This window comes from Pseudomonas sp. 10S5, assembly GCF_035019745.1.
Taxonomy (GTDB): domain Bacteria; phylum Pseudomonadota; class Gammaproteobacteria; order Pseudomonadales; family Pseudomonadaceae; genus Aquipseudomonas.
Genome location: NZ_JASJVL010000008.1, coordinates 172,453 through 228,416 on the forward strand (window position 1 = coordinate 172,453; position 55,964 = coordinate 228,416).

The 55,964-nt window shown below is 55.4% G+C and carries 56 protein-coding genes, 1 tRNA gene and 1 pseudogene (1 of these 58 running past the window's edge); 34 read left to right on the forward strand and 24 right to left on the reverse strand.

Going from position 1 to position 55,964, the window contains the following annotated elements; all coding sequences use genetic code 11:
* Positions 1–86: 86 nt before the first annotated feature.
* Together QN378_RS11090 and yrfG are read right to left on the reverse strand one after the other, a co-directional pair.
* Positions 87–974, reverse strand: coding sequence for a LysR family transcriptional regulator (locus QN378_RS11090; RefSeq protein WP_322205754.1), 888 nt, complete (start codon positions 972–974; stop codon positions 87–89).
* Between the two features lie 106 nt (positions 975–1,080).
* Entirely contained in the window at positions 1,081–1,743 is a 663-nt protein-coding gene (yrfG, locus tag QN378_RS11095; RefSeq protein ID WP_322205753.1) for a GMP/IMP nucleotidase, read from the reverse strand.
* Between the two features lie 99 nt (positions 1,744–1,842).
* Between yrfG and nudE the strand changes: the two genes are divergently transcribed.
* Both nudE and cysQ read left to right on the forward strand, forming a co-directional pair.
* On the forward strand, positions 1,843–2,409 hold the full coding sequence (gene nudE / locus QN378_RS11100) for an ADP compounds hydrolase NudE (RefSeq protein ID WP_322205752.1): 567 nt from the start codon (positions 1,843–1,845) through the stop codon (positions 2,407–2,409).
* On the forward strand, positions 2,406–3,287 hold the full coding sequence (gene cysQ / locus QN378_RS11105) for a 3'(2'),5'-bisphosphate nucleotidase CysQ (RefSeq protein ID WP_322205751.1): 882 nt from the start codon (positions 2,406–2,408) through the stop codon (positions 3,285–3,287). The genes nudE and cysQ overlap by 4 nt, the downstream gene beginning before the upstream one ends.
* 27 nt (positions 3,288–3,314) lie before the next feature.
* Here the strand turns inward: cysQ and QN378_RS11110 are convergent, their stop codons facing one another.
* The 7 genes from QN378_RS11110 to rfbB form a co-directional block, all read right to left on the reverse strand.
* The gene (locus QN378_RS11110; protein WP_322205750.1) at positions 3,315–3,770 is read right to left on the reverse strand and encodes a thioesterase domain-containing protein; all 456 of its coding nucleotides are present in this window, start codon (positions 3,768–3,770) and stop codon (positions 3,315–3,317) included.
* Positions 3,771–3,785: 15 nt separating this feature from the next.
* Positions 3,786–5,171, reverse strand: coding sequence for a sigma-54 dependent transcriptional regulator (locus QN378_RS11115; RefSeq protein ID WP_322205749.1), 1,386 nt, complete (start codon positions 5,169–5,171; stop codon positions 3,786–3,788).
* On the reverse strand, positions 5,168–6,982 hold the full coding sequence (locus tag QN378_RS11120; protein WP_322205748.1) for a sensor histidine kinase: 1,815 nt from the start codon (positions 6,980–6,982) through the stop codon (positions 5,168–5,170). Before QN378_RS11120 ends, QN378_RS11115 begins: the two co-directional genes overlap by 4 nt.
* A 145-nt stretch (positions 6,983–7,127) precedes the next feature.
* Entirely contained in the window at positions 7,128–8,021 is an 894-nt protein-coding gene (rfbD, locus tag QN378_RS11125) for a dTDP-4-dehydrorhamnose reductase (protein ID WP_322205747.1), read from the reverse strand.
* Positions 8,018–8,563 carry a dTDP-4-dehydrorhamnose 3,5-epimerase gene (rfbC, locus tag QN378_RS11130; RefSeq protein WP_322205746.1) on the reverse strand — a complete coding sequence of 182 codons (546 nt, stop codon included), beginning with the start codon at positions 8,561–8,563 and terminating at the stop codon, positions 8,018–8,020. The genes rfbD and rfbC overlap by 4 nt, the downstream gene beginning before the upstream one ends.
* Positions 8,560–9,435 carry a glucose-1-phosphate thymidylyltransferase RfbA gene (gene rfbA / locus QN378_RS11135; RefSeq protein ID WP_322205745.1) on the reverse strand — a complete coding sequence of 292 codons (876 nt, stop codon included), beginning with the start codon at positions 9,433–9,435 and terminating at the stop codon, positions 8,560–8,562. The genes rfbC and rfbA overlap by 4 nt, the downstream gene beginning before the upstream one ends.
* Positions 9,432–10,514: a dTDP-glucose 4,6-dehydratase gene (gene rfbB / locus QN378_RS11140; RefSeq protein WP_322205744.1), complete on the reverse strand. Its 1,083-nt coding sequence runs from the start codon at positions 10,512–10,514 to the stop codon at positions 9,432–9,434. Before rfbB ends, rfbA begins: the two co-directional genes overlap by 4 nt.
* Before the next feature lie 306 nt (positions 10,515–10,820).
* On the opposite strand from rfbB, the gene QN378_RS11145 reads away from it, so the two are divergent.
* The 6 genes from QN378_RS11145 (at position 10,821) to QN378_RS11170 (ending at position 19,004) form a co-directional block, all read left to right on the forward strand.
* A complete protein-coding gene (locus tag QN378_RS11145; RefSeq protein ID WP_323546853.1) occupies positions 10,821–13,733 on the forward strand; it encodes an aminotransferase in 2,913 nt (970 codons plus the stop codon).
* Positions 13,734–13,930: 197 nt separating this feature from the next.
* Positions 13,931–14,809, forward strand: coding sequence for an N-carbamoylputrescine amidase (gene aguB / locus QN378_RS11150; RefSeq protein WP_322205742.1), 879 nt, complete (start codon positions 13,931–13,933; stop codon positions 14,807–14,809).
* 5 nt (positions 14,810–14,814) lie between these two features.
* Positions 14,815–15,921: an agmatine deiminase gene (gene aguA / locus QN378_RS11155; protein WP_322205741.1), complete on the forward strand. Its 1,107-nt coding sequence runs from the start codon at positions 14,815–14,817 to the stop codon at positions 15,919–15,921.
* A 140-nt stretch (positions 15,922–16,061) separates the two neighbouring features.
* Positions 16,062–16,265 carry a hypothetical protein gene (locus QN378_RS11160; protein WP_322205740.1) on the forward strand — a complete coding sequence of 68 codons (204 nt, stop codon included), beginning with the start codon at positions 16,062–16,064 and terminating at the stop codon, positions 16,263–16,265.
* Between the two features lie 206 nt (positions 16,266–16,471).
* Positions 16,472–17,743 (forward strand): OprD family outer membrane porin, encoded by a 1,272-nt coding sequence (locus tag QN378_RS11165; RefSeq protein ID WP_322205739.1) that lies wholly within the window; start codon positions 16,472–16,474, stop codon positions 17,741–17,743.
* A 301-nt stretch (positions 17,744–18,044) separates the two neighbouring features.
* Positions 18,045–19,004 (forward strand): zinc-binding alcohol dehydrogenase family protein, encoded by a 960-nt coding sequence (locus QN378_RS11170; protein WP_322205738.1) that lies wholly within the window; start codon positions 18,045–18,047, stop codon positions 19,002–19,004.
* Between the two features lie 83 nt (positions 19,005–19,087).
* On the opposite strand, the gene QN378_RS11175 is transcribed toward QN378_RS11170, so the two are convergent.
* The 3 genes from QN378_RS11175 to QN378_RS11185 are packed head-to-tail and all read right to left on the reverse strand — an operon-like array spanning position 19,088 to position 22,786.
* Entirely contained in the window at positions 19,088–20,140 is a 1,053-nt protein-coding gene (locus QN378_RS11175; RefSeq protein WP_322205737.1) for an ABC transporter ATP-binding protein, read from the reverse strand.
* A complete protein-coding gene (locus QN378_RS11180; protein WP_322205735.1) occupies positions 20,137–21,765 on the reverse strand; it encodes an iron ABC transporter permease in 1,629 nt (542 codons plus the stop codon). Before QN378_RS11180 ends, QN378_RS11175 begins: the two co-directional genes overlap by 4 nt.
* A 4-nt stretch (positions 21,766–21,769) precedes the next feature.
* Complete coding sequence (locus tag QN378_RS11185) at positions 21,770–22,786, reverse strand: iron ABC transporter substrate-binding protein (RefSeq protein ID WP_323546850.1); 1,017 nt, start codon at positions 22,784–22,786, stop codon at positions 21,770–21,772.
* 395 nt (positions 22,787–23,181) lie between these two features.
* Between QN378_RS11185 and QN378_RS11190 the strand changes: the two genes are divergently transcribed.
* The 9 genes from QN378_RS11190 (at position 23,182) to QN378_RS11230 (ending at position 31,919) form a co-directional block, all read left to right on the forward strand.
* Positions 23,182–23,562, forward strand: a complete 381-nt coding sequence (locus QN378_RS11190; RefSeq protein ID WP_322205733.1) for a hypothetical protein — start codon at positions 23,182–23,184, stop codon at positions 23,560–23,562.
* Positions 23,563–25,134: 1,572 nt separating this feature from the next.
* A complete protein-coding gene (locus QN378_RS11195) occupies positions 25,135–26,562 on the forward strand; it encodes a tyrosine-type recombinase/integrase (protein WP_323546847.1) in 1,428 nt (475 codons plus the stop codon).
* A gap of 1,161 nt (positions 26,563–27,723) precedes the next feature.
* Positions 27,724–27,942 carry a DNA-binding protein gene (locus tag QN378_RS11200; protein WP_323546845.1) on the forward strand — a complete coding sequence of 73 codons (219 nt, stop codon included), beginning with the start codon at positions 27,724–27,726 and terminating at the stop codon, positions 27,940–27,942.
* Between the two features lie 4 nt (positions 27,943–27,946).
* A complete protein-coding gene (locus QN378_RS11205; RefSeq protein ID WP_323546920.1) occupies positions 27,947–28,477 on the forward strand; it encodes a hypothetical protein in 531 nt (176 codons plus the stop codon).
* Positions 28,474–28,710, forward strand: coding sequence for a hypothetical protein (locus QN378_RS11210; protein WP_323546844.1), 237 nt, complete (start codon positions 28,474–28,476; stop codon positions 28,708–28,710). Before QN378_RS11205 ends, QN378_RS11210 begins: the two co-directional genes overlap by 4 nt.
* Positions 28,707–28,958 carry a hypothetical protein gene (locus QN378_RS11215; RefSeq protein ID WP_323546842.1) on the forward strand — a complete coding sequence of 84 codons (252 nt, stop codon included), beginning with the start codon at positions 28,707–28,709 and terminating at the stop codon, positions 28,956–28,958. The genes QN378_RS11210 and QN378_RS11215 overlap by 4 nt, the downstream gene beginning before the upstream one ends.
* Positions 28,959–28,960: 2 nt before the next feature.
* Entirely contained in the window at positions 28,961–31,402 is a 2,442-nt protein-coding gene (locus QN378_RS11220) for a toprim domain-containing protein (RefSeq protein WP_323546840.1), read from the forward strand.
* Positions 31,399–31,695 carry a hypothetical protein gene (locus tag QN378_RS11225; protein ID WP_323546838.1) on the forward strand — a complete coding sequence of 99 codons (297 nt, stop codon included), beginning with the start codon at positions 31,399–31,401 and terminating at the stop codon, positions 31,693–31,695. Before QN378_RS11220 ends, QN378_RS11225 begins: the two co-directional genes overlap by 4 nt.
* A 38-nt stretch (positions 31,696–31,733) precedes the next feature.
* A complete protein-coding gene (locus QN378_RS11230) occupies positions 31,734–31,919 on the forward strand; it encodes a helix-turn-helix domain-containing protein (protein WP_323567431.1) in 186 nt (61 codons plus the stop codon).
* Positions 31,920–33,191: 1,272 nt separating this feature from the next.
* On the opposite strand, the gene QN378_RS11235 is transcribed toward QN378_RS11230, so the two are convergent.
* Positions 33,192–33,608 (reverse strand): hypothetical protein, encoded by a 417-nt coding sequence (locus QN378_RS11235; RefSeq protein WP_323546833.1) that lies wholly within the window; start codon positions 33,606–33,608, stop codon positions 33,192–33,194.
* A 193-nt stretch (positions 33,609–33,801) separates the two neighbouring features.
* On the opposite strand from QN378_RS11235, the gene QN378_RS11240 reads away from it, so the two are divergent.
* From QN378_RS11240 to QN378_RS11265, 6 genes are all read left to right on the forward strand, one after another.
* On the forward strand, positions 33,802–34,017 hold the full coding sequence (locus QN378_RS11240; protein WP_323546831.1) for a hypothetical protein: 216 nt from the start codon (positions 33,802–33,804) through the stop codon (positions 34,015–34,017).
* A 55-nt stretch (positions 34,018–34,072) separates the two neighbouring features.
* Positions 34,073–34,267, forward strand: a complete 195-nt coding sequence (locus tag QN378_RS11245) for a hypothetical protein (RefSeq protein ID WP_323546830.1) — start codon at positions 34,073–34,075, stop codon at positions 34,265–34,267.
* Between the two features lie 53 nt (positions 34,268–34,320).
* Positions 34,321–35,025 (forward strand): hypothetical protein, encoded by a 705-nt coding sequence (locus tag QN378_RS11250; RefSeq protein WP_323546828.1) that lies wholly within the window; start codon positions 34,321–34,323, stop codon positions 35,023–35,025.
* Positions 35,026–35,181: 156 nt separating this feature from the next.
* Complete coding sequence (locus QN378_RS11255) at positions 35,182–36,093, forward strand: hypothetical protein (RefSeq protein ID WP_322201025.1); 912 nt, start codon at positions 35,182–35,184, stop codon at positions 36,091–36,093.
* Between the two features lie 143 nt (positions 36,094–36,236).
* Positions 36,237–36,827, forward strand: a complete 591-nt coding sequence (locus QN378_RS11260; protein WP_322201023.1) for a hypothetical protein — start codon at positions 36,237–36,239, stop codon at positions 36,825–36,827.
* Between the two features lie 1,041 nt (positions 36,828–37,868).
* A complete protein-coding gene (locus QN378_RS11265) occupies positions 37,869–38,075 on the forward strand; it encodes a helix-turn-helix transcriptional regulator (protein WP_322201021.1) in 207 nt (68 codons plus the stop codon).
* A gap of 371 nt (positions 38,076–38,446) precedes the next feature.
* Here QN378_RS11265 and QN378_RS11270 read toward each other — a convergent pair whose 3' ends face one another.
* Positions 38,447–38,731, reverse strand: coding sequence for a hypothetical protein (locus QN378_RS11270; RefSeq protein ID WP_322201019.1), 285 nt, complete (start codon positions 38,729–38,731; stop codon positions 38,447–38,449).
* A gap of 189 nt (positions 38,732–38,920) precedes the next feature.
* On the opposite strand from QN378_RS11270, the gene QN378_RS11275 reads away from it, so the two are divergent.
* Together QN378_RS11275 and QN378_RS11280 are read left to right on the forward strand one after the other, a co-directional pair.
* Positions 38,921–39,166 carry a DNA-binding protein gene (locus QN378_RS11275; protein WP_322201017.1) on the forward strand — a complete coding sequence of 82 codons (246 nt, stop codon included), beginning with the start codon at positions 38,921–38,923 and terminating at the stop codon, positions 39,164–39,166.
* Positions 39,167–39,304: 138 nt separating this feature from the next.
* Positions 39,305–39,637, forward strand: a complete 333-nt coding sequence (locus tag QN378_RS11280; RefSeq protein ID WP_322201015.1) for a helix-turn-helix transcriptional regulator — start codon at positions 39,305–39,307, stop codon at positions 39,635–39,637.
* Positions 39,638–39,729: 92 nt separating this feature from the next.
* Here QN378_RS11280 and QN378_RS11285 read toward each other — a convergent pair whose 3' ends face one another.
* The 3 genes from QN378_RS11285 to QN378_RS11295 all read right to left on the reverse strand — a co-directional run bounded on the left by QN378_RS11285 (position 39,730) and on the right by QN378_RS11295 (position 41,365).
* Positions 39,730–40,023 carry a DUF1652 domain-containing protein gene (locus QN378_RS11285; protein ID WP_322201013.1) on the reverse strand — a complete coding sequence of 98 codons (294 nt, stop codon included), beginning with the start codon at positions 40,021–40,023 and terminating at the stop codon, positions 39,730–39,732.
* Between the two features lie 373 nt (positions 40,024–40,396).
* A complete protein-coding gene (locus QN378_RS11290; RefSeq protein WP_323546825.1) occupies positions 40,397–40,705 on the reverse strand; it encodes a plasmid recombination protein in 309 nt (102 codons plus the stop codon).
* 333 nt (positions 40,706–41,038) lie between these two features.
* A complete protein-coding gene (locus QN378_RS11295; RefSeq protein ID WP_323546824.1) occupies positions 41,039–41,365 on the reverse strand; it encodes a hypothetical protein in 327 nt (108 codons plus the stop codon).
* 344 nt (positions 41,366–41,709) lie between these two features.
* Here QN378_RS11295 and QN378_RS11300 point away from each other — a divergent pair, with 344 nt between their 5' ends.
* Positions 41,710–41,943, forward strand: a complete 234-nt coding sequence (locus QN378_RS11300) for a hypothetical protein (RefSeq protein WP_323546822.1) — start codon at positions 41,710–41,712, stop codon at positions 41,941–41,943.
* 106 nt (positions 41,944–42,049) lie between these two features.
* On the opposite strand, the gene QN378_RS11305 is transcribed toward QN378_RS11300, so the two are convergent.
* The 4 genes from QN378_RS11305 to gbcA all read right to left on the reverse strand — a co-directional run bounded on the left by QN378_RS11305 (position 42,050) and on the right by gbcA (position 46,356).
* Positions 42,050–42,125, reverse strand: a tRNA-Thr gene (locus QN378_RS11305).
* 416 nt (positions 42,126–42,541) lie between these two features.
* Complete coding sequence (locus QN378_RS11310) at positions 42,542–43,690, reverse strand: methyltransferase (protein ID WP_407074510.1); 1,149 nt, start codon at positions 43,688–43,690, stop codon at positions 42,542–42,544.
* Between the two features lie 59 nt (positions 43,691–43,749).
* A complete protein-coding gene (locus tag QN378_RS11315) occupies positions 43,750–44,514 on the reverse strand; it encodes a transporter substrate-binding domain-containing protein (RefSeq protein WP_323546820.1) in 765 nt (254 codons plus the stop codon).
* Positions 44,515–45,057: 543 nt separating this feature from the next.
* Positions 45,058–46,356 carry a glycine-betaine demethylase subunit GbcA gene (gene gbcA / locus QN378_RS11320; protein ID WP_323546818.1) on the reverse strand — a complete coding sequence of 433 codons (1,299 nt, stop codon included), beginning with the start codon at positions 46,354–46,356 and terminating at the stop codon, positions 45,058–45,060.
* 346 nt (positions 46,357–46,702) lie between these two features.
* Here gbcA and gbcB point away from each other — a divergent pair, with 346 nt between their 5' ends.
* Positions 46,703–47,803 carry a glycine-betaine demethylase subunit GbcB gene (gene gbcB, locus QN378_RS11325; protein ID WP_322205729.1) on the forward strand — a complete coding sequence of 367 codons (1,101 nt, stop codon included), beginning with the start codon at positions 46,703–46,705 and terminating at the stop codon, positions 47,801–47,803.
* Between the two features lie 151 nt (positions 47,804–47,954).
* Here gbcB and QN378_RS23595 read toward each other — a convergent pair whose 3' ends face one another.
* On the reverse strand, positions 47,955–48,827 hold the full coding sequence (locus QN378_RS23595; RefSeq protein ID WP_407074512.1) for a methyl-accepting chemotaxis protein: 873 nt from the start codon (positions 48,825–48,827) through the stop codon (positions 47,955–47,957).
* A pseudogene (locus QN378_RS23600) lies at positions 48,810–49,580 on the reverse strand (MCP four helix bundle domain-containing protein); the annotation flags it as partial. The pseudogene QN378_RS23600 and the gene QN378_RS23595, both read right to left, overlap by 18 nt.
* A gap of 240 nt (positions 49,581–49,820) precedes the next feature.
* On the opposite strand from QN378_RS23600, the gene QN378_RS11335 reads away from it, so the two are divergent.
* Positions 49,821–50,054: a hypothetical protein gene (locus QN378_RS11335; protein ID WP_322205727.1), complete on the forward strand. Its 234-nt coding sequence runs from the start codon at positions 49,821–49,823 to the stop codon at positions 50,052–50,054.
* A complete protein-coding gene (locus QN378_RS11340) occupies positions 50,051–50,353 on the forward strand; it encodes a cell division protein ZapA (protein ID WP_322205726.1) in 303 nt (100 codons plus the stop codon). Before QN378_RS11335 ends, QN378_RS11340 begins: the two co-directional genes overlap by 4 nt.
* Positions 50,354–50,486: 133 nt before the next feature.
* Here the strand turns inward: QN378_RS11340 and QN378_RS11345 are convergent, their stop codons facing one another.
* On the reverse strand, positions 50,487–51,530 hold the full coding sequence (locus tag QN378_RS11345; RefSeq protein ID WP_322205725.1) for a low specificity L-threonine aldolase: 1,044 nt from the start codon (positions 51,528–51,530) through the stop codon (positions 50,487–50,489).
* Between the two features lie 92 nt (positions 51,531–51,622).
* Between QN378_RS11345 and QN378_RS11350 the strand changes: the two genes are divergently transcribed.
* The 5 genes from QN378_RS11350 to QN378_RS11370 all read left to right on the forward strand — a co-directional run.
* Positions 51,623–52,354: a TraX family protein gene (locus tag QN378_RS11350; RefSeq protein WP_322205724.1), complete on the forward strand. Its 732-nt coding sequence runs from the start codon at positions 51,623–51,625 to the stop codon at positions 52,352–52,354.
* Positions 52,355–52,761: 407 nt separating this feature from the next.
* Positions 52,762–54,015: a serine hydroxymethyltransferase gene (glyA, locus tag QN378_RS11355; RefSeq protein WP_322205722.1), complete on the forward strand. Its 1,254-nt coding sequence runs from the start codon at positions 52,762–52,764 to the stop codon at positions 54,013–54,015.
* Positions 54,016–54,030: 15 nt separating this feature from the next.
* The gene (locus QN378_RS11360; RefSeq protein ID WP_299833178.1) at positions 54,031–55,281 is read left to right on the forward strand and encodes a sarcosine oxidase subunit beta family protein; all 1,251 of its coding nucleotides are present in this window, start codon (positions 54,031–54,033) and stop codon (positions 55,279–55,281) included.
* Positions 55,282–55,295: 14 nt separating this feature from the next.
* Positions 55,296–55,610, forward strand: coding sequence for a sarcosine oxidase subunit delta (locus tag QN378_RS11365; protein ID WP_322166486.1), 315 nt, complete (start codon positions 55,296–55,298; stop codon positions 55,608–55,610).
* Positions 55,607–55,964 carry the 5' end (the start) of a sarcosine oxidase subunit alpha gene (locus QN378_RS11370; RefSeq protein ID WP_322205721.1) on the forward strand. The gene runs 2,660 nt beyond the window's last position, so the window shows 358 of its 3,018 coding nt (coding positions 1–358); it begins with the start codon at positions 55,607–55,609; its stop codon lies off the right edge, out of view. Before QN378_RS11365 ends, QN378_RS11370 begins: the two co-directional genes overlap by 4 nt.

A 55,964-nucleotide genomic window follows, 5' to 3' on the forward strand; every position in this document is an offset into this window, starting at 1 on the left:
ACCGGCAGATTATTCAGCCCCTAGCGTAAGCCTGCTGTCGAACTCCGTCTAATCGCTAGTTCCGATGCCTTGATAGATGTCGTCGATCAAGGCTTGTCGATGATTGTTTGGTAGATGGCGAAACATGCTTCTGCCAGTGCAGACCTGGGTGCGCTACGCCGCATGATCAAACCCAATTGGGTCAGGGTTTGCGCATCGGCGATTGGTTGGAGGGCCAAGTGCTCGGTCAGGGTTTCCAGACCGCCTTGAAGGGGCATGATCGCGCAACAAAAACCACCATGCACCGCTTGCAGAAGTTGATGCACGGCGTCGGTTTGCAGCAAAGGCAGTGGGTTCAAACCCCGGCTGTGGAAGTTATGGTCGATGGACTTGCGAAAATGCATACCGCTGGTTAACAGGCCCAGCGGCAGTTCGATTAAGCTTTCCCAGCTAAGCGGTTCATCGCCAAAGTTGAAGTAACGCTGGTCGTACAGCAACCCCATGCGAGTTTGTGCCAAAGACAGGGAATCAAAACGCTCGCTGTCCAGCCGCTCTAGATAAGACACGCCCACGTCCAGCTGATTGCTCGCCAACTGCTCAAATATCTGCTCGGAACTGAGTGACGACAATTCAAAGCGCAAATTCGGATGCAGTTTGTGTAAGCGCTGCATCAACACCATGGGATCAAAGCTCGACAGCGGCACCACGCCAAGCCGCAGGGTGCCAACCAGGTGACCCCGGCAAGCGGCAGCTTCGGCCTGTAAACCTTCATACGCGGCCAACACTGTTCTGGCCCACGCCAGCACCCGTTCACCCGGTGCAGTGAAGCCTTCGAAGCGCTGACCCCGATTGACCAGCGGTAAATTCAGCTCTTCTTCCAGGCTACGCAGGCGCATCGATAGGGTTGGCTGGGTGATATGACACCGCGCCGCTGCCTGACCGAAATGCCGAGTCTCGTCTAGAGCGATCAGGAACTTAAGCTGTTTGATGTCCATTTTCACTCCGATGCGCTTCAAGGCGGCTGATTCTAACTCGCTCTGGCTATCGGATGGGTGATGGGCAATTGGAATCCCTGGCCGACCCGCACTATGAAATGATCGTTCAAAGCCCGGCAATCAGCTCCCGGTAATCTCCGACGGCAGCGAATTCTTCAGTGTCCTTCGGGCCTTTATGGCTGTCAGGCTCGCTCACAGCTAGCAAATGAGCGATGCCGAATCGTTTGGCACTGCGCAGAATCGGCAGGGTGTCGTCGATAAATAGGCTGCGACTTGGCTGGAAGTCAATGTCGGCGTCTAGCGCGGCCCAGAACTGCGGGTTCTCTTTGGGGAAACCATAATCGTGGGAGCTGATCATGCGTTCAAAGTAGGGCGCCAGTTGTACGCGCTCCATCTTCAGCGACAGCGAGTCGCGGTGGGCATTGGTGATCATGATCACGCGTTTGCCCGCCGTTTTGATCGCGGCCAGAAACGTTTCGGCGTCAGGGCGAAGGGATATCAAGTCGGCGGTTTCCAGCTTCAGGTCTCGCAGCGACAGCTTTAACTCGGCGCTCCAGAAGTCCAGGCAGTACCAATTGAGCGTGCCGGCGTTCTGCTCGAACAGCGGTTTTATTTCCAATTCAGCCATGGCTCGGCTGACCCCATGCAGGTCGGCGTAGCGCTGTGGAAGGTGCTCCATCCAAAAGTGATTGTCGTAATGCAAGTCCAGCAAGGTGCCGTCCATATCAAGCAGAACGGTATCAATGTCGAGCCAGGGTAAAGAGGGCATTTAGGATTCTCGGCCGGTGAATAAATAGCATAGTCATTTCCGACACAGACAATCGGAAAAGCCACGGTATAGTACCTCGTCAACGCCAAGGAGCCCGTCATGCGTCAGAAACCCACCGTACTCGCCCGCGAAATCGTCGCCAGTAGCCGTCTGTTCCGCGTCGAGGAGCTGCAGTTGCGCTTCTCCAATGGGGTCGAACGCACATACGAACGTCTTGTCAGCCGGGGTACGGGGTATGGCGCCGTAATGATTGTGGCAATGCTCGACGCTGACCACGCGGTGTTGATCGAAGAATATTGCGGCGGGACGGACGAGTACGAGTTATCGCTGCCTAAGGGGTTGATTGAGCCAGGCGAAGACGTTCTGGCGGCGGCCAATCGTGAGCTAAAGGAAGAGGCGGGCTATGGAGCCCGTCAGCTTGAGCACTTGACCGAGCTTTCGTTATCCCCCGGTTATATGAGTCAGAAAATTCAAGTGGTGCTGGCCACTGATCTGTATGAAGAAACCTTGCCAGGAGATGAACCCGAGCCGATGCGGGTTGATCGAGTCAACTTGCGAGAATTGTCTAGCTTGATCCAACACCCTCAATTTAGTGAAGGACGCGCCTTGGCGGCGTTGTACCTGGTGCGGGACTTGTTGACCCAGCGCGGGGATTTTCAGCCGTGATTGGTCTATTTTCCAATTTGCCACACCCTTTGCTGGCGCCTGTTATCGACATGGCGCGACGTGCCGGTGAAGTCATCCTGCCACACTGGCGAACTGACGTTGCGATCATCACCAAGGCCGATGAGTCGCCAGTGACCGCAGCCGATTTGGCCGCTCATCATTTGTTGGTTGCAGGTTTACGTGCGTTGGCGCCGGACATCCACGTGTTATCTGAAGAAGACGCCGCGATCCCTTTGAGCGAGCGCGCTACCTGGGAGCGTTGGTGGCTGGTCGACCCATTGGATGGGACTAAGGAATTCATTTCTGGCAGCGAAGAGTTCACGGTCAATATTGCCTTGATTGAGCGTGGCCGCGTGGTGTTTGGCGTGGTATCGATGCCTACCAACAACCGTTGCTATTTCGGCGGTGCGGGATTGGGTGCATGGCGCAGCGATGATGAAGACCATCTGATGCCGATCAAGGTGCGTGACGTACTACAAGCAGACGAAGCGTTCACCGTGGTCGCGAGCCGCCGCCACACCAGCCCGGAGCAGGAGCGTTTGTTGGCCGGTTTGTCGGAAAGTTTGGGCGAGTTGCAACTGACGAATATTGGCAGCTCTTTGAAGTTTTGCCTGTTGGCCGAAGGCGCTGCCGATTGTTACCCCAGACTGGCGCCCACCTCGCAATGGGACACTGCCGCTGCACAAGGTGTGCTGGAAGGCGCGGGCGGCGAAGTGCTGGAATTGTCCGGCGAGGCGTTCAGCTATCCGCCGCGTGAATCGATGCTGAACCCGTTTTTTCTGGCCTTGCCTGCTAAAGCGGCATGGCGCGGGAAATTACTGGAATTGGCCAAAACCGGGATTAAACCTGTGTCTCCGACTTCGCGTGTCGCGCAGTAAACACCGGGTGTCGTTCGCGGTTGCCTTTTAGCGGTGCAACACAAACTGCCCGCTAAAGCTCACCGCCACGTCTTCACTGCCCTGATTGACGATATGCGTGGGTAACGTCAGGCGCGCTCGGCCATAGCGTTCATAGGTTCGCAAAAATTTTTCCCAAACGGCCGGTTCCGGCGCTGTGCAGGTGGCGATGGCGTCGGTGGTGACGGGCAGCGGGTAACTGATCTGTCCTTCTTGAATAACAATGTGCCCGTCTTCAATCCCTGCTTCGCGCAGACGCAAATGCATCCAGCCCCAACCGGCGAGCACGGCGCAGCAATACAGGCTGCCACCGAACATCGTGCTTTTGTGGTTGATGTTAGGTTCCAGTGGCAAGTGCAGGCGTAATTGGTGGTTGCGCCAGCTCAGCACCTTAAGACCCATCTCTTGGGTCAGCGGAATGTCATGATGGAGCACCTGTTCTAGCGCGTGGCTATGGGTATTCATGCGGGGTCCTTGCGATCAATCGAGTTCATCGGCTGCGCTGTTGCTGTCACCAAAACTCAAGCCGTGTTTGCGCAACTTGTCGTGCAGGGTTTTGCGCGGCAAGCCCAAGGCTTCAGCGAGGCTGCGCACCGAAGTATGAGGCCGTGCCAGCTCAGCAGCGATGAGCGACCGCTCGAAACTTTCAACTTGCTCGCTCAGACCTCCACTGGCCTCAGGCATGTTAGGCAGTTCATTGCCTTCCAATGCCAGCTCCAGCCCTAGGGCAAAGCGCTCAGCAGCGTTTTGCAACTCTCGAACGTTGCCAGGCCAAGTGTGGCGTAACAGCAAGGCACGTTGGCTGGGTTGCAGGTCGTGCTTAGGCAGACCATGACGGATGCTGGCTGACTCGGCGAAATGCTGAAACAGCACCAATGCATCTTCGCCGCGCTCACGCAGAGGTGGAATTTTCAGCGGGGCGACGTTGAGTCGGTAGTACAAGTCGGCGCGGAAGCGGCCTTGATCCGAGGCCTGACGCAGGTCTTCCTTGGTCGCGGCAATCACTCGGATGTCCAGAGGGATGAGTTGATTGCCACCCAAGCGCTCGACCACTCGTTCCTGCAGCAGGCGCAGCAGCTTGACCTGAACCTCAAGGCTCATGCTTTCGATTTCATCGAGAAACAAGGTGCCACCGTTGGCGAACTCGAATTTACCGATCCGGCGTTTTTGCGCTCCGGTAAACGCGCCTGGCTCATGGCCGAACAACTCGCTTTCGACCACCGACTCGGCCAGTGCCCCAGCGTTGATCGCAACGAACGGCCCTGTTCGGCGGCTGGACAGGTCGTGCAGCGCACGGGCCACCACTTCTTTGCCTGAGCCAGTTTCGCCGAGAATCAGCACGTCGGCCTTGGTTGCGGCCAGTGCGCCGATTTGTTCACGCAGGCGCAAAATCGGTGCGGATTGGCCGACCAACCGCGCGCTCAGTTGATGGCGGTCGCTCAAGGCCAAGCGCAGGCTGCGGTTGTCTAGCACCAAACGGCGCACGTCCAACGCCCGACGCACGCTGTCGAGCAGGGCGTCACTGGCAAAGGGTTTTTCCAAAAAATCATAGGCTCCTGCCCGCATCGCCTGGACAGCGAGTGGCACGTCGCCATGTCCGGTGATCAAAAGCACGGGTAATTCCGAATCCTGGATACGCAATTGCGCAAGCAGCTCAAGGCCGTCCATGCCCGGCATGCGGATGTCGCTGACGATGACGCCTGGCCAATCGCGCTCGATCCGTCCAGCCAATCCTGTAGCTTCGGTCAGCGGTAGCACTTTCAGGCCCGCCAAATCCAGGGTCTGACCGAGGGCGCCCCTTAAATGCGGATCGTCATCGATCAGCACCACTTGAATCCGGCTATCGACGGCCTGGTCGGTGCTCATGCAGATAAATCCTCTGGCGGTTGAAGGCTAATTCCGGATGCACCGGCGCGTAGTCGCAGTGTCAATACTGCGCCGCCGCTGGGGTGGTTGGTGATCAGTAGTTCGCCGTCCAATGCGCGCATCAGGGTGTCGCAAATGGCCAAGCCGAGACCTAGGCCTTGAGTACGGGTCTTGGTAGTGAAAAATGGTTCCCGAGCACGCATTAGTGCTTCTTTGGAAAACCCCGGTCCGTTGTCGCGAATCGACAGATTAACGCCGTCTGCGGTCTGTTCGGCGCTGAGCCAGAGTTTACGGGGAGGCCCTTTTTCTGTGAGGGCATCAAGGGCATTGGCTAAAACATTGCCGAGCACTTGACGAAGGCGAGTTTCACCCGCTTGCACCCATAAAGTGGCATCAGGCAGGTCGCGGATCAATTCGACTTCCATCGCTTGACGACGCTTGGCGAGTAGCGCCAAGGCGTCATCCAGTGCCGGTTGAAGCGCTACGCTTTCCGGCGCGTGCCGGTCACGGCGGGCGAACGCGCGTAAGTGGGCGATGATAGATGCCATGCGCGCCGTCAGTTCGCTGATTAGCCTAAGGTTGCTGCGGGCGTCGTCGGTGCGCTCATGGTTGAGTAGCACCTCGGCGTTTTCTGCGTAACTGCGAATCGCCGCCAGTGGCTGGTTCAGCTCATGGCTGATGCTTGCTGACATGGTGCCTAGCGCCGAGAGCTTGCCGGCCTGAACCAGTTCGTCTTGCGCTCGCACCAACTCCTGTTGTGCCTGTTCGCGTTCTAGCACCTGTTGTTTTAGCCGACCGTTCAAGCCTTCAAGGTCACTGGTGCGTTCAATAACGCGCATTTCCAACTCGTGCCGACCTTTGGCTTCGAAGGCAATTCGGTCCAGATAATGGCGTCGTCTTTGCATTATTAAGCCCAGCAGCAGCATAAGCACCAACAATGCTGCACCGCCGACAGCGACCACCGTCCGCACCGGCCGATCCACCAGTGCGCGGGGCGCGAGAATGTTTACGCTCCAACCGATTTCACCAATTGGCTGGGTTTGAGTGATCCACGCCTTTGCATTGATGTTCAGCGGTTTCGGGTTTCGGGTCGGATACGGTTGGATGGCGGCGATGGCTTTCTGTTCCTCTTCACTCAACGGGCGCGTAGCGCGAAAACGCCATTCGGGGTTGGAGGTCAGAATAACGACACCGTTATGGTCAGTCAGGAGCAATTGCTCCGGCGTTTTACCCCACAAGGTTTCGGTGCGGTCCAAGTCGACTTTTACTACCAGTGCGCCGACCACTCGATCACGATCATGCACCGCTGCGGCGAAGAAATACCCGCGCTTGGCCGACGTCGTTCCCAGGCCAAAAAAACGACCGAGTCGGCCGGCCATAGCGTCGATGAAATAAGGCCGAAAAGCGAAGTTGCGGCCCACGAAGCTGTCGTGCTGGTCCCAGTTAGAGGCCGCCAGCGTTTTTCCGCTGGGGTCCATCAAGTACATGACGTCGGCCCCGGTTTGCTGGTTAACATCTTTGAGTAGGCGGTTGGCGTTTTCCTGAGTGAGGGGTTGCTGCGGATCCAACAAAACAGCACGTAGGGCCGGAAGATCACTAAGGATCTGCGGCAGTACTTCGTAACGGTGCAGGGTGCCAAGCAGGTTAGCGACGTAGAGGTCCAGGGTCTGCCGATTTTGACTGATCAGTTCGTTGCCGTAATAACGTTCAGCCAAGTGCTGCAGCGGCCACAACAAAGGCGCGAGGCACAGCGCCAGCAGGGCAAGGCTGCGCCAACGAGGGCGGCTGGCAATAGTGTGAGGAGGGGTCATGACGCGATTGTTGGCCAAGTGGTGCCGCAAGCAGGTATGCCTGCTAATGAACCAAGTCCCACAGAGAAAACGGATGCCTGCGGGAACAGGCTGCCTGCGAAGAGCTCATCACGGTGTGTTGAGCTCTTCGCAGGTGCATTATGCCTTAGCGTTGACCCGCTAAGCACTCCAGCATCGCGCGGTGCCAATCGGGCATCGATACTTCCCATTCGCGCAGCAGAAGACTGCAATCGAGACGAGAGTTTTGCGGGCGCTCGGCGGGGGTCGGATACGCGCTGGTGGGAATCGCTTCCAGCGTCGCGCACGGTTTGTTTTGCTCGATCAATTGCTTGCCAATGGCTTGGGCGAAGCCGAACCAAGACGTTTCGCCAGCCGCTGTCAGGTGGTAAGTGCCCCAAGCGCCAGGGTTGCCCTCGCGCCAGCGATCTATCAACAAACGTGTGCTAAGGGCAATGGTGCCTGCCCAGGTTGGCGCTCCAATCTGATCAGATACGACACGCAGATGCGCACGCTCTTGCATCAGGCGCTGCATAGTCAGCAGGAAGTTGCGCCCGTGCAGCGAATAGACCCAACTGGTGCGCAGGATTAAATGCTCACCACCGACTGCTGTGATGGCGCGCTCGCCTGCTAGCTTGCTTTTGCCGTATACGCCCAGTGGAGCAGGCGTGTCTCGTTCGGTATAAGGCGACTTTTTTTTGCCGTCGAATACGTAGTCAGTGGAGTAGTGAATCAGTGGTACGCCAAGCTTTTTCGCTTCTTCAGCGAAAACCCCAGGGGCGGTGCCATTAATCGCGAACGCCAAATCAGGCTCACTTTCCGCCTGATCGACGGCCGTATGGGCAGCGGCATTAATGATCAGGTCTGGACGCCACGAACTCACTTGGGCGCGAATGGTTTCGGGATGACTCAAGTCCAGTTGCTCGCGACCCAAAACCCGCAGTTCGCCAAGTCCTGCGAGACTTTTTTGCAGTTCGCTCGACACTTGGCCGTGCTGACCGCTGATTAAAATTCGCAACGGCTTTAACGAAGACGTACTCATGGAAATACGTCCGCGTCTTTCAGCCTCTTGCCCATTTGGTCCTTGGCCGACAAGGTTGGGGTGGTTGAGAGCTGCCAATCGATCCCTAAATCAGGATCATCCCAGCGGATACAACGTTCGGCGCTCGGCTGGTAATAGTCAGTGGTCTTGTAGAGAAACTCGGCGTACTCACTCAGCACGACAAACCCGTGGGCGAAGCCTTCAGGAATCCAGAGCTGGCGGTTGTTTTCTGCTGAAAGCAGAACCGTCGCCCAGCGTCCGAAGTTGGGCGAACTGCGGCGTATGTCTACAGCCACATCCAGAACTTCGCCCGCCGTCACCCGCACCAATTTTCCCTGCGCGTGCTCCAACTGATAATGGAGCCCACGCAGTACGCCGTTTTGCGAGCGTGAATGATTGTCCTGAACAAACGCGGTTTTTATACCGGTGTCTTCTTCAAACCCACGGGCATTGAAGCTTTCATAGAAGAACCCGCGTTCATCGCCAAACACCTTGGGTTCAAGAATCAGGACGCCGGGCAGTTCGGTGCTCATAACGTTCATTGCCGCTCCTCAGCAAGCTTGAACAAGTACTGACCGTAACCGGTTTTGCCGAAAGCGTCGGCGCGCTCAAGCAAATGTGCGCGATCTATCCAGCCGTTTTGGTAAGCAATTTCTTCAAGGCAGGCAACTTTGAGACCCTGGCGGTGCTCAATGGTTTGAACATATTGTGAGGCTTCCAACAGGCTGTCATGGGTGCCGGTATCCAGCCACGCAAAACCGCGGCCGAAACGCTCGACACGCAAGTCGCCCCGTTCCAGATAGGCATTGTTAATATCAGTAATTTCCAACTCGCCACGCGGGGAAGGCTTTACTGCTTTGGCAATCTCGATGACGTTGTTGTCATAGAAATAGAGACCGGTTACCGCATAGCTGGACTTTGGGTTTTTCGGTTTTTCTTCGATGGACAGCGCGCGCCCCTGCGCATCGAAATCGACCACGCCAAACCGCTCAGGATCATTGACCCAATAACCGAATACCGTCGCGCCTTGCGGGTGCAAAGATGCGTTTTGCAGCTGCTCGCTGAAATGCTGGCCGTGGAAGATGTTGTCGCCCAGGATCAAGCAAACGGGATCGTTGCCGATGAATTCTTCGCCAATCAAGAATGCTTGAGCCAAGCCTTCTGGCTTGGGTTGTTCGGCGTAGTGAAAATTCACGCCAAACTGGCTGCCATCCCCCAGCAGGTTCCGATATTGCGGTAAGTCCGTCGGGGTAGATATGACCAGGATTTCTCGGATGCCAGCCAGCATCAGTACCGAAATCGGGTAATAAATCATGGGTTTGTCATAAACCGGCAACAGCTGTTTTGAGACGCCGAGTGTGATGGGGTGCAAGCGAGTGCCCGAACCTCCCGCTAGAACGATGCCTTTTATCATGCGATTAGATCCTTAAGGTCGGTGAAGCCCAGTCGTTCGCCTTGATAGCTGCCGTCTTGAACTCTGCGGCACCATTCGAGATTGTCCAAATACCATTGCACGGTTTTACGCAGGCCCGACTCGAAGGTTTCCTCTGGAGTCCAGCCCAGCTCGCGCTCAATTTTTCCAGCATCGATGGCATAGCGCATGTCGTGGCCCGGCCGGTCAGTCACATAAGTTATCAAGTCGGAAAAGTGAGCTACGCCAGCAGGGCGTTCAGGTGCCAACTCTTCCAGCAATGCGCAGATTCCACGCACTACATCGATATTCTTTTGCTCGTTGTGGCCGCCAATGTTGTAGGTCTCGCCTACCGTGCCTTCGGTGACAACTTTAAACAGCGCACGGGCATGGTCTTCTACGAACAGCCAGTCACGCACTTGCAGACCATTGCCGTACACCGGCAGCGGCTTACCGGCCAAAGCGTTGAGAATCACCAGTGGAATCAGCTTTTCCGGGAAGTGGAACGGGCCATAGTTGTTTGAGCAGTTGGTGACCACTACTGGCAAGCCATACGTACGATGCCAGGCTCGAACCAAATGGTCGGATGCCGCTTTGCTGGCAGAATAGGGCGAGCTTGGCGCGTAAGGCGTGGTTTCGGTGAATAGATCATCGACGCCGTGCAAGTCGCCGTACACCTCATCGGTGGAGATGTGATGGAAGCGAAACGCCGCACGTTCGGCTTCAGGTAGCTTGCTCCAATAAGACCGAGTGGCCTCAAGCAGGCTGTAGGTGCCGACGATGTTGGTCTGAATGAATTCCGATGGCCCGTCGATAGAGCGGTCGACATGGGACTCAGCAGCCAAATGCATGATCGCGTGCGGTTTAAAGCGGTTCAGCACCGCCAGCACTGTGGCCTGATCAATGATGTCGGCCTGGACGAATTCGTAGCGGGAGTTGGTCACAATGCTTTGCAGTGATTCAAGATTGCCAGCATAGGTCAGCTTGTCAAAATTGAGCACGTTGTGATCAGTGTTGTCGATAAGGTGCCGAATAAGCGCTGAGCCGATAAAGCCGGCGCCTCCGGTAACAAGTATGTTCATGGAATGACCTTCTTCCTTGGGTAGACGTTAAGCGGATGAGACATAGCTTGTAGACAGCGGGCGACGTGTGCAAGTGCGATTGATGAAGAAGCGCGGGGAAAGTGATGAAATAAACTGATGAGGGTCGGCAAATACGTCATTAAACTGCCGTTGCGTGAATTGCAGTCACTAACACTATGATTTATTTGATATGAATTTTATATTTTGCAATCGCGCTTATTGTCCCCGCATCGAGTCAAAACGTCCCACTTGCGCAATACGGCTTCAACAGGCGATATAAGCGGCAAACACCATGGATGTATCTGTATGCCCTTCGCCACGCTGATCCGTCGATCCAGTCTTCCGTGCCCCGAGGTCAGTGTCGAACAGGCCGGGCACTTGCTTGCCCGGTACTATGGTCTGCGCGGTAACCTCAAAGAACTCGGTAGCCAGCAAGACCGTAACTACCTCATCGATTGCGAGGCGGGGCGTTATGTTCTGAAGATTTGCCATGCAGACTATTTGCCCTTAGAGCTTGAGGCGCAACATGCGGCTTTGGCTCATCTGGCTATGGTGCCTGGGATTAGGGTTCCGCACGTGGTGACTGCGGGCAACGGTAGCGAGATGCTCTCAATGGAGATCGATGGCCGGGCGGTGCATGCGCGGTTGCTTGAGTTCATCGACGGTCAATCGTTGGCCCACCTCTCGCATTTGAGTCTCAATGTGGTAGTGGGTCTCGGTGAGCTTTGCGCTCGTGTCGATCAGGCGTTGGCAAGCTTTCAGCACCCGGGGCTGGAGCGCACTTTGCAGTGGGACCCACGACATGCCCAAGCATTGATCAAGTATCTATTGCCGGTGATTAAGAACCCAGAAGAGCGGGAGTTTCTCACCCTGGCGACTAGGCAGGCGCAGCAGCGGTTGCGGCCGTTACTGGCGAAGCTGCCGTTGCAGGCAGTTCATCTTGATATCACCGAATACAACGTGGTCTGGCAACGCGATGTGCAGCGTCATTGGCAAATAAAGGGGCTGATCGACTTCGGCGATTTGCTCACTACTTGGCGAGTAGCTGATCTGTCAGTGACTTGTGCGGCACTGTTGCCGCATGCCGGCGGCGATCCGTTGTACATCCTCCCGGCGATCGAGGCTTACCAGGCGATCAACCCGCTGCAATTGGAGGAATTGCAGGCGCTGTGGCCTTTGATCGTTTTCCGCGCTGCTATTTTGGTGCTGAGCAGTGAACAACAAGCCAGCATTGACCCGACTAATAGTTATATACGGGCCAATCTCCAGAGCGAGTGGGCCATTTTCGATCTGGCAACATCGGTGCCGCTTGAGTTGATGGAGGCGGCTATTTTGGCGGCTGTCGGCGTTGAATCGCTTAACGTCGATAAGCCGACGTTTCTGTCTTTGTTGCCCAGCCTTGGCGAACGCGAGTTCGCGAGGATTGATTTGGGCGTGCTCAGCCCGCATTTCGACGCCGGTAACTGGGAGCAAAGCGGCATCGATGAGCGACTGCTGACGGAGTTAGGGATTAAGACCGGTTTGGCGGCCACTCATTACGGCGAGTATCGGCTATCGCGCACCAAAATTAACGCCGCCAAAGCACCCGACACTTTCGCGTTGCATGTCGAGTTGTACCTGCCGGCGGGCACCCCGATTCACGCGCCATTCGCCGGAACCGTGCGCTTGGCCGCCGACGCAGCGTTTTGGCTAATAGGCGATGAGATGACGGTGCGGCTATGGGGGATGGCCTCGTCGATTGATTCAGGAACAATTGTTTATGCAGGTCAGATGTTGGGCGAGGGCAGCGGTTCGTTGATGGTGCAACTGTGCCGTTGCGCCGAACTCAGCCCGCCGTTGTTCTGCGCGCCTAGTTGGGTTCCTGCATGGCAGGCCTTATGTCCTTCACCCGCGGCGCTGCTGGGTTTTGAGTGCGATGCGCCGCCCATTCAAGACGCGGGGGAACTGTTGGCGCGACGTGACGCCAGTTTCGCCCGCTCACAAAAGCATTATTACCAAGCGCCGCCGCAGATTGAGCGCGGTTGGCGCAACCACTTGATCGACATGCAAGGCCGGTCTTATCTGGACATGCTCAACAATGTTGCAGTATTGGGCCATGGCCATCCGCGCATGGCGGCTGAAGCCGCTAAACAATGGTCGTTACTGAACACTAATTCGCGCTTTCATTACGCCGCCATCGCCGAGTTTTCCGAGCGATTGCTTGAATTAGCGCCGGACTCAATGGACCGGGTGTTTCTGGTCAACAGCGGCACCGAAGCGAATGATCTGGCCATTCGTCTGGCCTGGGCCTACAGCGGCGGGCGCGACATGCTCAGCGTGCTGGAGGCGTATCACGGCTGGTCGGTGGCGACGGATGCAATTTCCACCTCGATTGCCGACAACCCACAAGCACTTAACACCCGGCCTGATTGGGTGCATCCGGTCATGGCGCCGAATACCTACCGGGGCGAGTTTCGAGGTGATGACAGCGCGCCGGGGTATGTACGCAGCGTCGAACTGACGCTGGCTAACCTCGCTGAACAGAAGCGCCAGGTCGCGGGCTTCATCTGCGAACCGGTGTATGGCAACGCGGGCGGGATTTCGTTGCCACCGGGTTATTTGCAGCAGGTTTACGCTAAGGTTCGCGCCCAAGGCGGGCTGTGCATCGCCGACGAGGTACAGGTGGGGTACGGCCGATTAGGTCATTATTTTTGGGGCTTTGAGCAGCAGGGGGTGGTGCCGGATATCATCACCATGGCAAAAGGCATGGGCAATGGCCATCCGTTAGGCGCAGTGATTACACGCCGAGAAATTGCCGAAGCGCTAGAGGCTGAGGGCTATTTCTTTTCCTCGTCGGGCGGCAGCCCGGTCAGCTGTCGTATTGGGTTGGCTGTTCTCGATGTGATGGAAAAGGAACAGCTGTGGGAGAACGCCCGGGTCGTCGGCGACCATTTCAAAAAACGCCTAGAAGCGTTGATCGATACACATCCCCTAGTGGGCGCGGTGCATGGGTCGGGGTTTTATCTGGGGGTGGAGTTGGTGCGTGATCGTGAAACCCTCGAACCTGCGACCGAGGAAACGACCTACCTGTGCGAGCGACTGCGTGAACTGGGGATCATCATGCAACCGACGGGCGATTATTTGAACATCCTGAAGATCAAGCCACCAATGTGTACCACTCGGGGCAGCGTGGAATTTTTTGTTGAGAGTGTGTCCAAGGTGTTGGAGGAGATTGGGTGAAAGCTAATCGGGCGGCTCGCCAACAAGTTCACTACTAAGAATGATGGATTTTTATCTGCTATAAACGGTTTTTTATGTCGAAAATAGTCGTATTTTACTTTAAGTGCCGATTTTTATCGGCTATAAAGTCCCCCTCTACTGTCACGGGTCGTTTGCTAATGTGATGGTCCCATCTTATTTGCCCAGGAGGCATTTCCATGAGCCGTATTGTTACCGTCGCCGCCACTCAGATGGCCTGTTCCTGGGATCTCGAAGCCAACATCGAGACCGCCGAAAAATTGGTGCGCGACGCTGCGGCCAAAGGCGCACAGATCATCCTGATCCAGGAGTTGTTCGAAGCCCCGTATTTCTGCCAAAAACCGAACCCGGACTACCTGCAGCTAGCAACACCGATGGAAGACAACGTTGCTATCAAACACTTCCAGAAAATCGCCAAAGAATTGCAGGTCGTTCTGCCGATCAGCTTCTTTGAATTGGCTGGTCGTGCACGCTTCAACAGCGTCGTTATTCTCGACGCCGATGGCACCAACCTCGGGATTTATCGCAAAAGCCATATCCCGGACGGTCCTGGCTATCACGAAAAATACTACTTCAATCCTGGCGACACCGGCTTCAAGGTCTGGCAGACCCGCTACGCGAAAATCGGCGTCGGTATTTGCTGGGATCAGTGGTTTCCGGAAACTGCCCGGTGCATGGCGTTGCTTGGCGCGGACATCTTGTTTTACCCCACCGCCATCGGTAGCGAACCCCACGACAAAACCATTACCTCCCGGGATCATTGGCAGCGTGTTCAGCAAGGGCATGCCGGCGCGAACTTAATGCCGCTGGTCGCAAGCAACCGTATCGGCAACGAAGAACAGGACGGCTACGACATCACCTTTTATGGCTCATCGTTCATTGCCAACCAGTTTGGTGAAAAAGTTTCTGAACTCAATGAAACCGAAGAGGGCGTAATTGTTCACAGCTTTGACCTTGACGAGCTTGAACACATCCGCAGCGCATGGGGTACGTTTCGCGATCGTCGGCCTAACCTGTACGGTGCGTTAAAAACCCTCGACGGTTCTTTGGAGTCCTGATTGCCATGACCACGCTGAAACGTACACCGCGTGCCGATGGCTTCTACATGCCTGCCGAATGGGCTCAACAGACTCAAACCTGGATGATCTGGCCCGAGCGGCCCGACAACTGGCGCCTGGGCGGAAAACCGGTCCAGCACGCGCACGTTGCCCTGGCCAAAGCCATTGCGCGATTTGAACCTGTAACCGTAGGTGTTTCAGCGGCGCAGTACGATAACGCTCGTGCACACCTTGATATGCCGAACATCCGCGTCGTGGAAATCAGCAACAACGATGCCTGGGTCCGCGACACCGGCCCAACCTTTGTCATTAACGATAAAGGTGAAGTACGCGGCGTAGATTGGGACTTCAATGCTTGGGGCGGATTCGACGGTGGTCTGTACGCGCCGTGGAACCTTGACGAGCAAGTCGCCACCAAAATTCTGGAAATCGAACGTTGCCCTCGTTACGAAACCTTGGGTTTCGTATTAGAAGGTGGCTCGATTCATGTGGACGGCGAGGGCACGCTGATCACCACGGAGGAGTGCCTGCTCAACCGCAACCGTAATCCGCATTTGTCTCGCGATCAGATCGAAACAACGCTGCGGGATCAGTTGTCGGTGGAGAAGATCATCTGGCTACCAGACGGTCTGTACAACGACGAGACCGATGGGCATGTGGATAACTTCTGTTGCTTCGTGCAGCCCGGCGAGGTTTTACTGGCTTGGACAGATGATCCGAAAGATCCGAATTTTCCGCGTTGCCAGGCTGCTATGGGGATTTTAGAAAACACTCGAGATGCTAAAGGGCGACCGTTGATCGTGCACAAAATGCCGATTCCCGGACCGCTGTTCGCCACCGAGGAAGAATGCGCGGGTGTCGATCAGGTGCGCGGCAGCCAGGAACGCAATTCATTGGTGCGCTTGGCCGGGTCTTACGTCAACTTTCTGATTGTTAATGGCGGCCTTATTGCACCCTGTTTCGACGACCCGCTTGACGAAGTGGCGCGAGAAATCCTCCAGCAGTTGTTTCCCGAACATGAGGTAGTCATGGTGCCAGGCCGTGAACTGTTACTGGGCGGTGGCAATATCCACTGCTTGACTCAGCAGCAACCGGCCCCGCACAAAGCTTGAGTTGGCCCTGTTTTTGCTAATCCTAAGCCCATCGCGTGTGGGCTTTTTGTTGGCGTCATTTTGATGGCTTTGATTGCTTTTCGCGGGGCTGTCACAAAGCACGGGTAAATTAGCCGCTCACGTCTCAAGAGGTTGTCCACATGAACGCAGGTATTGGGCAGGAGTTAGCTCGCGGTTTGTCTGCAAGCAGCGAATCACCCCAGATGATGGCGGACTGGTTAAGGACAACCCAATCACCATTCGCCCCTAAAATTGATTCTCGACAACTGCTCTTGGCGCGTTATCCCGTCGGTCTCATCAGCGATGCAGAACTTGAGGCGTTGATCTGCATTCTGGACCGCTAAGCATTGTAAAAATTGACACCCTGGGCGACCCCCCGCTAGGATCGCCCCCCGCCTGTGGCAACCGCCATGTACGTAGCATCAGTAGTCCACTGCGATGATTTCGTGCGGGTCTTGTGAGTCTGTCTTTTTTGACCAGACGTGAAGGCCGCAAACGCCTGTTAGGCGCGAGCCACAGCGCGTGATCAATTCGTAATAAGGAAAACAAGATGTTGAAGCTACGTATTGGCATGATCGCACTAAGCGTCATAGGCGCTACTCAGGCGATGGCCAGTGGGCAGGATGACTCCAAGGGTTTTGTCGACGACAGCAGCCTGAATCTGGCGTTGCGCAACGCCTACATCAATCGCGATTACAAAGACGGCCAGCAGGATAAAGCTGAGTGGGGCCAGTCGGTCATCGCTAACTTTGCGTCGGGCTTCACCCAAGGCACGATTGGCTTCGGTATTGATGCCTTTGCCGAGTACGCATTGCGACTCGACGGCGGCAAAGGCCGAAGCGGTGCTGGCGGTATCGACTTCTTCAAAAAAGACAGCAATGGCAATGCCGCTGACGATTTGTCTAAAGGCGGTGGCGCAATCAAGGCGCGTTTCTCCAATACCGTGATCAAGTACGGCGACCAGATGCCGGAACTGCCGGTACTGAGTTACGACAATTCGCGCTTATTGTCCGAGAGCTATACCGGCACGTTCATTACCTCCAAAGAAATCAACGGCCTTGAACTGAACGCCGGCCACTTTACCGCCGAGTCGCGTAAAAGCGCCGAAGGCCGTGACAGCGGCGGTCTGAAGTCGATCAATGTCTATGGCGGTAGCTACAAGTTCACCGACGCCTTCAGCGCCGCTTTTTATGGCTCTAACGACGAAGACGTATTGAAGAAGCAATACATCAATCTGAACTATGTGTTTGCCATCGAGAAAGACCAGTCGCTGACGTTCGATTTCAATGGCTATAAAACCAAGCTGGATAGAGATTTTGCGGTCGATAATGCACGCGACAACAAAATCTGGAGCCTGGCCGCGACTTACGCTCGGGGTATCCACTCATTTACTATCGCCCACCAGCGCAGCACCGGCGATATCGGCTACGCATACGGCGGCTATCGCAATGCGGGTGGCACCGGTGACGGCGGCAACACGATCTATCTCGCCAACTCTTACTGGTCCGACTTCAACGGCAAAGATGAACGCTCTTGGCAGTTGGGTTACGGCATCGACCTCGGCGGCCTTTTGCTGCCCGGCCTGACCTACCACACCGCGTATGTTCGGGGCACCAATATCGACGACGGCACTGGCCGAGGCGCCGGGCAAGAGCGCGAAATCTTCAGCCAACTGAAATACGTTGTGCAAAGTGGCCCGGCGAAAAACCTCTCGGTGCGTTTGCGGAACTCGTTCTTGCGCGTCTCTGACAACGCCAGTGCTTACAACAGCGAAGGTAACGAAACCAGAGTCTTCGTTGATTACCCAATCAGCATTTTTTAACGCGTGAGCGTGTGAAGCACTGTTGAATGAAACGCCCCAAGCGGGGCGTTTTTTATTAGTGTTGATGGTTAGGCTTTCGCCCTGATATTTTTGAGCCAACTCGTTCGCGAGGCGGCGAGTAGCTTCAGTCTCGCTAACAAGTTGGTCTGATCAGCCAGTCATAACCTATTGAATGAAATAAATAATTTTCCTTGAGATGCGCGGCATCTACCTGCGTCGGGCGATTGCTGCGACCCTGCAAACTCCAGACACTTAGTTACAGTCGCCATTCACTCGTTAACCCCTCGCTTATGGAGCCCTCATGAAAGCCCTGCAATTTGCAAAAACTGGCGACCTCGCGGCGCTGGAGTACGTAGACGTTGCTCAACCCGTGCCTGCCGAAAACGAAGTGCTGATCCAGATAAAAGCCGCCGGGCTCAACCCCAGTGATGTGAAAAACGTCCTCGGTCGTTTTCCCTACACCACGATGCCGCGCATTCCCGGTCGGGATTTTGCAGGCGTCGTCGTCGAAGGTCCGCAGGCATTGCTCGGCCAGGAAGTCTGGGGCACCGGAAGAGAGCCAGGCTTCCTCCGCGACGGCTCCCATGCTGAATATCTGACGCTGCCGGCCAACGGTGTCGCGCTCAAACCCGAAGCTTTGAGCTTTGTCCAGGCCGCCAGCCTTGGCGTACCGTTTACTACCGCGTGGAACGCCCTCGAGCGTAGCCTCGTCACGTCTGGCACCCGTCTTTTGGTTATTGGTGCCAACGGTGCAGTGGGTAGCGCGGCCCTGGCGTTCGGCAAAATTCTCGGCGCCCAAGTACTCGGCGCGGTGCGTCGTCCCGAGCAGATCAAGGCACTGAAAGCAGACGGTGTCGATGCCATCCTCTTGGACAAACACGAAGACCTCGGCGCCCAAGTCAACGAGGTCTTTCCCGGTGGTGCCGACGTCATCTTCGATACCACGGGTTTTTGGCTTCCTGCTGCCGTTTCCGCCTTGGCCGCGTTTGGCCGTATTGCGATCATTGCGGCCCCGGTGGACGGTCACGTGCAGATGCCGGCCTTAGCGTTGTATCGCAAAGGCGGTTCGGTAGTGGGGATCAACACGCTGCTCTATGGAACTGAAGCCTGCGCCGGGATGCTCAATCAGTTCGGGCGGTTCTTTGATGAAGGCTTGCTGCCGTTGCCTACCGGGATTTTGGAATCGCCGTTGAACGAAGGATTGGCGCGGTATGAGGAGGTGAATAAGGGCGGCGCGGATAAGGTGGTGTTTGTGCTTTGAAGTAACTGACCCAAGAGAAAGGGAGGCATAGTTGATGCCCAAATATGCCTTCCTTCCTTGCTAGCCATCAATGATGCGCGATGTCAGAGAGCGTTATCCAGCACATGCCCGCGCCCGATAACTCTAATCCCCACTGTGCTCCCCACCATTGGCGCGTGGATGCTCGAACTACGAACCAACAACGCCCGCGCAGGCGAGGCGGTCTTCAATTGGACTGTCAACAGGCACGCGTTGCCGCCAAAGTCACTGTCGGTGACCACGCCCAAGCACTCTTCGCCTGATGCAGGGGCGGCCGAGAGTTCGATCTGTTCCGGACGCAGCATGATGTGTTCGGTACCTCGAAACGCGCCATCTGATACCGGAATTCGGCCCAGTTCGCACGTAGCCCAACCCCCTTCAATCATGGCCGGTAACACCACCGCGTCGCCGAGAAAATACGCGGTTTCTTCGTCGCGAGGTCGCAGGTAAAGGTCCATTGGCGGCCCGACCTGAATCAGTTTTCCGTGACGCATAACAGCCAATTGATTAGCGAATGACAGAGCCTCGGCCTGATCATGCGTCACAAGAATGGTGGTCACCCCGGCGTCCGAGAGCAGCTTGGCGACGGCCTTGCGCATGGACGCCCGCAAGCCGGTGTCGAGGGCGGAAAAGGGTTCATCCAGAAGCATCAATTTCGGCCGTTGAGCTAAAGCGCGGGCGAGTGCGACACGTTGCTGTTGGCCGCCCGAGAGTTCGTGGGGCCAGCTCTGCAGCATGCGGGTGTCAAGCGCAACCATGTCCATCAATTCGTGAATGCGCTGCTGTTTCGACGCGGCGTTACCGGGCAATCCGAAGCCGATGTTGGCAGCGATCGTCATGTGCGGGAACAGCGCGCCGTCTTGTGGGACGTAGCCGATCAAACGCTGATGAGCCGGCACTTCGGTCGGGCCGTCTACCAGTGGCGTACCGTTCAGCGTGATGCTGCCTGAGTCGGGGAACTCGAAGCCAGCGATCATTCTGAGCAGCGTCGTTTTACCCGAGCCGGAAGGACCAACGATGGCGGTGCGACTGCCTTTAGGCACTGACAAGCTGACGTTATCTACAGCCGGCAACGAACCAAAGGATTTGCAGACAGCGTTTAATTCAAGTGAGCTCATCGGCCTGCCGTGCGTTTGGATTGATAGTAGAGAAGCGCCGTTAGCGGAAGCGACAGCAGGACCATGATCAGTGCGTAAGGCGCCGCAGCCGCGTAGTCGATTTCGCTGGTCATGGCCCAGAAACCTGTCGCTAGTGTGCGCGTGCCGTTTGGCGCGAGCAGTAAGGTAGCCGTTAATTCGTTAGTAATCGCGAGGAACACCAGGGCGACACCAGCGGCAGCACCAGGTGAAGCAAGTCGCAGGGTAATCACCCTTAGCGCTTGGAACGGCGAGCGGCCAAGGCTGCGGGCCATATTTTCCAATTCCACCGGCGCTTGAGCAATACCCGCGCGCAGATTGACCAACGCCCTGGGCAAGAACATCAGCATGTAAGCCAGCAGTACGGTGATTGCCGTTTGATAAATCGGTCGGGCGAACTTGATGGTGACAGTTACCAGGGCCAAGGCGACGACGATGCCGGGCAGCGAGCTGGTGATGTAATTGCAGCTTTCTAACAGGCGATGCAAGCGCCCCGGTGAACGAACTGACAGCCATGCAATGGGGATCGCCGCGCAGGTAGTAAGGATGGCGCCAGTGCTGGCCAGTACCAACGTCTGCTCCAGCGCCGGAAGAAGAGTATCCATGCGCCAAACGGCTGCTCCGCCCGCTATCAGCCATTTCCCCAAAGTAATCAGCGGCACGCCCAACGCCAGCGCAGTTGCCGCAATGGGCAATAGCATCGCCAAGGTAGTAGTTTTGCGGCCCAAGGTGCAGACCCGTTGCGGACGTGCGCTGCCTGAGCCAACCCGCGCATAACGAGCTTTGCCTCGGGTTGCCGATTCAAAGGTCAGCATCGCGAGGCAGCACAGCGCTAGAACCCCGGCTAGCATATTCGCGGCAGGGCCATTAAAGGATGACTGGAACTGATCGAAAATCGCTGTGGTGAACGTGTCAAAACGCACCATAGCGTAAAGGCCGTACTCGGCCAGTAAGTGCAACCCGACCAGTAGCGATCCGCCCCATATTGCTAGGCGTAACTGCGGCAACACTACGCGGAAAAACACTGCCCAGGGTTTTAAACCCAGAGACTCCGCTACGTCCTCGATGCCTGGATCAAGCCGGCGCAATGCAGCAGCGGCCGGCAGATAAAGAAAAGGGAAATAGGCAATGACCGAGACCAATACCCCGGCAAACAGTCCGTGAATCGATGGCACGAGACTGACCCAGGCGTAGCTGTGTACAAAAGCCGGCACGGCCAGGGGAGCGACAGCGAGTAATGACCAAGCGCGTCTGAAAGGTAGGTCGCTGCGCTCAGTCAGCCATGCCAGTGCCACGCCAAGTACCACGCACAAGGGCACCGTGAGTACGACTAATAACACGGTATTAACCAGCAGTTCTCCGACTCTGGGGCGAAAGACCAGCTCCACGATAGTGGCCCAGCCGGTCTGAAAAGAAATGCCGACCACGAATCCAAGGGGTAACAACGCCAACAATGAAACGAGGACGGACGCCACGACAATCCATGTAGCAGGACGGCCAACGGGTGAGCGGGGTCGGCCTTGACGGGTGGAGGCTGGAATGACCTTCGCGGTCACTCCGACAACTTCCGATGCCTCGGCTACGACACTTGAAATGTGCTCCGTCATGACGTTACAGCAGCCCGGCTTTAGTCATCAGTTCAACAACTTTTTTGCTGTCGAGTTTGGAAGCGTCTACGAGGGGTGCATCCAGTTCGGCGAGCGGGGTCAGTTTGGGATTAGACGCTGCGCCCTTGCCCACGGCGTATTCAAACGAGCTGCCGTTTTTCAGGATCGCTTGACCTTCGTTGCCGGTGATCCACTTCAAGAAAGCCTGAGCTTCTTCTTTATGTTTGCTGGACGCTAAGACCCCACCACCAGAAATGCTGACGAACGCGCCCGGGTCTTTGTGTTTGAAGTAGTACAAACCAATTTTATTGCTGTTTTCCCCGGTTTTTGATTGATCAACCATTGGGTAGTAGTGATAAATCAGACCGCTGTCGATTTGACCGGCGTTTACCGCTTTCATTACAGACCCGTTTCCACGGAACGCAGTGGAGTTGGTTTTCATCGCTTTTAACCAATTTAGCGTCGCCACTTCGCCTTTCTGCTCAAGCAGGGCGCTTACGATGGCCTGGAAGTCTGCGCCAGACGGCGAAGCGGCCCAACGGCCTTTCCAGCTAGGGTTAGCCAGATCAAGCAACGACTTGGGCATATCAGCCGCAGTCATTTTGTCTTTGTTGTAAACAAACACAGTCGAACGCGCCGCGATGCCTATCCACTTGCCGTGAGCCGGGCGATAAGCCGAGTCTACTTGGGCCAAGGTAGTCGGCGTCACTGGAGCGAACAAACCGGCGCTATCGACCAGCGCTATAGCGGGGGAGTTTTCTGTCAAGAACACGTCGGCCGGGGAGACTGCGCCTTCCTGAATGATCTGGTTGCCAAGCTCACTGTCGTCGCCATTACGCACGGTAACTTTGATGCCGGTTTCGTGGGTGAAACCATCAACCCATGCTCGGGTCAGGCTCTCGTGCTGTGCGTTGTAGACAGTGATGCCGTCAGCGCTCGGCGCGGCAAATACGCTGCCGGTAGCCACAAGGGAGGTAGCAAGAAGGGCCATTCTGGCAAAAGAGGGGATACGGGAAGTCATAGTGAAGCAGCTCCGCAAAATTAGAAAAGCGCCTGTTGGGAGTTCCCTTGTCGCAGGCACGCTGATCATACAGCAATAAGAATTGCTTGCATTAACATCAGCGCTTGCATCGGTAACCAAGTCGTCCTTGCACGCTTCGTATTTTCCATAAGCCCCTGCAGAGCTGGCGCTGACGGCGGGTACGCACAAACCACCGGGGGATACCGAATGCGACATACGGGGTGCGCATCATCGCCAGCATTAATTCGACATGCGGCTTTTACGTGCTGAAACGTTTCGTCACGACCGCCGGTTGGTAAGGGCTGCAGTTCGTCCACCACCCGTTGACCCTAATGAAAATGGGGCGGCAAAATCAAGCGGACAAGTTCTCCACCTGACGCAGGAGAGATATAAAAATGGCCAAAATCAAAGTTCTCGCAGGCGACTTTCTCCAAGGTGAGGGCGATTACCATTCGGGCCTCATCACTGTCGAAACCTCCCTCCACCCATGGCCCGGAATTACGATTCCGATTTCATCCGTTAAGTCCTTGGAAATTGCCACTACCGGATCGAACAAAAAGCTTGAAGACGCGATTAGCCTCGGGTTGGCTGGCGCGTTAGTGCTAGGCCCTTTCGGAGCCGCGGCGGGGATTATTTTGGCGAATGAGCAGACGGAGATTACGTTCTGGGTAACGCTAAAGGACGGCAAGAAATTGCTGGCGGCTACAGATGACAAGACGTACAGAGATATCTCGCAGACGGCCAAGCGACCCGATTATTTTGTGGGTGCAGAGTAACGGTTGGCTTTTTATGAAGCGGCTATAAGCGCAGTGAGATACCCGTTTGGGCTATTGAGAGCTTGAATGTGGGCTAGCCACTCCTTCATCTGGAGGGTGCCGAGGTGCATGTCACGGAGATTGAACAGTAGCAACTGATCGGCGATGCCGTCTGAAGTTCACATTGACAATGATAGGCAAAAGGGAGACGTTACCCCGCGCCATATGCCCTCTATGCGTCTAGGGGATTGAGCGAAAAGCCCGTCCACTAATGCGGGTTTTTTATTCCCGGAGTTATCTATACGACGGGCGATGGCCAAATCTTAAGGTGGTGCTAAAACGCCTTCATCTGCCAGAGGCAGCGAATGAGAGTGATATTTCTATTGGCAGCCTTGTCGATTTCATTCGCTGTGCAAGCAAGCGAATTCAAACAAAACACGGATCCATGCAGCAGAAACCACAAGCTTTTGACTGGTTTCATGAGGGCCAGGCAAGCCGGAATGCCCAAAGCTCGCGTTTACCAAGTTGTGGACCGTCAAGCGCAGGACCAGAAACTGAGACTTGAAACAAAAAAGATGGTCGACCTTGCTTACCGGTATCCGATTTATCCGACTCGCAAACAGAAGGAAAGTGCTCTTCGGGACGCTGTTGGCCCTGTTATTTGCAGTGAACACTTGCGCACAGACCGTCTACTTAAGTTGATTTTGTAGCCTTCATAAATTGGCAATGAAGTTCGCCAATTGCGTCGGCACAGCATATTAGAGAAATAGATCGCGCAGGATTTGCCTTCAGTCAAATAGCCTTCCCAAGTCGTGAGCGCTGGGATGAGTGTCGATGTCACACGAACGCGCTATCGGGATGACGCTACGGTCGCTCGCCTCATAGATTCGTCAAAGAGCAGGACTGTGAGTGCGATTTGCGCATATTCCGGGCTGTAGATCATTCTTTTCTGGGTCAAACTATTCCGTACTGAACTCAAACTTGTAACAGTCAGCCTAGGGTTAAGGCTACGTCTACTGAATGTTGCGGCCCTTCACCCGCCTTTCCTAGGCGACGCATTTAATCGCGCTCAGCAGGTGTTTCGCCCGGTCAAGCGAACTCTGAAAGCTCATCGAGCTTGCCAATACTTTCATTGGTTGCCATACGAGCATCTTGATAAGTAAAGGTCTCTCCTTCAGCGATATCCGAAACGTATAACCCATCCCTGAAGAAAAGAGCGATCGAAATTGGCCAAGCGTTAATCCAGACGCAGCCGCCAATCTTGAGGCGTCTGCCCGGTGTGGACACTTTGTGGGCGTTTAAGCGGAAACGAGCGTGGGTTTATTAAACCCCAGAAACCAAAAAGCCCCGCGTAGCGGGGCTTCGAGATATGGTGCCGGCACCAAGAGTCGAACTCGGGAACTACTGATTACAAGCGGTTTGCTTTGATGTTTTTCCCCGTTTCATAGGGTATCCCCTATCCCGCAGTAACCAGTGTTTACGGGGCTTTCATCCGCTTCGTTGTCTTTCTACGTTTCACCCGTTAGCCTACCTTTGCATGAGAAACGGGGAACGAACGGGGAAAACGGGAAAGAGATGGCTAAGCGCACACGCATGACCGAGATGGAAGCCTATGCGGTGAAGACCCGGCAATCTGAGCCGGTTGGTTCTCGCGGCAAGGGTACTTTGCTGCTGGAGCGCAAAGCATCCGGGGCAATTCTGGCCTATTACCGAGAGCGGACGCCGGAAAGTGACAAGCGCTTATCGCTCGGGACGCTTACCAAGAAACCGAAGGCCGGCACGGATGAGCGCGTTCTTGATGATATGCGCGCCGAAGCCCTGCGAGTCTCCCTCGATGTTGCTGCCGCCGGCGGACTGGTCAAGTACCTGGAGTGCCAAGTCGAGCAGAAAGCGTCGGCTGAAGCCGAGAAGATCGCCGCTGCCGAATCAGTGGAAGTTGCGCGTCTTGAGCGCCAGCGCCTGGCTGAAATTGAAGCATCACGCGGCACCCTCGGGGATCTGTTCCTCGATTACATAGAAGACCGCAGGGGGAAGGCCACTCCAGGAGTCGTCAAGGAGCTGGAGCGGCTATTCAAGACCAACCTGAAAGAGCCACACCCAACAATCATACAAATGAAGGCGCGGGACATCCGTGCCGACCACATCCTTATCATCCTTAATCCGATCTGGGCGCGCGGCTCAAAGGTTCAGGCTGATCGTATGCGCTCTTTCCTTGTGGCGGCGTTCAATCACGGTCTGACAGTCGAGAGCGTGGTTGGTCGCTCCAACTCGAAGGTCTACAGCCTAGAGCTAAACCCGGCCGCCATGGTGAAAGTCGAAAAGGTATCTGCCCCGATCGAGCGGGCGCTCTCAGATACTGAGCTGCGCCAGTTCTGGGAAACCATCCAAAGTACGGAGGGAATTGGCCCGGTCATGGCGCTGCTGTTCAAGTTTGTGATCGCCACCGGTGGCCAGCGTATCAAGAACATCATTGAAACCCCCTGGGCGGACTACGACCTTGAAGCCGGCACGGTTCTACTGGCCCATCGCAAGGGGAGAGGTGGGCAAACAATGAGCCGGCCGCATCTGGTCCCGCTGACCGAGCGCGCCGTTGTGCTTATGAGGTGCGTGCAGAAGATCAACGGCGATCATCTGTGGCCCTGGACTACTCACGGCAAGCAACCATTTGTCATCAGCAGTCCCACTCATGCCGTCGCTGACTGGCTGACATCAAAGCACGCGGTCATCGATGGCGCACAACTCCCTAACTTTTCGCCGCGAGACCTGCGTCGAACGTGCACGCAGTTGATGCAGAAGCATGGCGTGGATGATCGTCTATCTGACCTGCTGCAAGCGCACGGCCAGACGGGCGTTGTCTCCAAGCATTACCGAAACAATCCCGAGGCAGCGCTGCCAGAAAAACGTCGTGCTATCGAGCTATTCGACCGAGCTTTGGCGAAGGTGCTGGGGGAAGCCAAGGACGCCGGAAACGTGCTTTCCATCTCGCGCCGGAAAAAGAGAATCACCGATTCAATGTCGTGAATGTCGTCAAAGTCGTGCTGATGACCCGAATCTGAAAAAGAAAATCCCCGACCCAATGTCCTGCAAGTCCTAATGTCCTGCTAATTGGTCTCTTTTTGATCAACTCAGGATGCTAGGCCGCGCCCAGAAAAAGAAAGAAGCCGATTAATGTCCCAGAAGTCCCGTGTCCCAATCCTGCTATTGGCGGAAGACAGCGGAACGCAGCGGAAGGTGGCGGACTCAACGTGGGTTCATGTGGGTTCATGCGGTGTTATGTTGAACTGTGTTGAACTATGTGGAAGTTCCATTGATCAGGAATAACGAGAATAATAGAGAACGGGAGGGAATAACGGTCCTTAACCGGCATCAACGGTGCCTAATAGCGTTCCTGACCAGTATAAGTGTGAGGCCCGTTAAACTGTAAAAATATCCGTCACGGTCATAAGTCACGAATTTAATAATAGTTTGCCGACACGTTTTGCGAATAACGAAAACGTGTCGCGGATTATTAATCGAGTCCGGTTACGATGCTTGGTGAGACCCCGAAAAAACATTGCGAGGGCCTCATTAGGCCCCCTGGGACCCCCGTCCGTAGGGCATTAAGCCCTATCCCGACGAACGGTAATGGCTTGGTTTTCGCTTCCGGCCCACTGGATTGATGTACGTAAACGAACGTATTGAGACGAGTTGGTACGTGTTGGCGCTTCTTGGGCAGTAGTTGCAGAAACGATATGTGCGAGTTTCATGAAGTTATCCGCACGTTACCTTTAAAAATACTGTTGCCGTTTTTTGAGTGCGCCCGTTACTATGCGACCACGCCCAAGGCATTCTGTCTATAAATGAAACGCCAAGAGTGTCGATGGCTGATATTGATAGAATTGCTGACAGTTGGAATTGCAGCCATGAAAAAGCCCCTGGTCTTCGATCTCCAGGGGCTGCTCGAGAAAGGACGTTTCAGCGTCCTCTGCATACCGGCTAGGCCAGCACACACCCCGAGGGGGAGAAGCATTTTCAGGGGCTTCAATACGAACTGTATTACCGGAGGGCATATTTCGCAATACTGTGTGTCTATGCAGTAGTGCAATGTCCGACGGTTGGCTACTTCGATCTGACTGCAGGATCTGGTGGATTCAGTTCGCGCTCTCTCTCGGCTAATTTGAGCTCTAGACCGAGTAATACCCAATGATGTCAATTGTCGCTCGCGGTATCGATACACCCAACCTGCCTATACCTGGTGCACGCGCTACCGCTGCCCAGCTCTGTGCCAAATACCAAGTCAGTCGCGCTACATGGTGGCGCTGGTCGAAGACTCCGGGCTTTCCTGAGCCGATCCGCTTTGGCCGGTCCGTTCGCTGGGACCCGGTGCCAGTCGAGGCCTTTCTGATTCGCCGGGAGGCTTAATCCCATGATGATTAATCAATCCTGCGTCGATGCAGGTACGCAATCGGCTTGCCTGAATAAAACGAACGTGATGGCGCTTGTCTCAGGGCGAGTCAGCATGTATCGTCTTCCGCAAGTCATGGCACAAGCCACGGCCCGGTGTAGTAGCCGGGGCAATACCTCTATCAAAATGGCGCAGTCGCGCCCCCTCAAGAGTTGGGGCTTTTTTACGCCCTCAGTTTCTCTTTATGGTGGGACGTGCGGTGCGGGCCTTTCGGCTTCCATTTTGACCGAGAGCAACCCGACTACTAACGCCGCACGTTCCGCCACCCAAACCTGTAGTAGGGTTCGTGGCGGTTCCTATCTTCAAAATGGAACCGACCTGATGTCGAATCACGCCCAAAATCCGTCTGTAACATCCAGCAAAGCCGCCGCACACCGTGCGATGGCAATCGCGGCGCTTCATGCCGATTCCAGCCTCAGCGTCAGATTGAAACGCTATAACGCACAAATGGAAATTGCCCGCAGCCTCGAAGCTCAGGCGGTGGCGAAATGACTTTCCAATACGGAACACTCGCCCACACTGCCGACGATCACGGCAACCGCTTGGCCACTGCCGGCCTGGCGCTCGAAACGCTCGCCAATCTGCTAGGCCTTGACGGCAGCGAACATGGCCTCAGTGACTCCCAGGCGTATGGCTTGACCTGCGCGGTGAGCTCTATCGCCGCCTTGGTTCGTGACGCGGGGTTTGACCTTTGCGGCAAGGCCGAATCGGAGGTGCGGAAATGATTACCTCTACAGAAGTCACCAACGTTGCCAACGAAGCTCTCGATCAACTCCAGGTTGCCAAGGAATATCTAGATTGGTTTGACTCTTTGAGCTGGGCTATCGGCGTCACGCTCAAAGCAGGTCATAGCCAGCACGCCCAGCGCTTGGCTGGCGTCGTCCAATACTTGGCTGGTGATTATCAAAGCCTTCTTGAATCTGACATCAAGAGCTTTAACCAGCGCCTCGATAAAATCGACCTAAGGGCCTAAACATGAAAATTCAAAGCGGCGCATCTGCGCTGGCGGGATCGTTTGGCCTGGAGAAAGTGATTGAGGCAGTAGCCCGTCACTTTTTGGGCGAACCGAACGCCACACTGAGCAAGGCAAACGAGCTGCGGTTTGGCACTAACGGATCGTTGGCGGTGGACCTGGAAAAGGGTGTATGGCATTCGCACGAAGCCGGCGAGGGAGGCGGTGTCCTGGACCTGATCGAAAGGGAGACCGGAATCATCGGTCGCGCCGAGCAAATGGCTTGGCTGGAAAAAAACGGACTGAGGGAGCCGAGTTCAATTCCGCGTCTCGCTGATGTTCCGCCATTCAAACGGAAGGAGGTCGCTTGGTACAGCTACGTCGATGAGAACGGCGCGCTGTTGTCCCAGGTGGTCCGCTTCGAGCCTAAAGACTTTCGGCAGCGCTGCCCTGCCGGCAGTGGTTGGTCCTGGTCAGTAAAGGGTATTCGCAAGGTCCCGTATCGTCTGCCCGACCTACTGGCGGCGTTGAACGCGACTATCTATATCGTGGAGGGTGAAAAAGATGCTGATCGGCTGGTGTCGCTGGGGCTTGTGGCTACTTGCAATGCTGGTGGGGCCGGGAATTGGCCCGCCGAGCTGTCGGAGCTTTTCCGGGAGCGTCGGGTGGTCATTCTGCCGGACAACGATGAGCCGGGACGCAAGCACGCGGTGAAGGTGTCCGCAGCGCTCAATTCTGTTGGCGCGATGGTGCGGGTTGTCCACTTGCCGGGTCTGCCGGAAAAAGGCGACGTTTCGGACTGGTTGGACGCGGGCGGAACGGTCGAGCAGCTCCAGAAGTTGCTGGAGTTGCTAGATATCGCTGCCGAGGTCGACACACCGCTGGCTGACCCTGACGAAGACGACGAAAAACAGAGCCAAGCGTCTCTGTTGGTCAAATATGTCGAGCAGCGGTTTGAGTTATTCCACGACCAGAATAAAGACGTGTACACCCGTGATATGAAGTCAGGCGAAGTGCGCAATCTGGCCTCGCGTCAGTTCCGTGACTGTCTATTGGCGGGATTTTACCAAGATACCGGAAAAGCACCTCGGGACCAGTCACTGCGCGAGGCGCTGGGTACTTTGGCGGGTCTGGGTCGCTTCCATGGTGAGTGCCTGGACATTCACCTGCGAACCGCTGGCGCGAACGGGGAATACTTCCTCGACCTCGCCGTGCCTGGCAGTAGCCGCGCAGTTCGAATCACTCCGGCGACTTGGGAGATCATCGAATCACCGCCTGCGATGTTCGTCCGGCAGGAGTCTGCGCAGCCGCTGCCCGATCCGGTGGCCGGTGGATCAATCGAACCGCTTTGGCGCGTCGCCAACATTCCACACGGTTCTCGACTGTTGGTGCTGTCCTGGCTGATCGAATGCTTGCGCCCTGACACGCCGTATCCACTTTTGGAGCTTCTCGGGGAGCAGGGCAGTGCAAAGAGTACGACCCAGATTGCACTGCGCCGACTGATCGACCCGAACGCCTGCGACCTTCGAGGCGCGCCGAAATCGGTCGAGGATATTTTCGTGTCCGCTGGTGCGTGCTGCCTGGTCAGTTACGAGAACGTCAGTCACTTGCCTGGACCGATGCAGGACGCATTGTGTGTGCTGGCGACGGGGGGCGGATTCGCCAAGCGCAAGCTGTACAGCGACACAGAGGAATCAGTCGTTAACGTCAAACGACCAATCGTCATCAACGGCATCAGTGCCGCAGTCACGGCGCAGGATCTGGTGGACCGAGCCATCACTGTCGAAACTCCGGTCATTACCGAGCGGTTGGAAGTCACCGACCTGTGGCGGGCATATGAGATTGAGCGCCCCAAGCTGCTGGGCGCACTGCTCGACATTACGGCAAGGGCGTTAGAGCTGCTGCCACAGATGAGCATTCCCGCCGATGAACGTCCGCGCCTGATTGAGTTCGCCCGTTTGGGTATGGCCGTCGCCAAAGCAGTTGGGCAATTGCCGGAGGACTTCATGCAGGAGTTTAACGCCTGTCGGCAGGAGAGTTTGTCCCGCACCATCGATGCCAGTCCGGTAGCCGCCGCCGTGGTGGACATGATCGAGGCGCGTCCTTATGGCATGACTGCCCCGGCCAAAGAGATCCTTTTGACTCTGGAGCAGTTCCGCCCGACTGGTTGTGATTCTTGGCCGCGCTCGCCAAAGGGGTTGGGTGATGCCCTGCGCCGAGCGGCACCTGCACTGCGACAGCTCGACATTGAATGCAAATGCTTGGGCAAGGTAGGCGGCGCGGTTAAGTGGGAGATAAAAAGAAAGAAGCCGAAGCAATGTCCTGCAAGTCCTGACGTCCTGAAAGTCGATCAAAAAACAACCAGCCAGCAGGACATTAGGACATGCAGGACATTGGAACCGGAAGTATCTTTTTCTGATGCTGCCGAAGAAGCTGAGGTTGGCGAGGATGAGGTGGCGATATGAGCACCGCCATCGACTACCTGGCGCAGTTCGGTTTGTCGACCCGCAAGAAGGGGAACCGGGTGGTGGTGTCGCCACGGGCGCTGGTCACGGACGACCTACAAAAATACATCCGCGCACACCGTCTCGAACTGCTGGCCGAACTAGCCGCCAACGATGGGCTGGCCCGCCACTGTTCCTGGTCGGTGCTTCTTCCTGGTCGCCAACCATTCCCAATGATCAGTCCTGAGCCAATGACAAGAGACGAAGCCTTGGAAAATGTCCGGTGGCGCTGGCCTGATGGAGATGTGGCATGACTGGCAGCTTTGGCAGGAGCACGTCAGGGTCGGCGACCGTGACATTCGCCCCTCTGGCCGTCGGCCCCGAAATAGCGGCAACCATGACCGGCACCACCCGCTCCACGATCTATGACGCAATCGGTTCGGGTGAGCTTCGAGCATTTAAATCGGGGCGGCGGCGGTTAATTCTGGTGACTGATTTGGAGGTATGGATTCTGGGGCTGGCGCAGCGTGACGTGTGATGCGTTGCGCTGATGTGCCGGAAATATTCCCGCCTACTGGGGTGTCGGGAAAATTTCGGACACCCCTACATCACCCTAATTCCGGGTATGTACCGAGATACCCAGAAAACTTTGGGCATCTACCCCGCCATCACCGGGTCAGATCAAATGTGTCTCCGAGACACAGTAATGCGGGAAATACCCGTATTACCGTGCATTCAAAACCTACCATCTGCCGGTTTTACATACTGGAAAATCACGCATGTTCAATCAATCCCAGCTTGGCCGCGTTTCAAACGCGATCAAGTGGGTTACTACGAAACCTTCGTAACATCGTGGTTCGCGACTTTTCAACTTGGCCCGATTTGAAATCTGATCAAGACCGGCACTACAAACTTTTGCAGTAACTTCCGACGTGATTCGTTGCCAGTTGTTGTAACGAAATTCGTACTTTTGGTCAAAGCGACGTTCGGCGTTGTTTAGACATAGGCGGAAAACTCCGCCAATCTGCCCCGTTCATTTAACGGCTAAGGGGGGGCTGCAAAGAAATTGCAGCCCCAGGGGGTCGATTTCAAATCTGACCCTTGCCACATGGATTTTAAATCTGACTCGCCGGGGGCAGATTCGTTGTGACCCATGTCACGCACTCGTCACGGTGACAGGTCACGTTTTAAACGGCGGCAGTGGCCAACCTGCAATGCAGGCCGGGATAACTCCCTGCAATGCAGGAAGTGTCCACCCACCATTGGTGGATGAGGTAACGGATCGTTAGGGCACCGTTAACGCACCGAGCTCTAACGTTAACCGGGGTCGCGTTTCGCGATGCCATCGGCGTTTGAAACGGAGGATGGTTGAATCTGAATTTGCGAAGGGGGTCGTGTGGCGCGACCCCCTTGCAGATGCCGGTAACTTTCCGACACCTCATTCAAACCAATGAGATGTACCAATAACTTTGGATGTCTACCTGTACTTCTTGGCCCACCTGCCCTTCACAACACGGGTAAGGTAGCTATTGAGCCCATGACCAGAACTTGCCAGTTGCTGCAACTGAGCCACGACCGCGGTGCCCGGTCTCGCCCTGTCGTACAGGTATTTCCAACCGTCTTTGAACAAAACAATGATAGATCCTTGGCCTATTTCAAAGCCAACCACACCCGAATCCCCCCCATATTTCCGTATCGTTCCAACCTGGTAATCCTTTTTAAAAATGGAGTATTGCCACACCCAATGTATGCAACTCAACGACGATCACGCGACAGGAAAACTCAGTATTTGAGCTGTTTTCTGGTGAGCCTACGCCGTGAGTGCGCCCCCTTTGTTTATCGAGTCGACAGCCTTCATCGCATCACGCTCGAATCGGTATCCCTTGGCGTCATCGACTGACGTCGCAATTTTCAGAACCTTCCCGCCGCTCATGAGGTAATAGATTCTTCCAGGCGTTCGGACGTCGGTTATCGTCACGGTCCAACTACCCGGCAGCGCCCTTTCGATTTTACGGAGCGCTTCAAATTCGACGGTACCGTCGACCCGAACTAATCGCCCAGCTTGGGCATCGTCTCCATGACGCCGAGCCGCTGCCGTCCTCGCTTCCTTCTCCGTCTCAAAGCGAATTGCAGACTCCTCGCTGTAGTGCCAGACACTCGGGTTCGTTTGAGTCAAATAGCCCTCGCGAAAGTCGCTGTAAATCACAAATTCACCGTGTCCGTCCATCATTCCACTCCGTTTGTTTGGCATCGCGTGCGAGCGTTCTTCCTACCGTTCATCGGCTAGATTTTGCTCAAGAGTCCCATAGCGTCTGGTTCTATTTCAAGTAGGAAGCGCTCAGTTTTCACCCTGTTTAACGCGCCGAATCAGCCCTAATCTGTCCTGAATTGATCAAATTAGAGCATAGGGGAATCGCTGTATGGGCATGCTGAAAACGCGAGGGCGCCAGTACCGCCCTACGAAAACCGAACTAACCAGCGCCTGGTCACGGATTCGGGAAGCCGCCGAGGCTGGCGACCTACGTGCTAACGCACTTCTGATTTCCCTTGCCGATCTGTACCCGCTACCTGCCGTGCTGGCCATCGGCACCGACAGCGTGCCACCGATGAAACCCCCGGTTTCAGAAGCGGATTAACACATGCGGCAATCACCCGCGATTCGCCATCCCTGTCCCGAGCCACGAGAACCCCATGACAACAGACTACAGCCGTCCAGAGCGCACTCCGTTTCCCCGCGATCTAGCCGCGATGATCGCCAGAAAGGCCGACGCCTTGGCGCGACGGTTCGAGGATCAGGCCATCAAGGCAATGGTTCGTGACGCCCAACGCGCACTGGATCGCGGCGAGTCTCAAGCCCACATCGTCCGCGAGCTCGCGTTGAAATAAATGGGACTCCCGACCAACCACAGATTTCAAAACCACACCCAAGAGATCCGACCATGAAAACTGCACTGCAAACAATCACCGAATTCAGCGCCATCCTCACCGCCGGCCAATCCAAGATCGATCAGCACCGCGCCGATATTCTGCGCGCCACCGCCGCGACACTGGAGGCCGGAAAGTTAACCGACGAACTCGCTTTGATCAGCCGCAAGCGGGCAGAACTCAAGGCGGTGGCGTTTGTTGCCAACGCCGTCGCCGACACGACCGAACTCGATAAGCAAGAAAAGACCCTGGAGCGGGCAAGCCGCCAAGCAGTCGAGGATGGTACGGCGGCGGAAATCGCTATCGGCATGCTTGAGGAACAAATCAACACGACACAAGCTGAACTGAACGAGGTGGTCGGCTTACGTCAACAGACCGCCGTCGCGTGGCTGTTAGATCGCCGAGAACAGGCCATCAAACGATACATCGCCGTCCTGGCTGAAATCGGCCAGCCGGTGGGCGAAGCGAAGGGCATAGACACGTTGCTGTCCGCGCTGGGCATTCACGATGGCGTGGGCCATTGGATCTGGAAACAGCTTCGCCATGACGGCCTGCCAGTGCCATTCGGCAACATGGTTGAGCGGGCAAATCATCCGGGAACCAGCCCAGTCTACGACCTGCCGTTTACATGGCTGCGAGACAACGAGTTGGGCGCGACGGAAGCCACCAAGATGCTCGAAACACTTCGCGGCGCCGGGCTGGAACTGGCCATCGAATAGCACGGCCGCATCACTTTTCTCAGGGCGTAACTGGTGACTTCTGTCCACCGGGCGCTTTGAGGTTTTTAGCACAACGTGACGCGTTACAGAGACAACACGACGTAAGCGAGCTTTCTTGCGTTGCGCTTGCTTACCGGCATCGAAACAGGGGGTAGCTTGAACAACTTGAAACAGGGGGTTTCAGATCAGCAGCGGCAACAGGTCATCGATCTGCGCCGCCGGCATTCATTCACGGTGGTGGCAGAACTTACCGGCCTGGCCATCGGAACGGTGAAGACCATCGCCAGCCGCTCAGGAGCGTTTCGAGACAATGAGGCACACCGGGCGTTGTTCTGTCTGCCACCGATGCAGGTAAGCGCTGGAACGTCTCCAGCCGTACAGAAACTCCCGCCGCAACAGTCCATAACGGGAGACCGTGACGTTGACGCTTTGCTCTGGCTGAGGGAGGTGATCGGCACCGGCCACCCTGGACACATTGAGGCAGCGATGGACGCGGCCACGCGCATCAAGACGCCATTCAAACAATTAGAAGAGCAGTACCGGGACTGGCTGCGGGTTGCGCATCCGAACAGCCTGTTCGCCGCCCTGTCATCGTTCGACCTGGGCAACCTTGAGAACCTGGCCAAGTCCTCTGTGGAGAAGCTGAAACGGCAGACAGAGGCTAGGGCGCGGTTTGGCGACAGGTTATTCAGCCTGACTGATGCCGAGGTGTTCTGTGTGTCAGCGCTGGACGGCCTTGAGCCGGTCGACATCGGTAGTTTCGACAATGCCGAGGTAGCCGCCAGATTCAAATCAAGGCCTGACCTGATGCCCAACACGTTGAGCGACTGCCTGTCTGAGTTGGCCTATTGGCGCGACCTGTACTGGCTTCGAAATTCGGTTGATCGGGATGGAAGCGACTCGGCTCACGAAGCGTCGGCCCGTGACTGGTTTGTATTCGAGATGCTGGCAGAGATCCGCCCACGCACCAAGGAGGAAGCCAAGGCCGTGCTGCGGTACATGATCAGCGGCGACCGTGGCGACTCGCGTAAGGATCTTGAGCGGGTCATGGACAACCTGATCGGGTGAGCGGCGGCTCAGGAACTACCCCTAGGGGTGGGGGGGTGTCTGGGTCCTTCCCCGCCCTTCTGACATCGAGGGCATTGCGCGCCCCGGTGCAACTCTAGCTAAGAGATTTTCAAATTTGGGTAACAGGTAACAGAGGTGAACCAATGAATCAGTCAGATTTTGCCAAGCTGCACAATGTCTCAAGAAAAACCGTAACAAGCTGGAAGGCCCGTGGTTGGGTGGTTTCAGCGCGAGGGGTTATCGATGTCGATGCGTCAAACGCCCAGCTTGAGCGCTATCGGAAGTCTGTTACCCAACCGGAAAAAAGTTACCTGGGTAACGGTTTGGGTAACAGAAATAAGTTGTTACCCAATGATCAACTCAGCGTGTTACCCAGCGCGATCGATGACGAATCGGCGGAGAAAACCGCGACCAGAATCATGAGTGCTCAAGGCGCGAGCATGACGCTCGACGAGGCTCGCCGCGTGAAGGAAAACTACCTGGCGTTGCTCCATCAATTGGATTACGAACGTAAGTCCGGCGAGCTGGTGGAGCTGGCGGTGGCCGAGACGATCCTGTTCGATCAGGCGCGGGCATCACGCGATGCCTGGCTCAACTGGCCCACCCGAATCGGGCCACTGGTGGCTGCTGACTTGGGCCTTGAAGCTGATCGGATTGTCGACACGTTGACCAACTACGTCCATCAACACCTGCAACAGCTTGGCCAGCCAGAGAATGAGGTCGAGTTTTCTTAACATCAGTAGCACGACACCCCCAGGCTGCTCACTCGCGTGGGGAGCCCTAGAGCTTGTGAGCGCTTCCCGTGTTAGGGGTGAGGGAAATGCTCACCCCTTCAAAGCGGCAGGTGTCCCAAGGCTGGAGATTGCATTAGTTAGCCCATGCCCTAACAGATCGTTACCCCGCCCGCGATGGCGTAAGTTGTCAGTCCGGCAATTCCGGCTGGTATTTCGGCGCTTGAAACGGATAAACCCAGCCTGCAATGAAAGCTGGCCACTGCCGCCGCTTGAAACGTGGCCTGTCACCATGGCCACTGCATGCGTTTTGCGGCGACGGGATTCGTCGGCACAAACTGGCCCGTCAAAACAGCGGGAAACGTCGCCTTGGCCAGGCGCATCAGGGTTTGGGACGCGCTCACTGGCGATGACTCGCTTCGGTTTTGATACCCCCTGTTTCATGGCGTGAACTTGGTCGCGGTTGAAATGCGTCCAAGCTTTGAACATGTGTGATTTCTCCATATGTAGAAACCGGCAAATCGCAGGTTTGGACTAAACCGAGGATTTCGCTGTTTTGGCCTGGCCAGAGATAGCCTGTCTCGGGGACAGAATTGGCAGAACGGGTAGCAAGGTAGGGAAATCACACCTCGGTAGGTGTCCAAAGTTTTCTGGACACCTCGGTGGGTGTGCGGAGTTTTCCATAGACCCGGCAGGAGGGGATATTTCCGACACATCATCCAAACTGTCGAATTGCCGGTTTGGCCCTGGTGCATCAAGTTGCTGGGGTAGGTATGCAATATTTTTACACTCCCCTAGTAGGCAGAACTTGCTCCGGAGTGGCCCAGCGGGGGAAAAAAACCTGTGGTGTTCTTGGGGTATTAGTGGCGGTCCAGATTAACTCAACATATTGGTTTTATTGCGGTCATTTCGAACCATACCCGCGCTACCGCTCGTCACCCGCGTGCAATCGAGGAGAAAGGTTAACTGTCGTGTGATGTACGGACTTGGATTTCTAAAATGATAAATAAAACTCACCTTATGTCGCGACATGGCTAACGGAACATGAATGAGATAGCTTTGCGCTTACTACAAGAACGCATCCGGATTGGATTGACTCAGCAGGAGCTTGGTAAAGTCGGCGGGGTAGGATCGAAAACGCAGCGCTCGTACGAGAAAGGAATCAGTATTCCCCGAGCTGATTATTTTGCTAAAATCTCGAGTACGGGCATGGATATTTTGTATGTTTTAACTGGAAAACCAGAGCGTTGAGGTTTAAGTCTCGTATGCTGAAATCGTATCCATATCCGCTGTTACGCTGTTTGCTAAGTATCGTTTTCGTCATGCAGAGTCAGCGTTTGTGACCCGGCAAGCATCTTAGAATTTCGGCCAGTTCTTTCCAAGGGTACTGATGGTCCTCACTTTTTTTTGTACAGCACACGCCGTGGAGAAATGACTGTCCAGCGTCGTCTAAATTTTGCGTCATCATGCATTCCACGCAACTTATATTCCTCCCATATAAATTCCAGCGCTTTCCCCACTCTGTGAATTGATCGCCCATACCTAAGTCCTCCGTCTTAAACGACGCCTACAGTCAAATTACCGTTCTATGCTTTAGCCCGCCAAAGTCGGGCTTAATGCTTTCATTCTCTAGCGGGCGCTTTGTCCACCGTCATTGGAGGCAGGTGGGACAGAATTTCTGCCAGTTCGCGCCATGGGTAAGGATAGCTATCCTCTGCGACGCAGCCTGATTGATGCTCGAATTGTCTGCCTGCATGGGACGCGGGTTGCGATGCCAGGCAGGTATAACAGACGACAAGATTACCCATCATCAACCACCGCCCGTTCCAGCCGATCAGCCGATCCCCAAGGTCGGTGCTGTCGCTCATAGCTGAAGCTAACCAGTAAGCATGTTCTGAACTGGACATCGGAAAATCTCCCTGTTATTTCGTACGGACAAAAAGTCGATGTCATCCTCATCATAGACGTCAAATAGAATGTCATTTCATCCAAAACGCTTTGAATTCCTCTGATGTCCACCGGTCAACCCGTTCACAGGCATTGAAAAAATCCTTTTACCAGGCTGGGCAAAATTATGCTGATTGGGACTGAAAACTATGACGATTCGGACGCCTGAAGAGGCACGGAGTTGGCTTCGAGCGCAGGGAATTAGCGTTTCGGACTTTGCTCGAACCCATGGCCTTGATCCTTCTACGACTTATCAGGTGCTGTACGGAATCAAGAAAGGGTTTCGGGGTAAGTCTCATAGGTCTGCGGTTGCGCTTGGGATGAAGCTTTGCGTAGAGCCTGAGTCACGACCTGACGAATCGTTAGTAAGTCGAGATCTCTCGGATGATATTTAGCGCACTCCTCCCTTTAGACTAGGAAGCTATATACAAAGTGGACAGATGTTAAGTTTGTGATAGACAGTTGCGCGGTTCACACACTAGCCAATCGCTCGTACACTGATAGAATACCTAGACGAGCTAGAAGGAATTCCCATGCAGGATATGAGCGCTAGATTGAAGGAAGAGCGAAAACGCCTCGGACTTTCGCAGCAAGCATTAGCGACTATCGGTGACATAGAACCAAACGCTCAGGGCATGTACGAGCGAGGTGCGCGGTTTCCGAATGCCACCTATCTGTCTTCAGTTGCAAAAGCAGGTGTGGATATTTTATTTGTGGTGACGGGAGTCAAGAAAGTGCGGCCAACGGATAGCATGACCATTATGGACACTAAGGTATTGCATGAGCTGGAAGGCCTGCCGAAGGACGTACAAGACGACATCAAAAAATTGATTTCGACACTTTTCGAGCAAGATACACAGGAATAGGCCGCAACCTCACTTATTCCTTCGTCAGTGAGGTTGATATAGATAGCGCATGGCAGTGAGAGGAATGACAGGGGAGTATCCGTCGAAGGATTTCACTTCACCAAGTAGGGTGCCGCAACCGAATAGCCTGTGCCTATTGGTTCAAGATGGTTATGAGAGGAGCTAGCGTTTTCAAGGTCTTGCTGAAGTTCCGCAATGAAACTTGAAATAGTACGACTGGTATTGAGCGACGCAGTGGTGATTCCGGTGACAACCAGACTCTCCCTATCTCCACCTTCTTGAAAAACGCGCACGGTCAAAGACGAATCGGCCGAGAGAGTGCATTCACAGCGGTTTGGCAGAAAGCTTTGTTCCACAATATGTCGTAGTTCCAGTGTCGAAATCATTTTAAAATAATCCTAACAAAAGTCAGCCCAAATGACTCTCGCCTCAGATGATAAGGAAGCCGTAATTATTTACGACTTGATGAGCTTGCCTAAGGTAAATCTGGCCCGGCGCTCACAAGCCAGTGTAGGCTAATCATCCAAAAGCATCGGATTAATTTAGGTCGCAATCCATATGAGTTCGTCCACTACGCCTTCCACGATTCAGAGGAAGTCATCGGCACCAGCGAGCTATTGCGGTGAAACCGCCACAATCGAGATGCCAGTTGAGTACCGCTCATCTGGAAGGTGGTGGGATTACCAGGGCGGCGTTGAGAGCTCTGTAATGACGAAACAGACTCCAGAAACTGCGCCTTATAGTTTGGCGTTTGCACGCCTAGGCGGCAGCGGCCAAGTCTGATCGTTTACTGACTGGCGCAGTGGCGGCGAGCGCATGGTAATACTGCCCGACCTTATGCAGAGTGGCTGTCGCTCGCTCAATGCCACGAGACAGCCCGAACGGCTTCCCGCTCCAATGATGGAAATCGGTCTGCATCTTGCGCAGCTTGGCGGCACCACCGAGGAAGTCACGTGCCGACAGCCTCCCGTCCTTGGTCAGCGGCACGACATACGCGACAAGGTGAGGCGTGGTCTCATCCAGGTGAACGTGCTGAGTGTGTTCATCTTCAGCGTGCGGGTGGAGCAAAGACCGGCGCAAGTCACCCCAAGCCCAGCTTGTGTACTCACTACACAAACTTCGTTTGTCGCTCGCTTCCGCTGGAAGGAATGCCTCCAAGGTTGGCGCAGATTTGGCGTGGGTTTAGAAGGCCAATTCGGCCAAGAAAGCGTTTTAACCCGCCAGGTTCTCCTCCGCGATACGCGTCGACGAAAGTGCCAGCGTAGCGTTCAAGACACGCGTTGCGGTACAGATGCGAAACGGACAGGTAGCGGCCTAGGAGCATCGAAATGCTAGGCAATATAGGTGCAATTATTAAGCGGACTCCTCACAGCACCGCGCGCCCATTTGCCCAGCCTTAAGTTAGTGGTTATCGCTGTAAGGCTGCACACCGTTTGGCATTACATCGAACCACATCCAATCGCCTTCCAACCTCGGCGGGTTAAGACTGTTCTTGACCTCAAAGGTGTAGTCGCCGTCTCGGCCACTTAAGCCGGTTAGGTCGATTACATGGGTTCCGGTCCAGTTCGCGAATGCCTCAGTAAGCAGCCCAAGCTTGCCTGCACGCTGGACGAAGCCTCCATGGACAAGAGTTCGTTCGCCAGGGGTGTAATGGAATGGAATGGCAGAAAGCTTAATCGGCTCTCCTGACCCGTTGAATATGACTAGATCTGCTTTCGGGTACGACATTCAGACGCTCCTTGCGGTGAGTGGTCCTCGTTGATACCGGCAACATGCCACTAATTCAAGTCGAATGAAACAATGAACTACGCTCGAATGCATTAAATAACCTGATCTGCAAAACAACACTCAATGATGTGTGTCAACACCCTGCCAAGTCGTCGACTGGGGTTGGCGCCAGGGGGTAATGGCACTGCGCTATGGGGAAGTCGACAAGCGATGCAACACCGATTTGGGGGTTATCCCGAGGAGTTGTGCATCTAACGTCTCTGGGCGTCTCGGTATGAGGCGGGAATGTTGCTGGCACATCAGGTAACGTCAGCGCTGCAACCTAACCAGCCCGGAGATATGGAATGTCGAACATTATGGTATCTGCACCACTCGTGAATGGCGATTTATGGGACCCGTTCGATGAGGGAGTGTCATGTGAGCTGATCGTTGAGCTGATCTGTGGTGATGACTTGCGCCCGCCGCCAAGTAGCGTGGTGATCAAGGTCACTACAGAATTAGGCAAAGTGGTTGAACTGTGGATTCCGAACTCAGACAGCGGGAAGGTCAGCGTGCGCATCGATGGCGGGAAGGTGTGATCTATCTGGAAATCAGAAACGGGGAACGAACGGGAAAAATTTCAAAATGATAAAGCTATAAACGAGAAAGGCCCACCTTGCGGTGAGCCTAAGTCGTTGTTTCGTATGGTGCCGGCACCAAGAGTCGAACTCGGGACCTACTGATTACAAGTCAGTTGCTCTACCAACTGAGCTATACCGGCGTGGTGGGCGCAGATTATATCCAGTTTTTTTAAGTTGTAAACCCCTAGCTAGCTGATTCGCTTAGAAAAATATCTATGCGTCATTTAAGGTGGTTTCTATCCAGAACTTGCTGCCGGACAACCATTTCCCAGACCGCAGGGAGAATCGAATTGTAGGGCCAATTCGCGCGCACCAGAATACGGGGCGCCATTCGAGATGCCTCTGATGCTTATGCACAGCCGGAGCAGGGGTTGAGGCCAAAACAGGGTGGGCTTTGTCGCTGCAATTCATAGGGCTGCAAGCTGCTGTTTTTTCTTGAAATTAGCCAGCAGTCAAAAAAATAGATGACAAACGGACTCCCTAGCTACCTAGGTTTTTCAGTGGTCCTAAAATTTTCATCAACAGAGTTATCCACAGGATGATGTGTTTCATTGCTCTAGTGACGTTCTGCAAGCAGCATTAAGTTACGGGGAGTGATGCGAGTCTCGCAAAACGTTCCAAGTTGGACAGCGTAGTCGCGATCTTGTAAATAGCCAGCGCGGTCGAGCACTAACCATAGCTCCAGCGGTCGGCGAAACAGCCCGCGAACCAGTTCAAGGTTGCGTACATTGCCTAGGCGTTGCCAGCCAGCCGTTTCCAGCGCCACCCAATCTTGCTGACCCACGGCTGGTAAATGCCTTAGCGCAGCCAGCTCACGGCAGTAATCAGCAAAAGGTTTATCCAGCCAAGCGACGGGCAGCGATGGCGTTGACAGATAATCGTCAATGCCTCGTAACTTTCGCTGAAGGAGATCAAACGCCAAACGGCGCGCCATTGAGGTGTCGCGCTGGCGACGTACGCGAGCCCCGGCAGTGACGGTTTCGCTAAGCGGTAGATTCAAATCTTCTAGGGACAACCGCAGGGTTGAAGCCTTGCCTTGGGCTGACACTGCTTGATACTCGGGGGCGTTGATGCGGTTGTAACAGCACGGTGCAATTGCGAGCTGCCGGCAACCGGCGTCGGCGGCGATGCGCATCAATTGCATATGCAGGTCGCCACACGCGTGCAGGGCCACGGGCGTATGCCGAGGGTAAACATGATCAGCGGCATCGGCGGCCAAAACGTTCTGTTGGCGATGCTCGGCATCAATGCCTAGCCGTCGGCTGAGTTGATTGCCTGCGTCTACCAGCAGCGGATCGTGCTCCAGGCAGGTCAGTGCTTGGCCACTATGTGCCAGATGTCGCCCCAAGTGGCCTTTGCCCGCGCACCAGTCGAGCCAATGCTCAGGAGTGCGTCGAAAATTCAAAGCATCGGCGAACGCTTTGATCTGCTGCCATTTACGCCCCGGCACGTCGGTGCCTAGGCGTGATGGCCATTGCCCCGGCGCGGTGGATGGTAAATCGCCTATCTCGCTTAGTGCGATGGACTGTGCCGCCAATTGTGCAAACGGGGCTGGGGCGCGTAAACGCTGTGGATGATTGTGCGCGGCTTCAGCATCTGCCAGTGAGCGCGAACGTAGCCAAGTCGCCAGCTCGGCGTGCTCAGGCTCCCACGGCAAATGGTGGTGAGTAAACGGACGTGGCCGCCAGAGTGTTTGGTGGGCCACCAGAAAGTCGTCGAGTTCGCGAAACCGCTTCCGAATCTGGTCGCCCTGAAGTACGCCGATCAAAGAATGCTAAAGGGAAAATAGCGGTCATTGATTTTCTTGTAGGTGCCGTCGTTGATGATGTCTTTCAGTGCGGCGTTCAACTGTTCCTTTAGCGGGTCTCCTTTGCGCACGGCGATGCCGATCTTGTCGTTGTCGATGACGGGCGCACCTTTGAACTCGTAGGATTCTCCGGCTTCGCTTTTCAGCCATTCGTAGCTGACAAACTTGTCTGCAAGCACGGCGTCCAGATTGCCGGCGCTCAGGTCGGCGTAGGCATCCGCCTGGGTGTCATACAACTTGATGACAGCGCCAACGCCGAGGTTGTCGTTTAGCCAAGTCGCGGCCAAGGTACCACGTGGGGCGCCGATGGTTTTACCGTTCAGAGTGTCTTTGAGGGTGGCTTTATCAATGTTCAGTTCAGTGGCTTTCGGGCCAATGAACTGCAGCTTGTTGGAGTAATAGGGGTCAGTAAAGTCGACCACTTGTTTGCGCGCTTCGGTGATCGACATAGACGACACCAGAAAATTGAACTGATCAGCGATCAGGGCCGTAATTATGTTGTCCCAATCGGATGTTACTACCTCGCACTCGACCTTCATCTTAGCGCACAGTGCATTGCCAATATCCACATCAAAGCCCACGACTTGACCGCTGGCGTCTTTGTTATTGAAGGGTGGGTAAGCGGCCTGGACGCCTATTTTCATTTTGTCCGCAGCAACCGCACCGTTCGCGAACGCCAGCGCGGCTATGGCGGTCAGGACAAACTTTCTATACGTCTGCATGCAGTTGCTCCGTGAGCGGTGGCTGGCTTTGGAATAGGCGCACATTATCGTAAATACAGGTCATAGCGACGTTATTGTTGATGGAGATTGAGTGTAGAAGTTGCTTGTGAGCAGCTGCCCACAAAAAAGGTCCGTACTACATCGAAATACTTGCCCACAATCTCTGTTGGCGCTTCTGTGGATAACATGTTCACGGTCTTCTATAAGCCCCGTTACTCGTGGCGTTGCGGCGCATGATCAAAAAGTGATCAATAGTGTTTTGTAGGTATGCTTTCAGATAAGTCACGGTTTTTCTTGGCTTTTTCCACAGGCAAAATCCGACTTGCCCACAATTGCTGTGGGTGGGTCTGTGGATAACTTGTTGGCGAAAGGCTGGAAAGGGCGGCGGGGTTAGTGTTAGCGGCTGTTGGTTGAATTTTGATCTATTGGTGTTCAGCCACGGTCTTTCTAAAGGATTCTGCTTCGCTGGAAAACGCAATTCCTGTGAGCGAACTCATTGACGAAGAAAATGGCGCGGTATAACTGGGACACCGCGCCATTTAGTCACTCGTGATTGACCGCCACACCTTTCAAATACGGCGCTGGCGCCGCGCCGAGATTTTCAAGCAACCGAGCGCTATACCAATCTACAAAGTTGACCACACCAAACTCATACGTCTTCGAATAAGGGCCTGGCTGGTAAGCGTCGGAGTTAATACCGCGCTGATTTTCTTCGGCCAAGCGACGGTCTTGGTCGTTGGTTGCGTCCCACACTTGGCGCATCCGTTCGACGTCGTAGTCCACGCCTTCCACTGCGTCTTTGTGTACCAGCCACTTGGTGGTGACCATAGTTTCCTGCGCGCCCAACGGCCACACTGTAAAGACGATGATGTGGTCACCCATGCAGTGGTTCCACGAATGGGGCAGGTGCAGGATACGCATCGAGCCCAAATCAGGATTCTTGATCCGCCCCATAAGTTTTTTGCTGCCCTGCTTGCCGTCCAGGGTCATCGAAACCGTGCCTTTAAGCAGCGGCATGCGCACGATGCGGTTACGCAAGCCAAAGCTGGCATGTGCGTAAGGAATCTTCTCGGCTTCCCACGCAGCAGCGGACGCGGCAACGTGATCCTTGAAGGCTTGGTCGGCCCGTGGATCGGTGACGTCGTCCCACTCCAGCAGGGTTTTCAGCAGTTCCGGGTGCGCCGCGTTGCAGTGGTAGCACTCGCGGTTGTTTTCCAGCACCAGCTTCCAGTTGGCTTTTTCGAACAAGGTAGTGGAAATCGCCACCTTGGTGTTCTCCATGTCGTACGGTTCCATGTAGTGCGTCAGCGTCTGCAGGAACTCATCGATGGCCGGCGGTGTTTCAGCCAGGCTAATGAAGATGTAGCCGCCGGCAGTTTTCACGTTCACCGGCTTGAGGCCGTACTGCTTCATGTCGAAGTCGTCGCCCATTTCTGAACCGGCGAACAACAAACGCCCATCAAGCTCGTAAGTCCACTGGTGGTAGTGACATACCAGCTTGGCAACCTTGCCCTTGTCGCTGGTGCACAAGCGTGAGCCCCGGTGGCGGCAGACATTGTGGAACGCATGCACCTGACCTTCGGCGCCACGAATCACGATGATCGGGTTTTTGCCTACTTGCAGCGTCAGGTAATTACCCTTGCCAGGGATCTCGCAGGTCATGCCTGCAATTAGCCACTCTTTTTGATAGATTTCCTGCATGTCGATTTCATAAAGTCGTTCATCGCTGTAGAAAGGCTGTGGCAGCGAAAACGTGCGCTCGCGGTTCTGCAGCATCTCGGCGGTGGCCTTACGTGCGGGTTCCAGCGGATCGCCCAAGCTCAAGGTTGCGGTGACGTCCATCTTTCAAGTCCTCATGACCGTTTTCGAGCGGTCGGCGAATAGGGCTAATACGGTTCTTTGTAGCGTTAGCACGCAAGGTGTCAGTAGATTGCCGCCCATGCTTATGAATGGCGCTCTGACAGATCTCTTATAAAAAGCACACAAGTTCTTAGCGCCGAGTGTGCGGTCGGGCGCTGACTGATCCTTATCCATGGGCGACATGGCCGAATCCGTTCCCGACGCGCTAAGCCCAGTCTTTGGGGGCTGGTTGCGATAAGTACGTCAATGTCGCAGATAGGTAAGTGGTCATACTGCTCCTTAAGCAAAATCCGCACTATAAGGCCGACATTCGGCCGTGGAGATAAGCATGTCCAACACTTTCCTTAATCCGGTAACTACCCAGACTTGGGCTAATGGCCGTCACCCTGTGCGCGTCGTTAAGGTGATCCAGGAAACCTGGGACGTGCGAACCTTCTGCTTCATGGCCGACCAGCCAATCTTGTTTTTCTTTAAGCCTGGTCAATTCGTAACATTAGAGCTTGAGATAGACGGCGTGCCGGTGATGCGTTCCTACACCATTTCCAGCTCACCGTCCGTGCCGTACAGCTTCTCGATCACCATCAAGCGCGTGCCCGGCGGCAAGGTCTCCAATTACCTGCACGACACGCTGCATGAAGGTCAGGAGTTGGCAGTACACGGTCCCGTGGGGCTGTTCAACGCCATGGACTTCCCGAACCCGAAGATTCTCTACCTCAGCGGCGGCGTTGGTATTACTCCGGTCATGTCCATGGCGCGCTGGTTTTACGACACCAACGCCAATGTCGACATGGTCTTCGTGCACAGCGCCCGTACGCCCAAAGACATCATCTATCACCGCGAACTAGAGCACATGGCGTCGCGGATCGATAACTTCAGTCTGCACCTGATTTGTGAAAAGCATGGTTTGGGTGAGCCGTGGGCCGGTTATCGCGGTTACTTGAATCAGAAGATGCTGGAATTGATGGTGCCTGATTTTCTGGATCGCGAAGTTTTCTGTTGCGGGCCGACGCCTTACATGACTGCCGTAAAACGCTTGCTGGAAGCTAATGGTTTCAACATGGCTCAGTACCATGAAGAGTCATTCGGTGCGACCCCGCCCGAAGCGCGCGCGGATGCGGTGGAGCAAGCCGAAATCGCTGCTGACGCCCCGGAAGTTGATTTGGCGGACTTGCACCAAGTGGAATTTCTTTCTTCCGGCAAGAGCATTCGCGTCGCGCCGGGCGAAACCGTGCACGCAGCGGCCGCCAAGCTCGGTCTGCTGATTCCAAAAGCCTGCGGTATGGGAATTTGTGGCACGTGCAAGGTGATGAAGTTGGGCGGGGAAGTAGAGATGGATCACAACGGGGGTATCACTGACGAAGACGTTGCCGAGGGCTACATCTTGTCGTGCTGCAGCGTGCCGAAGGGCGATGTGCGGATCGATTTTTAAAGCTGATCGCGGCCTTCGGCCGGTCCTATAGACGGGCCAATATTCAGACGTGGACAGCTCCACCAACCCGTTGAACTGCACCCTGGAAATTGGACTTATGTCCAACGTTCGGGGCGCAGTTCACGTGTATGAGAATTTATTCGCGAGTGGCTTACAACCTGAAGCGCGACACCATACTGCTCAGGTCCACCGCCAGGCGCGATAGTTCGTTGCTGGCGGAGCTGGTCTGAGTAGCACCCGTGGCCGATTGCACTGACAAGTCGCGGATATTCACCAGATTGCGGTCAACTTCCCTGGCCACTTGCGCTTGCTCTTCTGCCGCGCTCGCGATAACCAGGTTGCGTTCGTTTATTTGCACGATGGCAACGTTGATGGTGTCTAGCGCCAAGCCTGCGCCTTTAGCAATATTCAGCGTCGACTCAGCACGCTCGGTGCTGTTGCGCATCGAGTTAACCGCCTGCTCAGTACCGCCCTGAATGCTGCCGATCATCCGTTCGATTTCGCTGGTGGACTGTTGAGTGCGGTGCGCCAATGCGCGAACTTCGTCAGCGACGACGGCAAATCCACGGCCCGCTTCACCGGCGCGCGCGGCTTCGATCGCTGCGTTAAGGGCCAGCAAGTTGGTCTGGTCGGCCAGGCCCCGAATCACGTCCAGCACCTTGCCGATATCGCGGGATTCGTTAGCCAGGTTGCCGATCAGTTCGGCGGTGCTTTGTACGTCGCCGCTCATGCGTTCGATAGCGCCCACGGTTTCCATGACCAACTCGCGGCCATCGCTTGCCGATGTGGTGGCATTTTTTGACGCGTCGGAGGTGCTGACGGCATTGCGCGCGACTTCCTCCACGGCGGTGGTCATCTGGTTGACTGCCGTTGCCGCTTGTTCGATTTCTTTGTTTTGCTGCGCCAATCCCCGAGCACTTTCATCGGTCACGGTGTTGAGCTCTTCAGCCGCCGACGCTAGCTGGGTGGCGGACCCTGAAATGTGGTGCAGCGTGTCGCGTAATTTTGCCTGCATCTTTTGCATGGCCTTGAGCAAGCGCCCGATTTCGTCACTGCCTTCAACTTTAATTTGGCGCGTCAGGTTACCTTCAGCGATGTCTTCGGCTACCAATAAGGCTTCCGAAACCGGGTGCGTGATGCTGTTGGTTAGCAACCAAGCGAACAGCACCGTCAGGAAAGTTGCAATGATGAGAAGCCCGACCACCATGTTGAACGCCAGCGAATACTGATCGGCGCCTTCAGCATTAGCAATGGTCATCTGTTGGGTATTGATATCTACCAATTTAGTCAGGATGACGTTCATCTGGTCCGAGTTATCTTGAAGATCGGCGTTGAGCAGCGTTTCCAGCTCGTCGATCTTATTGGCCCGGCTCAAACTTCGCATACGGTCTTCAAGCTGCCGGTACTGAGCGACCAACTGCAAAAACTGGTTATACGTGGTCTTTTCGTCGGCACCTTCGATGAGTTTTTCGTAACTGGCTTGAGCTTCAGTCACCATTTGATCGCGTTTGGTCATTGAGTCCAGAGTTTTCTCCTGGACTATCGGATCGCGGTTTAGCGCTAGGCGAAAAGACAGCACACGCAAGCGAACGCTATGTTCAATCAGCTTGTCCAGGTTTCGGATACTGGGCAGGGTGTTCTGAGTAATGACCTCGCCCGCGGTGCGAATTTTGTTCATTTGCGTCAGGGCAAAAACACCCAGAATCAGCATCAATGCGCCTATCAGAGAAAATCCGAGAAATGCGCGCGGTGCGATATTGATATTTCGAAGAGACATAGGATTTCCAGGGGCGCGTTCCGCGCAGCGAGAAGCAAATAGACAGCAACCTGTATCACCTATCGGACGCAAGACTAAAGTCTTGAGTGTGTTGACCGAGTATTTGTCGTCTTTCGGATAGGTCCGACGACCAGCAGGAACCAGAGTGGGAAAATGCAGTCAGTAGCACTCGTTATGCATTTACGGTGGGGTGACTTTTCTTTATCGTGTGCGCCCTTGAAATTTGCTTGAGAAATCAAAATGTTGGAATCATCCCTGAGTCAATTGGAACAACTGGTCGGCGACCTCGTACAGCAGAATCAGGCGCTGCAAGCCGCTAATTCGCAGCTAAGCGCAGAGCTGGCGCAAGTGAAGGATGAAAATGACAGTCTTCAATTGAATGTGTTGGAGCAAGAAGAAAAACAAGGCGCGACCGCTGCCCGGATTCAGGCGCTGGTTGATCGTGCCACCCGCGTTACCGCTGTCAGCGCATGAGTAACGACAGGGACGGGATCAAGGTCGTCTCGATTCTGGGCAACGACTACTCGATCAAGGCGCCGATTGGAGAAGAGCAAACCCTCCTGGAAGCCGCGGTTATGCTCAAGGCAGCCCTGGCAGACACCAAGCGCAAATACCCCAGTCTGATGGGTGACAAGTTGCTGGTGTTGGCCGCGTTGAACCTGTGTTCGCAGCAAGTCGAACTCAAGCAGCGGCACAAAAAGGAACTCAACCGTTATCAAGAGCAAGTCAGCGCCACGGTTGAAGTGATATCCAAGACTATTGCTCAGGGCTGAATCGAGCCGGTAATGCGGTGCAACTCTGTGGGACCGAATTCATTCGGGAAGGAAACAACGCGGTGTTACCGACAGTCCGCGCCGCCCAATTCCCGAATAAATTCGGTCCCACAGAAAAGCCACCAATCTGCATTTATCCCGCCTGCATCACTAACCGAATGTCCGCCGCCAATTCACGTACGCGGTCTTCCTCGGTATCCCATGAGCACATGAACCGCGCGCCTCCATCGCCGATGAAGGTGTAGAAGCGCCAGCCTTTATTCGTCAGTGCTTTGATCGCAGGTTCCGACATCTGTAAGAACACGCCGTTAGCTTGCACCGGAAACATGAGTTCTACGCCGGGAATGTCTTTCACCAATTCCGCGAGCAGTTGCGCGCAATGGTTGGCATGGCGGGCGTGCTTGAGCCATGCGTCGTTTTCCAGCAGGCCAACCCATGGCGCTGAGAGGAAGCGCATCTTCGACGCCAATTGCCCGGCTTGTTTGCAGCGGTAATCGAAGTCTTCGGCCAGCTTGTGGTTGAAGAACAGAATCGCTTCGCCCACTGCCATGCCGTTTTTGGTGCCGCCGAAACACAACACATCAATGCCGGCTTTCCACGTCAGCTCGGCGGGTGTGCAATTAAGGAAGGCGCAGGCATTGGAGAATCGCGCGCCGTCCATGTGCAGGTGCAGACCGAGTTCTTTGCAGGTGGCGCTGATGGCCTTGAGTTCTTCTATCTGATAAACGCTGCCGACTTCAGTTGCTTGGGTCAGGGTCACAACCCGGGGTTTGGGGTAGTGAATATCCTGACGCTTGAGTGCGACTTCGCGAATCGACTCCGGGGTCAGCTTGCCGTTTTCGCTGCGGGCGGTCAGCAGTTTGGAACCGTTTGAAAAAAACTCAGGCGCGCCGCATTCGTCGGTTTCGACGTGGGCGGTTTCCGAGCAGATAACGCTATGGTAACTCTGGCATAACGACGACAACGCCAGAGAGTTGGCGGCGGTGCCGTTGAAGGCGAAAAACACCTCGCAGTCGGTTTCGAACAATTGACGGAAATGATCCGACGCGCGAGCGGTCCATTCATCATCGCCATATGCCCTTTGATGGCCGTGATTGGCCTGTTCCATGGCGGCCCAGGCCTCGGGGCAGATCCCGGAGTAGTTGTCGCTGGCAAACTGCTGGCTTTTATCTGTCATGGCCGATTCCCTTTGATCGAAGATGGCGCACTTTACCCACGATTGCGGGTTCAGGTCATGGGTTGTTCGGTTTTGCCCGACTGTGGAGCGTTATGAGATCGTCGCAAACGATGACAAGAGACACCGCGCTAGACCTGTTGAAGTGGTTGGCGGTGCTGAGCATGGTTCTCGATCATCTGCGCTATGTAGGCTGGTCGCTGAACATTCTATACGTGCCGGGCCGCTTGGCCTTTCCGTGGTTTTGCCTGGCGATTGCCGCCAATCTTGCACGTAAAGGATCGGGTCAGGGCGTTCAGTGGCGTTATTTGGGATCGATGGTGGTGTTCGCGTGTGTGGCGGAACTGCCGTATCGCCTGTACATATCGGCTGATGCGACGACGTTGAGCGTGATGCCGACGTTGGCTGTAGGGCTGCTGGTGGCGCGGGGCTGGATTGATCGCACGGTTTCGGCGTGGGTGCTGGCAGGCTTGGCATTGCTGCTGGCATGGGTTTTTCGCGAACAGCTGATGTTCGGCTTTTATGGTGCACTGTTACCGTTGTCGTTTTTATGGGCGCTGCGCAGACCCTGGTACGCCGCGCTGTTGCCGGGGGCAGTGTGTTTGGCAAGCAATGCCTGGCCGCAAATGTTTGCCGGCGCCAGTTGGGGTGACCCAATCTCGATTGGCGGGATTATCGTGTGCTTGTCTGCGCCGTTGATCGGGCTGGCGATCTTGCGCTCTCATCCACCTATCGCGATTTGGCCCATGCGCCGCTGGGCGTACGCAATCTATCCCGTGCATTTTTTGCTGTTATTGGCCCTGCGGACAGCAGTCGGGCCACTGTAGCTGGCCCCCCCCCGCTGATTTCGAGCGGAAAACTTGGGTCGGCTGCATTGACGCTTTCGTTGGCAAGCCCACTTCCACAGGATTTCGGCAGGCCCGGAATAAATAGTAGGCATCGAACATTCATCGCGCGGCGGCTCCTACCGCGCGCTTGCTCGCGATCAGATGCGCAGCAGTCGTAAACCTTGAATTCAGCCTTTGGGATCGCCTCGCGCTCCATCGGAGGCAAGCCCGCTCCTACATCTTTAGCCACCAATTATCTCTGCGCGCCAACCCATGTCGTAAACGCACCTTTGCGTGGCGTCCATAGGCATTTGGCCTGTCTGCGTCGGACCTACCATCGCATCCAAAGGGCGCTTTACAAGCCCTATCGATAAGCTAGGCGCAGCGCCGCCGCTGGGAGAACCGCGATGTTCAGCAAGCTAGACCAAATCCAAGGTTATGACGATGCACTGTTGGCAGCGATGAATGCCGAGGAGCAACGCCAGGAAGACCACATTGAGCTGATCGCTTCGGAAAACTACACCAGCAAGCGTGTAATGGAAGCTCAAGGCAGCGGCCTGACCAACAAATACGCCGAAGGCTACCCCGGCAAGCGTTACTACGGCGGCTGTGAACACGTCGATAAAGTTGAGTCGCTGGCCATCGAACGCGCCAAGCAATTGTTCGGCGCCGATTACGCCAACGTTCAGCCGCACTCCGGCAGCCAAGCGAACGCCGCTGTTTATCTGGCCCTGTTGAATGCAGGCGACACGGTATTGGGCATGAGCCTGGCCCATGGCGGTCACCTGACTCACGGCGCCAAGGTCAGCTTCTCCGGCAAGCTCTATAACGCAGTGCAATACGGCATCGACACCACCACGGGCTTGATCGACTACGACGAAGTCGAGCGCATCGCCATGGAATGTAAGCCGAAAATGATCATCGCCGGGTTCTCGGCGTATTCGAAGACTCTGGATTTCCCGCGTTTTCGCGCCATCGCCGACAAAGTGGGCGCTTACCTGTTCGTCGACATGGCCCACGTTGCCGGTCTGGTCGCTGCGGGTCTTTACCCGAACCCGCTGCCGTACGCTGACGTCGTGACCACCACCACCCACAAAACCCTGCGCGGTCCACGTGGCGGTTTGATTCTGGCTAAAGCCAACGAAGAACTTGAGAAAAAATTCAACTCGGCGGTATTCCCGGGTGGCCAAGGTGGGCCATTGATGCACGTTATCGCCGCCAAAGCGGTGTGTTTCAAAGAAGCTATGGAGCCAGGCTTCAAGGTGTATCAGCAACAAGTGATCGACAATGCTCAAGCTATGGCGCAAGTGTTCATGGACCGTGGCTACGATGTCGTTTCCGACGGTACTGACAACCACCTGTTTTTGGTCAGCCTGATTCGTCAGGGCCTCACCGGTAAAGAAGCTGACGCCGCCTTGGGCCGCGCGCACATTACCGTGAACAAAAACTCGGTACCGAATGATCCACAATCGCCCTTCGTCACCTCGGGCCTGCGTATAGGCACCCCGGCTGTCACGACACGCGGTTTCAAAGTGACCCAGTGCGTCGAGTTGGCGGGCTGGATTTGTGACATTCTCGACAACCTCGGCGATGCCGATGTCGAGGCCAATGTTGCCAGCCAAGTTGCCGCGCTGTGCACCGATTTTCCGGTTTATCGCTGAGTCAGGAGTAGATCCATGCAGCATTACTCAGGCTTCGGCCTCTTCAAGCACTCCCTCAGCCATCATGAAAACTGGCAGAAGATGTGGCGCACGCCGACCCCGAAAAAAGTCTACGACGTGGTTATCGTCGGCGGCGGCGGGCATGGTTTGGCCACGGCTTACTATTTAGCCAAAGAGCACGGCATCACTAACGTGGCCGTGGTCGAAAAAGGTTGGTTGGGCGGCGGCAACACCGCGCGCAACACCACCATCGTGCGCTCCAACTACTTGTGGGACGAATCGGCGCACCTGTACGAGCACGCCATGAAACTGTGGGAAGGCTTGTCGCAGGACATCAACTACAACGTGATGTTCTCTCAGCGCGGCGTCTACAACCTGTGCCATACCCTGCAAGACATGCGCGACTCAGAACGCCGGGTCAGCGCTAACCGTCTGAACGGCGTGGACGGCGAGTTGCTCAATCAGAAACAGGTCGCAGAAGAAATCCCGTACCTTGACTGCTCGAAAAACACCCGTTATCCGATCATCGGCGCCACCGTTCAACGCCGTGGCGGCGTTGCGCGTCACGATGCTGTGGCCTGGGGCTTTGCCCGCGCGGCTGACGCCTTGGGCGTTGACCTGATTCAACAAACCGAAGTCATTGGTTTCCGTAAAGAAAACGGCGTGTGCATCGGTGTGGAGACCAATAAAGGCTTCATCGGCGCCAAGCGCGTCGGCGTCGTCACTGCTGGTAACTCAGGGCACATGGCCAAACTGGCGGGCTTCCGCCTGCCGATCGAATCACACCCGCTGCAAGCACTGGTGTCTGAGCCGATCAAACCGATTATCGACAGCGTGATCATGTCCAACGCGGTTCACGGCTACATCAGCCAGTCCGACAAGGGCGACTTGGTGATCGGTGCCGGTATCGACGGTTGGGTTGGCTATGGTCAACGCGGTTCATACCCGGTGATCGAACACACGATTCAGGCCATCGTCGAGATGTTCCCGGTGTTGTCCCGTGTGCGCATGAACCGTCAGTGGGGCGGTATCGTTGACACCACGCCAGACGCGTGCCCGATCATTTCCAAGACCCCGGTGGGCAACATGTTCTTCAACTGCGGTTGGGGCACCGGTGGTTTCAAAGCCACTCCGGGTTCGGGCAACGTGTTTGCCGCAAGCCTTGCTAAAGGCGAGATGCACCCCTTGGCAAAACCATTTTCCATCGACCGTTTCCACAACGGTGCGCTGATCGACGAACACGGCGCCGCGGCTGTCGCCCACTAACAGGAGAAATCCCTATGTTGCACATCTTCTGTCCTCACTGTGGCGAGTTGCGCTCTGAAGAGGAGTTTCACGCTTCGGGGCAGGCTCATATCCCGCGTCCATTGGACCCGAACACCTGCACTGATGCTGAGTGGGGCGATTACATGTTTTTCCGCGATAACCCACGCGGCCTACATCACGAGTTGTGGGACCACGTTGCCGGTTGCCGTCAGTATTTCAATGCGACCCGTGACACCGTGACCTACGAAATTCTCGAGACTTACCTGATCGGCGAGAAACCGCAGTTCACCGCTAAAGCGGCTACTCCGGTATTGGGAGACAAGGCATGAGCCAGAACAATCGCCTGCCTAACGGTGGCCGTATCGACCGTAGTAAGGTGCTGAATTTTACCTTCAATGGCCAGAGCTATCAGGGCTATGAAGGCGACACATTGGCCGCTGCATTGCTGGCCAATGGCGTCGACATTGTTGGCCGCAGCTTCAAGTATTCGCGTCCTCGAGGGATTTTCGCCGCCGGCTCCGAAGAGCCGAACGCGGTATTGCAGATCGGTTCGACCGAAGCCACGCAAATTCCCAACGTGCGCGCCACGCAACAAGCGCTGTATCAGGGTTTGGTCGCCACCAGCACCAACGGCTGGCCGAGCGTAAACACTGACGTGATGGGGATTCTCGGTAAGGTCGGCG

Excerpts from the sequence above, each read along its gene's own strand:
- QN378_RS11265 (WP_322201021.1), top strand. The coding sequence starts at position 37,869 with ATGAATGAGATAGCTTTGCGCTTACTACAAGAACGCATCCGGATTGGA.
- QN378_RS11195 (WP_323546847.1), top strand. The coding sequence starts at position 25,135 with ATGACCGAGATGGAAGCCTATGCGGTGAAGACCCGGCAATCTGAGCCG.
- QN378_RS11145 (WP_323546853.1), top strand. The coding sequence starts at position 10,821 with ATGCCCTTCGCCACGCTGATCCGTCGATCCAGTCTTCCGTGCCCCGAG.
- QN378_RS11345 (WP_322205725.1), bottom strand. The coding sequence starts at position 51,530 with ATGACAGATAAAAGCCAGCAGTTTGCCAGCGACAACTACTCCGGGATC.
- QN378_RS11220 (WP_323546840.1), top strand. The coding sequence starts at position 28,961 with ATGAAAATTCAAAGCGGCGCATCTGCGCTGGCGGGATCGTTTGGCCTG.
- QN378_RS11235 (WP_323546833.1), bottom strand. The coding sequence starts at position 33,608 with ATGGACGGACACGGTGAATTTGTGATTTACAGCGACTTTCGCGAGGGC.
- QN378_RS11225 (WP_323546838.1), top strand. The coding sequence starts at position 31,399 with ATGAGCACCGCCATCGACTACCTGGCGCAGTTCGGTTTGTCGACCCGC.
- QN378_RS11245 (WP_323546830.1), top strand. The coding sequence starts at position 34,073 with ATGACAACAGACTACAGCCGTCCAGAGCGCACTCCGTTTCCCCGCGAT.
- glyA (WP_322205722.1), top strand. The coding sequence starts at position 52,762 with ATGTTCAGCAAGCTAGACCAAATCCAAGGTTATGACGATGCACTGTTG.
- QN378_RS11180 (WP_322205735.1), bottom strand. The coding sequence starts at position 21,765 with ATGACGGAGCACATTTCAAGTGTCGTAGCCGAGGCATCGGAAGTTGTC.
- QN378_RS11215 (WP_323546842.1), top strand. The coding sequence starts at position 28,707 with ATGATTACCTCTACAGAAGTCACCAACGTTGCCAACGAAGCTCTCGAT.
- QN378_RS11285 (WP_322201013.1), bottom strand. The coding sequence starts at position 40,023 with ATGATTTCGACACTGGAACTACGACATATTGTGGAACAAAGCTTTCTG.
- QN378_RS11340 (WP_322205726.1), top strand. The coding sequence starts at position 50,051 with ATGAGTAACGACAGGGACGGGATCAAGGTCGTCTCGATTCTGGGCAAC.
- QN378_RS11120 (WP_322205748.1), bottom strand. The coding sequence starts at position 6,982 with ATGACCCCTCCTCACACTATTGCCAGCCGCCCTCGTTGGCGCAGCCTT.
- QN378_RS11275 (WP_322201017.1), top strand. The coding sequence starts at position 38,921 with ATGACGATTCGGACGCCTGAAGAGGCACGGAGTTGGCTTCGAGCGCAG.
- nudE (WP_322205752.1), top strand. The coding sequence starts at position 1,843 with ATGCGTCAGAAACCCACCGTACTCGCCCGCGAAATCGTCGCCAGTAGC.
- aguB (WP_322205742.1), top strand. The coding sequence starts at position 13,931 with ATGAGCCGTATTGTTACCGTCGCCGCCACTCAGATGGCCTGTTCCTGG.
- QN378_RS11250 (WP_323546828.1), top strand. The coding sequence starts at position 34,321 with ATGAAAACTGCACTGCAAACAATCACCGAATTCAGCGCCATCCTCACC.
- QN378_RS23595 (WP_407074512.1), bottom strand. The coding sequence starts at position 48,827 with ATGCAAAAGATGCAGGCAAAATTACGCGACACGCTGCACCACATTTCA.
- QN378_RS11110 (WP_322205750.1), bottom strand. The coding sequence starts at position 3,770 with ATGAATACCCATAGCCACGCGCTAGAACAGGTGCTCCATCATGACATT.
- aguA (WP_322205741.1), top strand. The coding sequence starts at position 14,815 with ATGACCACGCTGAAACGTACACCGCGTGCCGATGGCTTCTACATGCCT.
- QN378_RS11210 (WP_323546844.1), top strand. The coding sequence starts at position 28,474 with ATGACTTTCCAATACGGAACACTCGCCCACACTGCCGACGATCACGGC.
- QN378_RS11270 (WP_322201019.1), bottom strand. The coding sequence starts at position 38,731 with ATGTCCAGTTCAGAACATGCTTACTGGTTAGCTTCAGCTATGAGCGAC.
- QN378_RS11335 (WP_322205727.1), top strand. The coding sequence starts at position 49,821 with ATGTTGGAATCATCCCTGAGTCAATTGGAACAACTGGTCGGCGACCTC.
- rfbC (WP_322205746.1), bottom strand. The coding sequence starts at position 8,563 with ATGAACGTTATGAGCACCGAACTGCCCGGCGTCCTGATTCTTGAACCC.
- QN378_RS11240 (WP_323546831.1), top strand. The coding sequence starts at position 33,802 with ATGGGCATGCTGAAAACGCGAGGGCGCCAGTACCGCCCTACGAAAACC.
- QN378_RS11175 (WP_322205737.1), bottom strand. The coding sequence starts at position 20,140 with ATGAGCTCACTTGAATTAAACGCTGTCTGCAAATCCTTTGGTTCGTTG.
- QN378_RS11200 (WP_323546845.1), top strand. The coding sequence starts at position 27,724 with ATGATGTCAATTGTCGCTCGCGGTATCGATACACCCAACCTGCCTATA.
- QN378_RS11160 (WP_322205740.1), top strand. The coding sequence starts at position 16,062 with ATGAACGCAGGTATTGGGCAGGAGTTAGCTCGCGGTTTGTCTGCAAGC.
- rfbB (WP_322205744.1), bottom strand. The coding sequence starts at position 10,514 with ATGAACATACTTGTTACCGGAGGCGCCGGCTTTATCGGCTCAGCGCTT.
- QN378_RS11280 (WP_322201015.1), top strand. The coding sequence starts at position 39,305 with ATGCAGGATATGAGCGCTAGATTGAAGGAAGAGCGAAAACGCCTCGGA.
- QN378_RS11170 (WP_322205738.1), top strand. The coding sequence starts at position 18,045 with ATGAAAGCCCTGCAATTTGCAAAAACTGGCGACCTCGCGGCGCTGGAG.
- QN378_RS11190 (WP_322205733.1), top strand. The coding sequence starts at position 23,182 with ATGGCCAAAATCAAAGTTCTCGCAGGCGACTTTCTCCAAGGTGAGGGC.
- yrfG (WP_322205753.1), bottom strand. The coding sequence starts at position 1,743 with ATGCCCTCTTTACCCTGGCTCGACATTGATACCGTTCTGCTTGATATG.
- gbcB (WP_322205729.1), top strand. The coding sequence starts at position 46,703 with ATGTCCAACACTTTCCTTAATCCGGTAACTACCCAGACTTGGGCTAAT.
- QN378_RS11260 (WP_322201023.1), top strand. The coding sequence starts at position 36,237 with ATGAATCAGTCAGATTTTGCCAAGCTGCACAATGTCTCAAGAAAAACC.
- QN378_RS11295 (WP_323546824.1), bottom strand. The coding sequence starts at position 41,365 with ATGTCGTACCCGAAAGCAGATCTAGTCATATTCAACGGGTCAGGAGAG.
- QN378_RS11165 (WP_322205739.1), top strand. The coding sequence starts at position 16,472 with ATGTTGAAGCTACGTATTGGCATGATCGCACTAAGCGTCATAGGCGCT.
- QN378_RS11360 (WP_299833178.1), top strand. The coding sequence starts at position 54,031 with ATGCAGCATTACTCAGGCTTCGGCCTCTTCAAGCACTCCCTCAGCCAT.
- QN378_RS11300 (WP_323546822.1), top strand. The coding sequence starts at position 41,710 with ATGTCGAACATTATGGTATCTGCACCACTCGTGAATGGCGATTTATGG.
- rfbA (WP_322205745.1), bottom strand. The coding sequence starts at position 9,435 with ATGATAAAAGGCATCGTTCTAGCGGGAGGTTCGGGCACTCGCTTGCAC.
- rfbD (WP_322205747.1), bottom strand. The coding sequence starts at position 8,021 with ATGAGTACGTCTTCGTTAAAGCCGTTGCGAATTTTAATCAGCGGTCAG.
- QN378_RS11090 (WP_322205754.1), bottom strand. The coding sequence starts at position 974 with ATGGACATCAAACAGCTTAAGTTCCTGATCGCTCTAGACGAGACTCGG.
- QN378_RS11365 (WP_322166486.1), top strand. The coding sequence starts at position 55,296 with ATGTTGCACATCTTCTGTCCTCACTGTGGCGAGTTGCGCTCTGAAGAG.
- QN378_RS11350 (WP_322205724.1), top strand. The coding sequence starts at position 51,623 with ATGAGATCGTCGCAAACGATGACAAGAGACACCGCGCTAGACCTGTTG.
- QN378_RS11185 (WP_323546850.1), bottom strand. The coding sequence starts at position 22,786 with ATGACTTCCCGTATCCCCTCTTTTGCCAGAATGGCCCTTCTTGCTACC.
- QN378_RS11115 (WP_322205749.1), bottom strand. The coding sequence starts at position 5,171 with ATGAGCACCGACCAGGCCGTCGATAGCCGGATTCAAGTGGTGCTGATC.
- QN378_RS11205 (WP_323546920.1), top strand. The coding sequence starts at position 27,947 with ATGATGATTAATCAATCCTGCGTCGATGCAGGTACGCAATCGGCTTGC.
- gbcA (WP_323546818.1), bottom strand. The coding sequence starts at position 46,356 with ATGGACGTCACCGCAACCTTGAGCTTGGGCGATCCGCTGGAACCCGCA.
- QN378_RS11315 (WP_323546820.1), bottom strand. The coding sequence starts at position 44,514 with ATGCAGACGTATAGAAAGTTTGTCCTGACCGCCATAGCCGCGCTGGCG.